General features: G+C 70.5%; 63 protein-coding genes (2 of these 63 only partly in view). 9 read left to right on the forward strand and 54 right to left on the reverse strand.

The window, feature by feature from the left end; translation table 11 throughout:
* Window positions 1–507 carry the 5' portion of a tRNA (adenosine(37)-N6)-threonylcarbamoyltransferase complex dimerization subunit type 1 TsaB gene (tsaB, locus tag IH44_RS0100770; RefSeq protein ID WP_030457386.1) on the reverse strand. The gene continues 141 nt to the left of window position 1, outside the view, so only the first 507 of its 648 coding nucleotides appear in the window; it begins with the start codon at window positions 505–507; its stop codon lies off the left edge, out of view.
* Window positions 508–659: 152 nt separating this feature from the next.
* Between tsaB and IH44_RS0100775 the strand changes: the two genes are divergently transcribed.
* Window positions 660–1,229 carry a L,D-transpeptidase gene (locus IH44_RS0100775; protein ID WP_030457387.1) on the forward strand — a complete coding sequence of 190 codons (570 nt, stop codon included), beginning with the start codon at window positions 660–662 and terminating at the stop codon, window positions 1,227–1,229.
* Between the two features lie 31 nt (window positions 1,230–1,260).
* On the opposite strand, the gene IH44_RS46150 is transcribed toward IH44_RS0100775, so the two are convergent.
* The 7 genes from IH44_RS46150 to glmS form a co-directional block, all read right to left on the reverse strand.
* The gene (locus tag IH44_RS46150; RefSeq protein ID WP_157852046.1) at window positions 1,261–1,422 is read right to left on the reverse strand and encodes a hypothetical protein; all 162 of its coding nucleotides are present in this window, start codon (window positions 1,420–1,422) and stop codon (window positions 1,261–1,263) included.
* A 102-nt stretch (window positions 1,423–1,524) separates the two neighbouring features.
* Window positions 1,525–2,034: a tRNA (adenosine(37)-N6)-threonylcarbamoyltransferase complex ATPase subunit type 1 TsaE gene (gene tsaE, locus IH44_RS0100785; protein ID WP_030457388.1), complete on the reverse strand. Its 510-nt coding sequence runs from the start codon at window positions 2,032–2,034 to the stop codon at window positions 1,525–1,527.
* 61 nt (window positions 2,035–2,095) lie between these two features.
* On the reverse strand, window positions 2,096–3,247 hold the full coding sequence (locus IH44_RS0100790; RefSeq protein WP_035953449.1) for an alpha/beta fold hydrolase: 1,152 nt from the start codon (window positions 3,245–3,247) through the stop codon (window positions 2,096–2,098).
* Between the two features lie 3 nt (window positions 3,248–3,250).
* Window positions 3,251–4,435 (reverse strand): alanine racemase, encoded by a 1,185-nt coding sequence (gene alr / locus IH44_RS0100795; RefSeq protein ID WP_051816404.1) that lies wholly within the window; start codon window positions 4,433–4,435, stop codon window positions 3,251–3,253.
* Window positions 4,436–4,576: 141 nt separating this feature from the next.
* On the reverse strand, window positions 4,577–6,016 hold the full coding sequence (locus IH44_RS0100800; protein ID WP_030457391.1) for a bifunctional ADP-dependent NAD(P)H-hydrate dehydratase/NAD(P)H-hydrate epimerase: 1,440 nt from the start codon (window positions 6,014–6,016) through the stop codon (window positions 4,577–4,579).
* Window positions 6,017–6,229: 213 nt separating this feature from the next.
* On the reverse strand, window positions 6,230–6,598 hold the full coding sequence (locus IH44_RS0100805) for a holo-ACP synthase (RefSeq protein ID WP_030457392.1): 369 nt from the start codon (window positions 6,596–6,598) through the stop codon (window positions 6,230–6,232).
* Between the two features lie 62 nt (window positions 6,599–6,660).
* Window positions 6,661–8,517: a glutamine--fructose-6-phosphate transaminase (isomerizing) gene (glmS, locus tag IH44_RS0100810; protein ID WP_030457393.1), complete on the reverse strand. Its 1,857-nt coding sequence runs from the start codon at window positions 8,515–8,517 to the stop codon at window positions 6,661–6,663.
* Between the two features lie 99 nt (window positions 8,518–8,616).
* Here glmS and coaA point away from each other — a divergent pair, with 99 nt between their 5' ends.
* The 3 genes from coaA (at window position 8,617) to IH44_RS40420 (ending at window position 12,317) form a co-directional block, all read left to right on the forward strand.
* Window positions 8,617–9,609, forward strand: coding sequence for a type I pantothenate kinase (gene coaA / locus IH44_RS0100815; RefSeq protein ID WP_030457394.1), 993 nt, complete (start codon window positions 8,617–8,619; stop codon window positions 9,607–9,609).
* A 232-nt stretch (window positions 9,610–9,841) separates the two neighbouring features.
* Window positions 9,842–11,161: a glycosyltransferase family 2 protein gene (locus tag IH44_RS0100820; protein WP_030457395.1), complete on the forward strand. Its 1,320-nt coding sequence runs from the start codon at window positions 9,842–9,844 to the stop codon at window positions 11,159–11,161.
* Window positions 11,154–12,317 carry a glycoside hydrolase family 26 protein gene (locus IH44_RS40420; protein WP_232794773.1) on the forward strand — a complete coding sequence of 388 codons (1,164 nt, stop codon included), beginning with the start codon at window positions 11,154–11,156 and terminating at the stop codon, window positions 12,315–12,317. The genes IH44_RS0100820 and IH44_RS40420 overlap by 8 nt, the downstream gene beginning before the upstream one ends.
* A gap of 85 nt (window positions 12,318–12,402) precedes the next feature.
* Here the strand turns inward: IH44_RS40420 and IH44_RS0100830 are convergent, their stop codons facing one another.
* From IH44_RS0100830 to rfbB, 44 genes are all read right to left on the reverse strand, one after another.
* Entirely contained in the window at window positions 12,403–14,553 is a 2,151-nt protein-coding gene (locus IH44_RS0100830) for an acyltransferase family protein (RefSeq protein ID WP_051816405.1), read from the reverse strand.
* A gap of 137 nt (window positions 14,554–14,690) precedes the next feature.
* Window positions 14,691–15,875, reverse strand: coding sequence for a glycoside hydrolase family 26 protein (locus IH44_RS0100835; protein WP_157852047.1), 1,185 nt, complete (start codon window positions 15,873–15,875; stop codon window positions 14,691–14,693).
* A complete protein-coding gene (locus IH44_RS42290; RefSeq protein ID WP_157852048.1) occupies window positions 15,865–17,010 on the reverse strand; it encodes a hypothetical protein in 1,146 nt (381 codons plus the stop codon). The genes IH44_RS0100835 and IH44_RS42290 overlap by 11 nt, the downstream gene beginning before the upstream one ends.
* Before the next feature lie 122 nt (window positions 17,011–17,132).
* Complete coding sequence (gene glmM, locus IH44_RS0100845; RefSeq protein WP_030457399.1) at window positions 17,133–18,497, reverse strand: phosphoglucosamine mutase; 1,365 nt, start codon at window positions 18,495–18,497, stop codon at window positions 17,133–17,135.
* A gap of 136 nt (window positions 18,498–18,633) precedes the next feature.
* Window positions 18,634–19,140, reverse strand: a complete 507-nt coding sequence (gene rpsI, locus IH44_RS0100850; RefSeq protein ID WP_030457400.1) for a 30S ribosomal protein S9 — start codon at window positions 19,138–19,140, stop codon at window positions 18,634–18,636.
* Window positions 19,141–19,188: 48 nt separating this feature from the next.
* Complete coding sequence (rplM, locus tag IH44_RS0100855; RefSeq protein ID WP_014136251.1) at window positions 19,189–19,632, reverse strand: 50S ribosomal protein L13; 444 nt, start codon at window positions 19,630–19,632, stop codon at window positions 19,189–19,191.
* A 229-nt stretch (window positions 19,633–19,861) separates the two neighbouring features.
* On the reverse strand, window positions 19,862–21,520 hold the full coding sequence (locus IH44_RS0100860) for an ABC-F family ATP-binding cassette domain-containing protein (protein ID WP_030457401.1): 1,659 nt from the start codon (window positions 21,518–21,520) through the stop codon (window positions 19,862–19,864).
* Between the two features lie 42 nt (window positions 21,521–21,562).
* A complete protein-coding gene (gene truA / locus IH44_RS0100865; protein ID WP_051816419.1) occupies window positions 21,563–22,480 on the reverse strand; it encodes a tRNA pseudouridine(38-40) synthase TruA in 918 nt (305 codons plus the stop codon).
* Window positions 22,481–22,573: 93 nt separating this feature from the next.
* A complete protein-coding gene (gene rplQ, locus IH44_RS0100870; RefSeq protein ID WP_030457403.1) occupies window positions 22,574–23,047 on the reverse strand; it encodes a 50S ribosomal protein L17 in 474 nt (157 codons plus the stop codon).
* 135 nt (window positions 23,048–23,182) lie between these two features.
* Window positions 23,183–24,205, reverse strand: coding sequence for a DNA-directed RNA polymerase subunit alpha (locus IH44_RS0100875; protein ID WP_030457404.1), 1,023 nt, complete (start codon window positions 24,203–24,205; stop codon window positions 23,183–23,185).
* 133 nt (window positions 24,206–24,338) lie between these two features.
* A complete protein-coding gene (rpsK, locus tag IH44_RS0100880; protein WP_014136257.1) occupies window positions 24,339–24,746 on the reverse strand; it encodes a 30S ribosomal protein S11 in 408 nt (135 codons plus the stop codon).
* A gap of 72 nt (window positions 24,747–24,818) precedes the next feature.
* A complete protein-coding gene (gene rpsM / locus IH44_RS0100885; RefSeq protein WP_014136258.1) occupies window positions 24,819–25,199 on the reverse strand; it encodes a 30S ribosomal protein S13 in 381 nt (126 codons plus the stop codon).
* Window positions 25,200–25,378: 179 nt separating this feature from the next.
* A complete protein-coding gene (rpmJ, locus tag IH44_RS0100890) occupies window positions 25,379–25,492 on the reverse strand; it encodes a 50S ribosomal protein L36 (RefSeq protein ID WP_003956441.1) in 114 nt (37 codons plus the stop codon).
* Between the two features lie 35 nt (window positions 25,493–25,527).
* The gene (gene infA / locus IH44_RS0100895) at window positions 25,528–25,749 is read right to left on the reverse strand and encodes a translation initiation factor IF-1 (RefSeq protein WP_003956442.1); all 222 of its coding nucleotides are present in this window, start codon (window positions 25,747–25,749) and stop codon (window positions 25,528–25,530) included.
* Window positions 25,750–25,937: 188 nt separating this feature from the next.
* A complete protein-coding gene (gene mscL / locus IH44_RS0100900) occupies window positions 25,938–26,372 on the reverse strand; it encodes a large conductance mechanosensitive channel protein MscL (protein WP_030457405.1) in 435 nt (144 codons plus the stop codon).
* Between the two features lie 120 nt (window positions 26,373–26,492).
* Window positions 26,493–27,329, reverse strand: a complete 837-nt coding sequence (gene map, locus IH44_RS0100905; RefSeq protein WP_030457406.1) for a type I methionyl aminopeptidase — start codon at window positions 27,327–27,329, stop codon at window positions 26,493–26,495.
* A 113-nt stretch (window positions 27,330–27,442) separates the two neighbouring features.
* Window positions 27,443–28,102, reverse strand: coding sequence for an adenylate kinase (locus IH44_RS0100910; protein WP_030457407.1), 660 nt, complete (start codon window positions 28,100–28,102; stop codon window positions 27,443–27,445).
* Window positions 28,102–29,409 (reverse strand): preprotein translocase subunit SecY, encoded by a 1,308-nt coding sequence (secY, locus tag IH44_RS0100915; RefSeq protein ID WP_030457408.1) that lies wholly within the window; start codon window positions 29,407–29,409, stop codon window positions 28,102–28,104. The genes IH44_RS0100910 and secY overlap by 1 nt, the downstream gene beginning before the upstream one ends.
* Before the next feature lie 260 nt (window positions 29,410–29,669).
* Window positions 29,670–30,122, reverse strand: a complete 453-nt coding sequence (rplO, locus tag IH44_RS0100920; RefSeq protein WP_030457409.1) for a 50S ribosomal protein L15 — start codon at window positions 30,120–30,122, stop codon at window positions 29,670–29,672.
* Window positions 30,123–30,124: 2 nt separating this feature from the next.
* The gene (gene rpmD / locus IH44_RS0100925) at window positions 30,125–30,307 is read right to left on the reverse strand and encodes a 50S ribosomal protein L30 (RefSeq protein WP_014136270.1); all 183 of its coding nucleotides are present in this window, start codon (window positions 30,305–30,307) and stop codon (window positions 30,125–30,127) included.
* Window positions 30,307–30,927 (reverse strand): 30S ribosomal protein S5, encoded by a 621-nt coding sequence (rpsE, locus tag IH44_RS0100930; protein ID WP_030457410.1) that lies wholly within the window; start codon window positions 30,925–30,927, stop codon window positions 30,307–30,309. Before rpsE ends, rpmD begins: the two co-directional genes overlap by 1 nt.
* 48 nt (window positions 30,928–30,975) lie before the next feature.
* Entirely contained in the window at window positions 30,976–31,359 is a 384-nt protein-coding gene (rplR, locus tag IH44_RS0100935; protein ID WP_014136272.1) for a 50S ribosomal protein L18, read from the reverse strand.
* 3 nt (window positions 31,360–31,362) lie between these two features.
* Complete coding sequence (gene rplF, locus IH44_RS0100940; RefSeq protein ID WP_030457411.1) at window positions 31,363–31,902, reverse strand: 50S ribosomal protein L6; 540 nt, start codon at window positions 31,900–31,902, stop codon at window positions 31,363–31,365.
* 22 nt (window positions 31,903–31,924) lie between these two features.
* The gene (gene rpsH, locus IH44_RS0100945; protein ID WP_030055831.1) at window positions 31,925–32,332 is read right to left on the reverse strand and encodes a 30S ribosomal protein S8; all 408 of its coding nucleotides are present in this window, start codon (window positions 32,330–32,332) and stop codon (window positions 31,925–31,927) included.
* 266 nt (window positions 32,333–32,598) lie between these two features.
* Window positions 32,599–32,784, reverse strand: a complete 186-nt coding sequence (locus IH44_RS0100950; RefSeq protein ID WP_008747480.1) for a type Z 30S ribosomal protein S14 — start codon at window positions 32,782–32,784, stop codon at window positions 32,599–32,601.
* A 3-nt stretch (window positions 32,785–32,787) separates the two neighbouring features.
* Complete coding sequence (gene rplE, locus IH44_RS0100955) at window positions 32,788–33,357, reverse strand: 50S ribosomal protein L5 (RefSeq protein WP_030457412.1); 570 nt, start codon at window positions 33,355–33,357, stop codon at window positions 32,788–32,790.
* A complete protein-coding gene (gene rplX, locus IH44_RS0100960) occupies window positions 33,357–33,668 on the reverse strand; it encodes a 50S ribosomal protein L24 (RefSeq protein WP_030457413.1) in 312 nt (103 codons plus the stop codon). The genes rplE and rplX overlap by 1 nt, the downstream gene beginning before the upstream one ends.
* Before the next feature lie 15 nt (window positions 33,669–33,683).
* Window positions 33,684–34,055 carry a 50S ribosomal protein L14 gene (gene rplN, locus IH44_RS0100965; protein ID WP_030300391.1) on the reverse strand — a complete coding sequence of 124 codons (372 nt, stop codon included), beginning with the start codon at window positions 34,053–34,055 and terminating at the stop codon, window positions 33,684–33,686.
* 102 nt (window positions 34,056–34,157) lie between these two features.
* Window positions 34,158–34,430: a 30S ribosomal protein S17 gene (rpsQ, locus tag IH44_RS0100970; RefSeq protein ID WP_014136278.1), complete on the reverse strand. Its 273-nt coding sequence runs from the start codon at window positions 34,428–34,430 to the stop codon at window positions 34,158–34,160.
* Complete coding sequence (gene rpmC / locus IH44_RS0100975) at window positions 34,430–34,654, reverse strand: 50S ribosomal protein L29 (RefSeq protein ID WP_030457414.1); 225 nt, start codon at window positions 34,652–34,654, stop codon at window positions 34,430–34,432. The genes rpsQ and rpmC overlap by 1 nt, the downstream gene beginning before the upstream one ends.
* Window positions 34,654–35,073: a 50S ribosomal protein L16 gene (gene rplP / locus IH44_RS0100980; RefSeq protein ID WP_030457415.1), complete on the reverse strand. Its 420-nt coding sequence runs from the start codon at window positions 35,071–35,073 to the stop codon at window positions 34,654–34,656. The genes rpmC and rplP overlap by 1 nt, the downstream gene beginning before the upstream one ends.
* A 5-nt stretch (window positions 35,074–35,078) precedes the next feature.
* Window positions 35,079–35,915 (reverse strand): 30S ribosomal protein S3, encoded by an 837-nt coding sequence (rpsC, locus tag IH44_RS0100985; protein WP_030457416.1) that lies wholly within the window; start codon window positions 35,913–35,915, stop codon window positions 35,079–35,081.
* Complete coding sequence (rplV, locus tag IH44_RS0100990) at window positions 35,915–36,262, reverse strand: 50S ribosomal protein L22 (RefSeq protein ID WP_030457417.1); 348 nt, start codon at window positions 36,260–36,262, stop codon at window positions 35,915–35,917. Before rplV ends, rpsC begins: the two co-directional genes overlap by 1 nt.
* A 93-nt stretch (window positions 36,263–36,355) precedes the next feature.
* Complete coding sequence (gene rpsS, locus IH44_RS0100995) at window positions 36,356–36,637, reverse strand: 30S ribosomal protein S19 (protein ID WP_014136283.1); 282 nt, start codon at window positions 36,635–36,637, stop codon at window positions 36,356–36,358.
* A gap of 11 nt (window positions 36,638–36,648) precedes the next feature.
* Window positions 36,649–37,485, reverse strand: a complete 837-nt coding sequence (rplB, locus tag IH44_RS0101000) for a 50S ribosomal protein L2 (protein WP_030457418.1) — start codon at window positions 37,483–37,485, stop codon at window positions 36,649–36,651.
* Window positions 37,486–37,530: 45 nt separating this feature from the next.
* Window positions 37,531–37,848 carry a 50S ribosomal protein L23 gene (rplW, locus tag IH44_RS0101005; protein ID WP_030457419.1) on the reverse strand — a complete coding sequence of 106 codons (318 nt, stop codon included), beginning with the start codon at window positions 37,846–37,848 and terminating at the stop codon, window positions 37,531–37,533.
* On the reverse strand, window positions 37,848–38,525 hold the full coding sequence (gene rplD, locus IH44_RS0101010; RefSeq protein WP_014136286.1) for a 50S ribosomal protein L4: 678 nt from the start codon (window positions 38,523–38,525) through the stop codon (window positions 37,848–37,850). Before rplD ends, rplW begins: the two co-directional genes overlap by 1 nt.
* 5 nt (window positions 38,526–38,530) lie before the next feature.
* The gene (gene rplC / locus IH44_RS0101015) at window positions 38,531–39,178 is read right to left on the reverse strand and encodes a 50S ribosomal protein L3 (RefSeq protein WP_014136287.1); all 648 of its coding nucleotides are present in this window, start codon (window positions 39,176–39,178) and stop codon (window positions 38,531–38,533) included.
* 14 nt (window positions 39,179–39,192) lie between these two features.
* Entirely contained in the window at window positions 39,193–39,501 is a 309-nt protein-coding gene (rpsJ, locus tag IH44_RS0101020) for a 30S ribosomal protein S10 (RefSeq protein WP_012785157.1), read from the reverse strand.
* 428 nt (window positions 39,502–39,929) lie between these two features.
* Window positions 39,930–41,699, reverse strand: a complete 1,770-nt coding sequence (locus IH44_RS0101025; RefSeq protein ID WP_030457420.1) for a hypothetical protein — start codon at window positions 41,697–41,699, stop codon at window positions 39,930–39,932.
* A 5-nt stretch (window positions 41,700–41,704) separates the two neighbouring features.
* Window positions 41,705–42,472, reverse strand: a complete 768-nt coding sequence (locus IH44_RS0101030) for a glycosyltransferase family 2 protein (RefSeq protein ID WP_051816407.1) — start codon at window positions 42,470–42,472, stop codon at window positions 41,705–41,707.
* Entirely contained in the window at window positions 42,469–42,867 is a 399-nt protein-coding gene (locus IH44_RS0101035; protein WP_030457422.1) for a DUF2304 domain-containing protein, read from the reverse strand. Before IH44_RS0101035 ends, IH44_RS0101030 begins: the two co-directional genes overlap by 4 nt.
* Before the next feature lie 79 nt (window positions 42,868–42,946).
* A complete protein-coding gene (locus IH44_RS0101040) occupies window positions 42,947–44,287 on the reverse strand; it encodes a hypothetical protein (RefSeq protein WP_051816408.1) in 1,341 nt (446 codons plus the stop codon).
* Between the two features lie 23 nt (window positions 44,288–44,310).
* The gene (rfbB, locus tag IH44_RS0101045) at window positions 44,311–45,288 is read right to left on the reverse strand and encodes a dTDP-glucose 4,6-dehydratase (RefSeq protein WP_030457424.1); all 978 of its coding nucleotides are present in this window, start codon (window positions 45,286–45,288) and stop codon (window positions 44,311–44,313) included.
* Window positions 45,289–45,369: 81 nt separating this feature from the next.
* Here rfbB and rfbA point away from each other — a divergent pair, with 81 nt between their 5' ends.
* From rfbA to IH44_RS0101070, 5 genes are all read left to right on the forward strand, one after another.
* Complete coding sequence (rfbA, locus tag IH44_RS0101050) at window positions 45,370–46,245, forward strand: glucose-1-phosphate thymidylyltransferase RfbA (RefSeq protein WP_030457425.1); 876 nt, start codon at window positions 45,370–45,372, stop codon at window positions 46,243–46,245.
* On the forward strand, window positions 46,242–46,841 hold the full coding sequence (gene rfbC / locus IH44_RS0101055) for a dTDP-4-dehydrorhamnose 3,5-epimerase (RefSeq protein WP_030457426.1): 600 nt from the start codon (window positions 46,242–46,244) through the stop codon (window positions 46,839–46,841). The genes rfbA and rfbC overlap by 4 nt, the downstream gene beginning before the upstream one ends.
* A gap of 122 nt (window positions 46,842–46,963) precedes the next feature.
* Window positions 46,964–47,863 carry a glycosyltransferase family 2 protein gene (locus IH44_RS0101060; RefSeq protein ID WP_030457427.1) on the forward strand — a complete coding sequence of 300 codons (900 nt, stop codon included), beginning with the start codon at window positions 46,964–46,966 and terminating at the stop codon, window positions 47,861–47,863.
* Window positions 47,864–47,894: 31 nt separating this feature from the next.
* Window positions 47,895–48,845 (forward strand): NAD(P)-dependent oxidoreductase, encoded by a 951-nt coding sequence (locus IH44_RS0101065; RefSeq protein ID WP_030457428.1) that lies wholly within the window; start codon window positions 47,895–47,897, stop codon window positions 48,843–48,845.
* A gap of 31 nt (window positions 48,846–48,876) precedes the next feature.
* The gene (locus tag IH44_RS0101070; protein WP_051816409.1) at window positions 48,877–50,142 is read left to right on the forward strand and encodes an acyltransferase; all 1,266 of its coding nucleotides are present in this window, start codon (window positions 48,877–48,879) and stop codon (window positions 50,140–50,142) included.
* Window positions 50,143–50,335: 193 nt separating this feature from the next.
* On the opposite strand, the gene tuf is transcribed toward IH44_RS0101070, so the two are convergent.
* Both tuf and fusA read right to left on the reverse strand, forming a co-directional pair.
* Complete coding sequence (gene tuf / locus IH44_RS0101075) at window positions 50,336–51,529, reverse strand: elongation factor Tu (RefSeq protein WP_030457430.1); 1,194 nt, start codon at window positions 51,527–51,529, stop codon at window positions 50,336–50,338.
* A 207-nt stretch (window positions 51,530–51,736) separates the two neighbouring features.
* Window positions 51,737–53,725, reverse strand: the 3' portion of a protein-coding gene (gene fusA, locus IH44_RS0101080) for an elongation factor G (RefSeq protein WP_030457431.1). 117 nt of this gene lie beyond the right edge of the window; the window shows 1,989 of its 2,106 coding nt (coding positions 118–2,106); the start codon falls outside the window, past its right edge; its stop codon occupies window positions 51,737–51,739.

A 53,725-nucleotide genomic window follows, 5' to 3' on the forward strand; every position in this document is an offset into this window, starting at 1 on the left:
CTCGGGGCCGCTCGCCGCGGGCAGTCCGTACAGCAGGGCGCCGGCGCCGACCGTCCGCTCGCCGGGGTCGGTCTCGGCCGGGCGGTCCACCGCGGGGCCGCCGGTCCGGGTGCCGTCCGCGGCGTAGGAGGCCCAGTAGACCTCCTTGCGCCGGGCGTCGGTGGCCACCGTGAACGCCCCCGTCAGGCCCTCGGTGCGGGCCTGGTGGGCGATCGCGTCGAGGGTGCAGACGCCGTGCACGGGCAGGCCGAGCGCGTCGCCGAGGGCGGCGGCGGTGACCAGGCCGACCCGCAGGCCGGTGTACGGGCCGGGGCCGACGCCGACCGCGAGGCCGGTCAGGTCGCGCTTGTCCGCTCCGGCGGCGCGCAGCACGGCCGCGATGGTGGGCAGCAGCAGTTCGCCGTGCCGGCGGGCGTCGACCTCGTAGGACTCGGCGAGCACCCGCTCTCCGTCGTGGACGGCGGCGGTGACGGCGGGGGTGGCGGTGTCGAAGGCGAGGAGGAGCACGGGTCCAAGGTTAGAGGGTCCGGCGCGGGGCCCGTGCGACCCGGTCCGGCCGGAACACACGACCGACAGGAGGCCGGAACGGCGGACCGCACCTGGCACGATGGGCTTCGCTGAGGTCGATACGGTGCGGCGCGGAGCGTTGAGGAGCTGACGTGGCGAAGCTGGGTCCTGGTGCGGTGGTCGGCGGGCTGACCCTGGGCGCCCTGGCGGTGATCGGGCTGCTGGCCTTCCAGGCGAACGGCGCGGCCTCGCGCGCGGTCGCGGCGGTGCCGTCCGCGTCGAGCGCGGCCCCGTCGGCCTCCGCCCCGGAGAGCGCCCGGCCGAGCGTGCCGCCGCTGCCCGCCGAGTCCGGCACCGGCCTGCGGGTGGTGTACGCGCTGCAGGAGCACCAGGTGTGGCTGGTCGACCCGAAGAAGCCGAACCCGGTGGTGGCCGCGTTCAAGGTGGTGCCGGGCAACACCCTGCCGGCCGCGGGCACCTACACCGTCACCAGCCGGACCGCGGCGGGCACCGGCACGGACGGGCGGCAGATCGAGCACGTGGTGCGGTTCGCCCAGCAGTCCGGCACGGTGTTCGGGTTCAGCGCCCTGGTGGACGAGAAGGCGCCGGCCCCGACGCTGGACCCGAAGACGAAGACCGGCGGCATCCGGGCGTCCCGGGCGGACGGCCAAGCGCTGTGGGACTTCGCGCCGAACGGCACCCGGGTGGTGGTGATCGCCTGACCCGGGTCGCCGCCCCGGCGCCGCACCGCGCTCAGGCCGCCTTGCGCTCCGGCGGGGTGGAGACGGCCTCGGCGGCCCGGCCGGCCGCCAGCAGGGCGCGCATCGGCACCGGTGCGGCGGCGGCCCGCTCCGGCTCGGCGGCTGGCCGGGCCGCGGGACGGTCCTCGGTGGTCCTGGGGGGTGTGCTCGCCATCGGGCGCCTCCCTAGTTAGGCATACCTAACCTGCTGGCGCCATCCCATCACGGCCCCGCCGTGCGCCGCAACCGTTTCCCGACACGCTGTCGGAAACCCGGGTCAGTTCTCACTCAAACCGGTGAGGTCCGCGGCGTCCCAGCGCCCGCCCAGCCCGGTGACGGTGACCCGCCGCCCGTCCGACTCGCCCAGCTCGTCCGCCGTCTCGCCGCCCAGGGTGCGCTCGATCCGGATCTCCAGCCGGTTCTCGGACAACTCCTCGACCTTGCCCTCGCCCCACTCCACGACGACCACCGACTCGGGCAGCGACACGTCCAGGTCGAGGTCCTCCATCTCGTCCAGGCCGCCGGCCAGCCGGTACGCGTCGACGTGCACCAGCGCGGGGCCGCCGGTCAGCGAGGGGTGCACCCGGGCGATCACGAAGGTCGGCGAGGTGACCGCGCCGCGCACCCCCAGGCCCTCGCCCAGGCCGCGGGTCAGCGTGGTCTTGCCGGCGCCCAGCTCCCCCGAGAGCAGCACCAGGTCGCCGGGGCGCAGCAGGGCGGCCAGGCGCCGGCCGAGGCCGGTCATCCGCTCCGCGGTGTCGACGGTCAGAGTGGTCTGCGAGCCCATGGCGTCCTTCTTCGTTCGTTGCGGCCACCCCTAAGGTGCCACACCGGACGGAGCGTTCCGCTCAGTCCTCGGGCTGCTCGGCCGCCAACTCCCGCACCGCGTCCGGCAGCGGGCCGGTCCCGGCCCGGTCGGCGGCGCGCTCCAGCAGCGCGGCGAGCTCCCGGTCGACGGTGCCGGGGCGTTCCAGCATCACCAGGTGCCCGGCGTCCGGCACCAGCACCAGCCGGGCGCCGGGCAGCGCGGCGGCGATCGCCTCGGAGTACTCGGGCGGGGTGAGCAGGTCCTTGGTGCCGGCCAGGACGAGGACCGGCAGGCCGTCCATGGCGGCCAGCGCGGCCCGCTTGTCGTGCGCGGAGAAGGTCGGGTAGAACTCGGCGACCACGTCGATCGGGGTGGCGTCCAGCAGTTGCTCGGCGAACCGGGCCACCGCCGGGTCGACGTCCTTGCTGCCGAACGAGAACCGCCGGTAGAACACCGCGGCCAGGTCGGCGCCCCAGCGCCGGGTGGCCTCGACCAGTTCGACCTGGCGGCCCAGCAGCCGTATCACCCCGGGCACGACCCGCTTGACCACCTTGGCGCCGACCGCGGGCAGGCCCAGCGGCACCGCGTCCCAGTCGCCCGCCAGGGTGCCGATCAGCGCGACGCCGGCCACCCGGCCGCCGGGGCCGAACAGTTCGGGGCGCCGGTCGGCCAGCGCCATCACGGTCATGCCGCCCATCGAGTGCCCGACCAGCACGATCGGCCCCTCGGGGACGACCGCGTCCAGCACCGCCTCCAGGTCCGCGCCGAGCTGGTCGATCGAGGCGGGCTCGCCGCCCGCGTACGAGCGGGAGCGCTCGGAGCGGCCGTGGCTGCGCTGGTCCCAGAACACGGTGCGCAGCGCGCCGCGCAGCGCGGCCCGCTGGAAGTGCCAGCCGTCCTGGTTGAGGCAGTAGCCGTGGCAGAACACGACGGTCGGCCCGCCGGCCGCCGGGGCCTCGTCGACCTCGACGTACAGGCCGGTGCCGTCGGCGGCGGGCACCGTGGTGGCGGTGCCGCGCAGCGAGCCGAAGGCGGCGGCCGCGTCGAGCTCCTCGCGGGCCCGCTTGCGCATCGCCCGGCCGACCGTCAGCCGCTCTATCGCCACCCCGGCCGCGGCGCCGGCCGCCAGCACGCCCAGCGAGATGCCGATCAGCCCGGCCCTGGACACCCCGCCGGTGGACTCCTCAGCCATCGGTCACCCCCGCAGTCCGCCGACGTAGCGTCGGGGGACCCGGCCCCCGATCCGGGTGATGATCTCGTACGCGATGGTGCCGCAGGCCCGCGCCCAGTCCTCGGCGGTGGGCTCGCCCCGCTCGCCGGAGCCGAACAGCAGCACCTCGTCGCCGGTCTCCGGGGTGTCCCCGCCGAGGTCGACGACGAACTGGTCCATCGCCACCCGGCCCGCCACCCGGTACCAGGTCGAGCCGATCTGCACCGGCCCGGTGTTGCTGGCGTGCCGCGGCACGCCGTCCGCGTAGCCGAGCGGGACCAGGCCGAGCGTGGTCGGGCCGGCCGTCGTGTAGTGGTGCCCGTACGAGATGCCGTGGCCGCCGGGCGCCCGCTTGACCAGTGCCAGCCGGGCCGCCAGCGACATCACCGGGCGCAGCCCGAAGTCGGCCGGGGAGCCGACGTCGGGGACGGGCGACAGGCCGTACATGGCCAGGCCGGGCCGGACCAGGTCGTAGTGCGACTGCGGCAGCAGCAGCGTCGCCGGGGAGTTCGCCAGGTGCCGCACCTCGGGGTCGACGCCGGCCCGCTCGGCGAACGCCAGGGCCTGCGCGAACGAGTCCAACTGGGCCTGGATCGAGGGGTGTCCGGGCTCGTCGGCGGCCGCGAAGTGCGACCAGACGCCGACCACCCGCAGCAGGCCGTCGGCCTGCGCCTTGACGGCGTTCTCCACCAGGTCGGGCCAGTCGTGCGGCTGGCAGCCGTTGCGGCCCAGGCCGGTGTCGGCCTTCAGGTGCACCCGGGCCGGGATGCCGGTCTCCCGGACGGCGGCCAGCAGTTCGTCCAGCGCCCACTGCCCGCTGACCGAGACGTCCACCGACTCGCGCAGCGCCCGCGCCCACGGCCCGCCCGGCGTCCACAGCCAGCACAGGATCCGGGCCTGCTCCGGGCCGATGCCCGCGGCCCGCAGGGCGAGCGCCTCCTGCGGCGTGGCCGTCCCGAGCCAGCCCGCGCCCGCCGCGACCGCCTCCCGGGCGCACCGCAGCGCGCCGTGGCCGTAGGCGTCCGCCTTGACCACCGCCATCAGCTCGGGCCCGTTGGTGCGCGCGCGCAGCGCGGCCAGGTTGTCGCGCAGCGCGGCCAGGTCGATGGTCGCCTCGGCCCGCGCGCCCTGGGTCAGTGCGGGCGTCCCGGTGGTGTTCGCAGTCGTCATCGCGTATCAGTCTCCCAGACAGCGGCCACTCCCCCCAGCAGGGGCACGGCCCGCCGGGGCGCGTCACCCGCCCGCCCCGGCCCGTCGGCCGTCCCGGGTGCTTCCACGCGGTGGCCCGCGTTCCGGTTCCGGCGGCGGCCCTCAGCCGGTGAGCGAGCCCCAGGCGTGGTGCAGGGCCGCGGCGAGGTCGAGGGCGGTGATCGGGGCGCCGGGGCCCGCGGCGTGGCGCCCGGCCAGGCCGTGCAGGTAGGCGGCGGCGGAGGCGGCGTCCAGCGGGGCGAGTCCGGTGGCGAGCAGCGAGCCGGCCAGGCCGGAGAGGACGTCGCCGCTGCCGGCGGTGCCGAGCCAGCCGGTGCCGGTGGAGTTGACCCGGGCCCGGCCGTCCGGGTCGGCGACGACCGTGGTGGAGCCCTTGAGCAGCACGGTCGCGCCGTAGCGGGCGGCGAGCAGCCGGGCCGCCCACAGCCGCCGCGCGGCGACCGCCCCGGCGTCGGCGTCCTCGCCGACGCCCGCGAGCAGCCGGGCGGCCTCCCCGGCGTGCGGGGTGAGCAGGACGGGCGCGTCGCGGCCGGCCAGCGCGGCCGGGCCGAGGCGGGCGAGTTCGGTGAGCGCGTCGGCGTCGGCCAGGACGGGCGCGCCGGTGTCGAGCGCCTCGCGCAGGGTGCGTTCGGCGTCCTCGCCGCCGCCCGGGCCGACCACCCACGCCTGGACGCGTCCGGCCCGGGCCGGGCCGTCCTCGGTGACCAGCGTCTCGGGGTGCCGGCGGACCACCTCGGCGGCCGCGTGCCCGGTGTAGCGCACCGCCCCGGCCCCGCCGTGCAGCGCCCCGGCGACGGCCAGCACGGCCGCGCCGGGGTAGCGGGCGGACCCGGCGGCGACGCCGACCACCCCGCGCCGGTACTTGTCGCTCTCCGCGCCGGGGACGGGCAGCAGCGCGGCCGCGTCGGCGTGCTGGAGGGCCCGGACGGGGGCGGGCGGCAGGTCGAGGCCGAGGTCGACCAGGTGGACGACGCCCGCGTACTGCGCGCCGGGGTCGATCAGCAGGCCGGGCTTGTGGGTGCCGAAGCAGACCGTGACGTCGGCGCGCAGCGCGGGCCCGGCGACCTCGCCGGTGTCGGGGTCCACCCCGGAGGGGACGTCCACGGCGACCAGGCGGCCGCGGCGCGCCATGGCGGCGAACGGGGCGGCGGCGGGGCGCAGCGGGCCGCGGCCGCCGATCCCGACGATGCCGTCCAGCACCAGGTCGGCCCGGCCGAAGGCGTCCGGGTCCGTAGTGGTCCGGCCGCCCGCGGCGAGCAGCGCGGCCAGCCCTTCGGCGTGCGCCTTCGCCGGGTCGAGCAGCAGCGCCTCGGCGCGGGCCCCGCGCCGGGCCAGCCGGGCGGCGGCGAACAGGGCGTCTCCCCCGTTGTCACCGGACCCGGCCAGCACCAGCACCCGGCTCCCGTACACCCGCGGCAGCAGCCCCGCGCAGACGGCGGCCAGCCCGGCGGCGGCCCGCTGCATCAGCGCCCCCTCCGGCAGCCGGGCCATCAGCGCGGCCTCGGCGGCCCGGACCTGCTCGACGGTGTGGGCGTGGCGCATGCGGGTTCTCCATTCTCGACGAGAGGCGGAATCTGGGGCTCACGAGAGCGCGTGTTCAGGGGCTCGGGGAACGGCGAGCCCGAGTCTGCCGGCGGTGCACTGCCGTTGCGCGCGTCTGCTTCCGGTTCTGTTGCCACCCGCAGCAGCACGGGCACTCCGATGGGCTCCGACCGCCGGCAGCATCGACCCGCCGTTTCCACCGGAGCCCCCTGACTACCCTTCCGCGATGACGACGGCCGAGGCGACGCCCGCGTCGTGGCTGAGCGAGACGTGCCAGGAGGTGACGCCGAGCGCGGCGGCGCGGGCCTCGACGGTGCCGGTGATGTGCAGCAGGGGGCGGCCGGAGTCCTCGACCCGGACTTCGGCGTCCTCCCAGCGCAGGCCGGGCGGGGCGCCGAGGGCCTTGGCGACGGCCTCCTTGGCGGCGAACCGGGCGGCCAGCGAGGCGGTGCCGCGGCGCAGGCCGGAGGGGAGGGTGAGTTCGGCGGGGGTGAAGAGGCGTTCGGCGAGCCCGGGGGTGCGTTCCAGGGACTCCCCGAACCGCCCGATGTCCGCCACGTCGATGCCGACCCCGATGATCACGTCCCGCTCCTTCGTCCCTGCCTGGAGGTGGACGTCCACCTCCAGGCAGGGACGATACGCGGCTACTCGACCGTGACGGACTTGGCCAGGTTGCGCGGCTGGTCGACCTCGTGGCCCTTGGCGGTGGCCAGCTCGCAGGCGAAGACCTGGAGCGGGACGGTGGAGACCAGGGGCTGGAGCAGGGTCGGGGTGACCGGGATGCGGATCAGGTGGTCGGCGTAGGGGACGACGGCCTCGTCGCCCTCCTCGGCGATCACGATGGTGCGGGCGCCGCGGGCCCGGATCTCCTGGATGTTGGAGACGATCTTGTCGTGCAGGATCGAGCGGCCGCGCGGCGAGGGCACCACGACGACGACCGGCAGGCCCTCCTCGATCAGGGCGATCGGGCCGTGCTTGAGCTCGCCGGCGGCGAAGCCCTCGGCGTGCATGTAGGCGAGCTCCTTGAGCTTGAGCGCGCCTTCGAGGGCCACGGGGTAGCCGACGTGCCGGCCGAGGAAGAGCACCGAGCGGGCGTCGGCCAGCGAGCGGGCCAGGGCGCGGACCGGCTCCATGGTGCCGAGGACCTGCTCGACCTGCCGGGGGGCGTCGCCGAGTTCGCGGATCACGGAGGAGATCTCGTCGCCCCACTTGGTGCCGCGGACCTGGCCCAGGTAGAGGGCGACCAGGTAGCAGGCGACCAGCTGGGTGAGGAACGCCTTGGTGGAGGCGACCGCGACCTCGGGGCCGGCGTGGGTGTAGAGGACGGCGTCGGACTCGCGCGGGATGGTCGAGCCGTTGGTGTTGCAGATCGCCAGCACCTTGGCGCCCTGCTCGCGGGCGTGCCGCAGCGCCATCAGGGTGTCCATGGTCTCGCCGGACTGCGAGATGGCGATCACCAGGGTGCGGTCGTCCATGATCGGGTCGCGGTAGCGGAACTCGCTGGCGACCTCGACCTCGCAGGGGACCCGGGTCCAGTGCTCGATCGCGTACTTGGCGATCATGCCGGCGTGGAACGCGGTGCCGCAGGCGACGATCACCACCTTGTCGACCTCACGCAGCACCTGGTCGGGGATGCGCAGCTCGTCGAGGGTGAGCCGGCCGTCGGTGCCGATCCGGCCGAGGAGGGTGTCGGCGACGGCCTTCGGCTGCTCGGCGATCTCCTTGAGCATGAAGTAGTCGTAGCCGCCCTTCTCGGCGGCCGAGGCGTCCCAGTCGACGTGGTACTCGCGGACCTCGGCGGGGGTGCCGTCGAAGTTGGTCACCGTGACGCCCTCGGGGCGCAGTTCGACGACCTGGTCCTGGCCGAGCTCGATGGCCTCGCGGGTGTGCGCGATGAAGGCGGCGACGTCCGAGGCGAGGAAGTTCTCGCCGTCGCCGACGCCCACCACCAGCGGCGAGTTGCGGCGGGCGCCGACCACCGTGCCGGGGGCGTCGGCGTGCACCGCGACGAGGGTGAAGGCGCCGTCGAGCTGGCGGCAGACGGCGCGCATGGCCTCGGCCAGGTCGCCGTCGTAGGCCTCGGCGAGCAGGTGGGCGACGACCTCGGTGTCGGTCTCGGAGCGGAGGGTGTGGCCCCGGTCGGTGAGGTCGGCGCGCAGCCGCGCGAAGTTCTCGATGATGCCGTTGTGGACGACCGCGACCTTGCGGTGGTCGTCGAGGTGGGGGTGGGCGTTGGCGTCGGTGGGGCCGCCGTGGGTGGCCCACCGGGTGTGTCCGATGCCCGTGGTGCCGGCCGGGAGAGGGGTTTCGGCCAGCGACTTCTCGAGGTTGACGAGCTTTCCGGCCCGTTTGTCGGTGGACAGGAGCCACTGCCCGTCGGCTCCTGCGGTCTGCACCGCGACGCCGGCCGAGTCGTAGCCCCGGTACTCCAGCCTCCGCAGACCTGCGATCACTACGTCGAGGGCCGCCTGAGGCCCGGTATATCCAACAATTCCGCACATGTGCGCCAGCATAAGTGCGCTTGTTCGGGCCCCGGGGGGTCGGGTGACCACACCGGGTGACCGACACCACAACACCCGTCGCCCCGGAGACGGCCCACAATGGACACCGTGCTGACCGAACTCTGTACGAAGGGTGCGCCGTCCGCGCCCACTCCCTCCCCGTACGTGGATCTGGACCGCGCCGAGTGGAGTGCGCTGCGCGAGCGCACCCCGCTGCCGCTGACCGCCGAGGAGGTCGAGCGCCTGCGCGGGCTCGGCACCGCGATGGACCTCGACGAGGTCCGCGACGTCTACCTCCCGCTGTCCCGGCTGCTGAACCTGTACATCCACGCCACGCACGAACTGCGCGGCGCGGTGGGCACGTTCCTGGACACCCCGGACACCGAGCGGGTGCGCACCCCGTTCATCATCGGCGTGGCCGGCTCGGTCGCCGTCGGCAAGTCCACCACCGCCCGGCTGCTGCAGGCGCTGCTGGCCCGCTGGCCCGAGCACCCCCGGGTCGAGCTGGTGACCACCGACGGCTTCCTGCTGCCCAACGCGGAGCTGCGCCGGCGCGGCCTGATGGCCCGCAAGGGCTTCCCCGAGTCGTACGACCGGCGGGCGCTGATGCGCTTCGTCGCGGACGTGAAGGCCGGCAAGGAGCGGGTGACCGCGCCGGTGTACTCGCACCTGGTGTACGACATCGTCCCGGACGAGCAACTGGTGGTGGAGCGCCCGGACATCCTGATCGTCGAGGGCCTGAACGTGCTGCAGCCGGCCCTGCCCGGCACCGACGGGCGGACCAGGATGGCGGTCGCCGACTACTTCGACTTCTCGATCTACGTCGACGCCCGCACCGACGACATCGAGGCCTGGTACCTGGACCGGTTCCGCAAGCTGCGGCAGACCGCGTTCCAGGACCCGAACTCCTACTTCCGGCGGTTCACCGAGGTGCCGGAGGAAGAGGCGATGGACTACGGCCGACAGGTCTGGCGGACCATCAACAAGCCGAACCTGCTGGAGAACGTGCTGCCCACCCGCGGCCGGGCCACCCTGGTGCTGCAGAAGGGGCAGGACCACAAGGTCCGCCGGGCGCTGCTGCGCAAGCTCTGAAACCCGTGGTTGGTCCGCACAGGATCCTCACGTTCCGGTAACCGTCCGCGCACGACCGGTATGCGTCCGTGCGGCTCGACCGGCGGTGCATCACGGCTTGGTCCCGATTGCCGCGTTTCCCCGCCCGGGGGGGCCGTTATGCCCTCCTTGCGAGGATTCACTCGACCGGCGGACGTCTATCATCAGGACCGCCTCACCAACATTCGGTCAAGTCAGGACGGCTTCGGGAGCCATGCTCGCTTTCTTGCTCCAGCTCCGCCAGTGGTGGACCGTCGGCACCGTCTACCCGTTCGCCGCCTTCATGACCGGCATATGGGTTCTCTGGTTCGTCAGGCTCGCCCTGGCCCGCCGCTACCGGCCCTGGAAGCGCCCCTACGAGGTGACCACTTCGGTGATCATCCCCGTGGTGGACGAACCCGCGGATCTCTTCTACTCGGTGCTGGACCGGATCATCGACCAGCAGCCCACCGAGATGGTGGTGGTCATCAACGGCCGCCGCAACGAGGTGCTCGAGCAGGTCTGCGACCAGCTCGGCGTGTACTGGCTGTGGACCGAGATACCCGGCAAGCGCAACGCCCTGAAGGTCGGCCTGGAGGCCTGCACCAGCGAGATCGCGGTGCTGGTCGACTCCGACACCGTGTGGACGCCCACCACCCTCCCGGAACTGGTCAAGCCGTTCCGGGACGAGACCGTCGGCGGGGTGACCACCCGTCAGCGCATCCTGGAGCCCGGCCGCTCCGTGCTCACCCGCTGGGCGGACTGGCTGGAGAGCGTCCGCTGCCAGTACTCGATGCCCGCGATGAGCGTGCTCGGCACCGTCGGCTGCCTGCCCGGCCGGACCATCGCCTTCCGGCGGAAGATCCTGGTCGACTGCATGGACGACTTCCTGAACGAGAAGTTCCTCGGGGTGTTCCTCGAAGTCAGCGACGACCGGACGCTGACCAACTACACCCTCAAGCAGGGCTACCGCACTGTCTACCAGTCCACCTCCCTGGTGTACACGGACGCGCCGCTGCAGCTGCGCAAGCTCACCAAGCAGCAGTACCGCTGGGCCCGCGGCTCGCAGTACAACACGCTGCGGATGCTGCCGTGGATGCTGCGCCGGGCGAAGATGCTGGCGCTGTTCTACCTGGTCGACATCCTGGTGCCGTTCGTGCTGCTCGGCTCCTTCGCCTCCTGGGGGAAGGCGCTGTGGCGCCACACCGGCCCCAGCCTGTACATGGACCTGCCGCTGCCCGGCGTCCACTGGAAGGCCATCGCCACCATCCTGGTGCTGGCCGCGGTGATGTCCCTGCTCTCGCTGGCCATCCGGTTCGGCCGGCACTTCGCCTACCGGGCACAGGACTTGGTGTTCCTCCCGGTGTTCATGGTGATCAACACCTTCATCCTGCTGCCGGTCCGGCTGCTGGGCTTCTTCCGGATGGGCCACAACGCTTCCTGGGGCACCCGCGCGGACAGCTTCGCGGGTGAGCGGGTTCGCAGCGTCAAGGTGGTCATCCCCTATCTGCTGGGCAGCGCCATGCTGGCCGGGTCGGTGATGATGAGTGTCTGAGACGACGTCCGCGGAGAGCTCGGTCCAGGGCTCCCCCGCCACTCGGCGCCGCAAGAAGATGCACTGGTGGTCCCGCGGCAGCGGGATCCGGCTGCGGGTCTGGATGACCGTCAACGTCGTGCTGCTGGGCGCCCTGTGCTGGGGGGTGATGGCCGCGCTGCGCCTGGACGACATGGGTCCCCGGTACTCCGGCCTCGGCCGCCCGGCCGCCGGCCCCGGCATGCAGCAGCTGATCCACCCGGCGCCGCCGCCGGTGCCCGACAAGTCGGTGTTCGCCACCCCGAACGGCAAGTACTTCGGCGTGGCGACCCCCGAGGCGCCGTGGTCCTCCGGCGAGGTCGACTCGATCGCCGACAAGGCCGGCGTCCGGCCCACCATGACCGAGTACTTCGTGCGCTGGACCGCCGACTTCGACCCCAAGGCGGTGGCCCGGGCGTACGAGCACGGCACCCTCCCGGTGATCTCCTGGGAGCCCTGGGACGGCGAGGACGCCGGGCACACCGAGCAGCCGACGTACGCGCTGCGGACCATCATCGGCGGCGCCCACGACGACTACATCCGGCGCTTCGCGCAGGGCGTCGCCGCCCAGAAGTGGCCGGTGGCGATCCGGTTCGCGCACGAGATGAACGGCGTCTGGTACCCCTGGTCGGAGGCCAAGAACGGCAACCAGAAGGGCGAGTACGTCGCGGCCTGGAAGCACATCCACGACATCTTCAAGGAGGCCGGCGCGGACAACGCCATCTGGGTGTGGAGCGCCAACATCGTCCGCCCGGTGCCGAACGTCGACCTGGCCTCGCTCTACCCCGGTGACGACTACGTGGACTGGGTCGGCCTGACCGGCTACGGCACCAAGAACGAGGCCACCGCCACCGAGACCTTCGGCCCGACCCTCGACATCATCCGCAAGATCACCAAGAAGCCGATGCTGATCACCGAGACCGGCCGCGAGCCCAGCACCGCGCTGAAGGCGAAGTGGACCACCGACTTCTTCAGCTGGCTGAACCAGCAGCCGGACGTGCTCGGCTTCATCTGGTTCGAGCGCGACACCGACAACGGCGGCAAGGCCGACTGGCGCTTCGACGAGACCCCCGACTCGCAGCGCGCGTTCTCCACCGGCATCGCCACCGTCAAGCTCGCCGACGGGCTCGGCGGCTGACCCGGCGTCGACCCCCGCAGCACGAAGGGGCCGGGCCCGGAGGGAATCCCTCCGGGCCCGGCCCCTTTCCCGTCCCCGCCGCCCGCTACTTCCAGGCGATCCGGTTGCGGTCGAACTCCTGCTTCAGCCGGTCCTGGAGGGCCGGCACCAGGGTCTTCACGTACGTCGCGGTGATGTGCGAGCCGTCCCGGTAGACCAGGGCCGAGCCGATCACCGCGGGGCAGCGCCCGCCCGGGCAGATCATCGGGTTGAGGTCGATGACGCCCGCGCCAACCTTCTTGGCCAGCTCGGTCTGCAGCTGCGCGGTCTCGTAGTTCGAGTCGAACGCGCACGCCGACAGCTTGGACTTGTTCTTGGCCACGCACTCGTACACCGGCGAGGGCACGCCGTTGACGTTGTTCAGCAGCACCGTCACCGGGATGCCGGCCTTCTGCAGCTTGGTCCAGCTGCGCTCCAGGCCGTCGCGCATCGGCGGCAGGTCGCCGGCGCCGGACCCCGAGGCGTCCGCCAGCGCGTGGGCCGAGTTCTGCGAGGTGAGCACCATCGCCGGGCGCAGCTCGAGGATCTTGGCCATCGCCTTCTTGTTCCAGTCGGCGCAGCTCTTGTAGGGCCGGTCGTTGAGCACCGCGACGGCGTCGGCGAACGCGCAGCTGGACTTGGTCACGGTGACGACGTGGATGCCGTGCGCCTTGCCGATCTCGTCCAGGGCCGGCTGCCACTGCAGGACCTTCGAGTCGCCCGCCATCACCACCACGGTGTCCGCCGAGGTGTCGCCGAAGTCGCAGCTGGCCACCGTGGTGGTCTCCTGGCTGGCCTGGCACTTCATGCCGTAGGCCGCCGGGACGTCCGCGGTCGCCTTCAGCGGATCCGGCTGCACCGTCGGGTACTTGTCGGTCTTCCACAGGTCGCTCTGCTGCTGGTCGCTCAGCCCGGTCAGCGCGGCCGCACCGGCCACCGGGCCGCCGCTGCCGCCGCCGGTGCCGAGGGTGAGCAGCAGGCCCGCCGCGACGGCCAGCGCGGTGGACGGCACGCCGACCGCCCAGGTGGCCTTGAACGGGCGGGACAGCGCCGCGGAGAACCGGATCGGGTTCTCGACCAGCTTGTGCGACAGCCAGGCCGGGACGACCGACACCGCCACCGCCAGGACGCCGACCTTGCCGCCGTCGCCCCACTTCGCCTGGGCGGCGACCAGCAGCGGCCAGTGCCACAGGTACAGCGAGTAGCTGATGCCGCCGACCCACACCATCGGCGGGAGGGCCAGCACCCGTCCGGCGCCGCTCGGGCCGCCGACCCCGCCGATCAGCACCAGGGCGGCGCCCACGGTGGGCAGCAGCGCCCAGTAGCCGGGCCAGGCGTAGCCGCCGTCGAGGAAGTAGCCGCCGCCCAGCACGGCCAGCAGGCCGAGCGTGGTGAGCGCCGCGCCGGCGCCCCGGCCGAGCCCGGCCAGCTTGGGCAGCGCCAGCGCGACGATCGCGCCGACCGCCAGCTCCCACAGCCGGGTCGGGGTGACGAAGAACGCCTGCGCCGGGGACTTGCCGGTGTAGTACACCGAGAAGGCCAGCGACGCGCCGGCCACCAGCGTGATCGCCACCGCCAGCATCCGGGTCAGCGACCAGCGCAGCCGCGGGGCGAGCCAGAGCGCCAGCACGATCAGCACCGGCCAGACCAGGTAGAACTGCTCCTCCACCGCGAGCGACCAGAAGTGCTGGACGGGCGAGGGCAGGACGTCTGCGGCCAGGTAGTCGACCGACCGGTCGGCCAGCCGCCAGTTCACCACGTACAGCGACGCGGCCAGCAGGTCCCCGCCGAAGGTGGAGCGCTGGGTCACCGGCAGGTAAAGGTACGTCAGCACCGCGGCGGCGAGCACCGCCAGGCACGCGGCGGGCAGCAGCCGCTTCGCCCGGCGGGCGTAGAACGCGCCCAGCGAGAGCCGGCCGGTCCGGCCTATCTCCTTCACCAGCAGCGAGGTGATCAGGAAGCCGGAGATGACGAAGAAGACGTCGACGCCGACGAAACCGCCGCGCAGCGACTTCGGCACGGCGTGGTAGACCAGCACCAGCAGGACCGCGACCGCCCGCAGGCCCTCGATGTCCGGCCGGAACGCCCCCTTGTGGCCCTTCTTCCTGCGCCGGTCGGCTCTTCGCCCGCCCGGCACCGACGGCGCGGCACCGACCTCCGGTCCCGTCCGGGCGGCCGTCGCCAGCTCGCCCTGGACGGGTTGGTGGTAACTGCTCATGAACCCTCTTCCTTGCCCCGGTTCTCAAGCGAAGCAGTTCGCCGAGCCGCCGAAAGTCCTTCCCAGCAATGATTGGGTCCAGATCATATGGGTACGGCGTGTACGACTTGTGTGCGGGCCCGCGAGCTGACGGGCCGTCAGCGCATCGGTCCCGGGACCAGCGGCAACGACCCCAGCCCGTCCCGGAAGGCGCGCTGCGCCTCCGGCGAGGTGGTGAACCGCCAGTCGTAGCGCGAGCCGTCGGTGTCGGAGAACTGGAACCAGACGAAGCCGATCACCCGCGGGTGCGCGGACAGCCAGGAGAAGAAGTCCTTGATCAGCGGCGCCTTGACCGGCGACGGCCGCACGCCCGCCTCGCCGATGAACAGCGGCTTGTCCGACAGCGCGGTCAACTCCCGGTAGGTGGGGCCCAGCAGCTGCTCCGCGGTGGTCTCGCCGTCGCTGCTGTACGCCTCCGTCCCGATCCAGTCCACGTAGTCGTCACCGGGGTAGTACCGGGACAGCGGGGGCTTGCCGGGGCTCTGCAGGTCCGGGCACCAGAACCAGATCACGTTGGTCACGCCCTGCTGCCGGAACACGTCGTGGACGTGCCGCCAGGCCGCGGCGTAGTCGCCCTTCCGGTTGCCGTTGCGGTCCTCCGACCAGGTGTACCAGGGCTCGTTCATCTCGTGCGCGAACCGCAGCACCACCGGCCGGCCGGACTTCTTCACCGCCTGCGCGAAGCGCTTGACGTAGTCGTCCTGCGACCCCGCGGCGATCTTCGCCAGCGCGAACTCCGGCTGGTCGACGGCCTTGTCGCCGCCCGACCACGGCTCCCAGGTGAGCAGCGGCACCCCGCCGAGCCGGTACGACTCGTCGAAGGCGGCCTGGTCGAAGTCCTGGTGCCACTTCAGGAAGTACTCCTGGACGGTCGTCCGCACCCCGGTGATCTGCGCCATGTTCGCGGCTTCCTCCGCGTTCGGGGCGCTGGGCGTGGCGATGCCGAACAGCGTCCCGGGCGGGCTGAGCAGCTGGCTCCGGGTGGCGGCGGTACCGGGCTTGGACGGGTCGTCGGGCGCCGCGGACGGGTCGGCCGGGGCCGCGGACGCCGCGGTCTGGGCGGCCGCCTGGTCCGGGGAGCCGTCGTCCAGCAGCAGTGCTGTGCAGCCCAGTACGAGGACGACGGCGAGCCCGGCCCGGCCCAGGACCGGGAAGCTCCGCCACCACCGGGTCACCGGGAGCGCGCGAAGGCGCTCCCAGCCCGGTATCAGGAGCGCCCGCTGCCGCTCCCACCAGGTGCGGAGCGGCAGCGGGCCGGGACGCCGGAAACGCTTAACCGGCATTCGTCATGGCGGCCTGGCCGCGGGCCTTCAGGTCGTCCAGTGCCTGCTTGGACACCCCGGCGGCGGCCTGCTTGGTCGCGGGCGTGCCGTCGGTCACCGCGCTCCCGTCCGCGTTGCCCGCGGTGGTGAACACCATGTACCGGCCGAACGCCTTGTTCGAGAACGCGCACTGGCTCAGGTCCGGGCAGAACCGCGGGGTCTGGTCCGAGCGCAGCGGCTTGATGTTGCCGACCACCTTGGCCTGCGCCCGGTCGGCCTGCGACTTGGAGTCGAACACGACGATGCCGACGGTGACCGCGGCCTTGTCGGAGACGTACGTCGCCAGGTAGATGTCCCGGCAGTTCTCGTTCTCCAGCACGGTGCCCAGGCCGTTGACGGTGCCCGCGCCGCACTGGTCGTCGTGCTCGGTCGCCTTCTTGGCCAGCGTCTGGCCGTCGACGCTCAGGCTGGCCTTCGGGAACAGCGTGTCGAGCGAGACCGGTGCCTTGTCGGTGGAGCCCCGGCTCAGCGCGTCCTCCGGGCTCTTCGGCTTCGTCCCGCCGGAGTTCGTCCCGCCGGAGGACGAGGAGGACGGCGACGGGGAGCCCGAGGAGTTGTCACCGGACGCCGAGGCGCTCGACGACGGGCCGGCGATCGGGTCGTTCTTCTTGTCGTCCTTGCCGAGCACGTTCATCGACACCACGACGATGCCGGCCAGCGCGACCGCGCAGACCAGCGCGATCCCGCCCAGCATCAGCCGCTTCTTCTTCCGGGCGGCCGTCTCGTGCTGGTCGGCCATCGCCGTCCAGTCCGGCTCGTCGCCGTTCTGGAACGTCCCGGCGCCGTACCGGCCCTGGACGGGCTGGCCCGGGTAGGGCTGCTGGCCCGGGTAGGGCTGCTGGCCCGGGTAGGGCTGGTTGGGCGGCGGCACCTGCCCCGGGTACTGCGGCGGGCCGTAGCCGCCCTGGTTGTACGGCGGGGGCACCTGCCCCGGACCCGCCGCCGGGGGCGGGTAGCCGTAGCCCGGCTGCGGCGGCCCCTGCGGGGGCTGTCCCTGTTGCGGGGGCGGGTAGCCGTAGCCCTGCGGCGGCACGCCCTGCGGCTGCCCCTGAGCCTCCGGTCCCCCCGGCTGCGCCTGCTGCTGACCATCGGTCATCTGAGTCTCCGCCACCCTTCACTCAACGCGCAGATCCTATCCGGAAACTTATCCGAGTCCATCGGCCCGCCCCCTCCAGGTGAAGGAGTTGCGAATCCGCAACTCCCCACCGGACACATCCCTCACCCCAGGTGCAGCCGGACCGCGTCCGCGAGCCGCTGGCAGACGTCCTGCGCCTGCTCCTCGCCGACCGCCTCGACCATGACCCGGACCAGCGGTTCCGTGCCGGACTTGCGCAGCAGGACCCGGCCGGTGCTGCCCAGTTCGGCCTCCGCCTCGGCGACCGCGGCCTGGAGCTCGACGCAGGACTCGACCCGGTTCTTGTCCACGCCCTTGACGTTGATCAGCACCTGCGGGAGCCGGGTCATGACCGAGGCAAGATCGGCCAGCGGCTGCTTGGTGGCGGCCAGCCGGGCGCCCAGCATCAGGCCGGTCAGGGTGCCGTCGCCGGTGGTGGCGTGGTCGAGCAGGATGACGTGCCCGGACTGCTCGCCGCCGAGCGCGTAGCCGTGCTGCTTCATCTCCTCCAGCACGTACCGGTCGCCGACCGCGGTCTGCACCAGCTCGACGCCCTCGCGCTCCATCGCCAGCTTGAAGCCCAGGTTGGACATCACGGTGGCGACCGCGGTGTTGCGGCGCAGCGTGCCGGCCTCCTTCATGGCGACCGCGAGGACGGCGATGATCTGGTCGCCGTCGACCTCGTTGCCGTCCGCGTCGGCGGCCAGGCAGCGGTCGGCGTCGCCGTCCAGGGCGATGCCCAGGTCGGCCCGGTGCTCCTTCATCGCGGCGCGCAGCTTGTCCAGGTGGGTGGAGCCGACGCCGTCGTTGATGTTCAGGCCGGTCGGCTCGGTGCCCAGGGTGTGCACCACCTCGGCGCCGGCCCGGGCGAACGCCTCGGGGGCGACCCGGGCGGCCGCGCCGTGCGCGCCGTCGATGACGACCCGGACCCCGTCGAGCCGGTTCGGCAGCACCGCGACCAGGTGCGCCACGTACCGGTCGAAGCCCTCGTTGTACTGGCGGACCCGGCCGACCGCGCCGCCGGTCGGGCGGTTCCAGGTCTCGTCGCCGACGCCGTAGCGGCGGTAGTGCGCCTCGATCGCGTCCTCGATCGCGTCGTCCAGCTTGTGGCCGCCGCGGGCGAGGAACTTGATGCCGTTGTCCGGCATCGCGTTGTGGCTGGCGGAGAGCATCACGCCGAAGTCCGCGCCGAGCGCGCCGGTCAGGTAGGCCACCGCGGGGGTGGGCAGCACGCCGACCCGCAGCACGTCGACGCCGGCGCTGGCCAGGCCGGCGATCACGGCGGCCTCCAGGAACTCTCCGGACGCCCGCGGGTCCCGGCCGACCACGGCCACCGGCCGGTGGCCCTCGAACGCGTTGGCGTCGCCGAGCACGTGCGCGGCGGCCACCGACAGGCCCAGTGCCAGCTCCGCGGTCAGGCCCTCGTTGGCCACACCGCGCACCCCGTCCGTACCGAAGAGTCGTGTCATGTTCGCGTTCGTCCGTCCTGTCGCGCCTGTACCGGGCTCGGGTGGTGCCGCCCCCGCGGACTCCGCACCGGCCCGGGAGGCACAACGCCCCGGAGCACTGGAGTGCTCCGGGGCGAGGATCGCATGAAGGGTGCGATTAGCGCTTGCTGTACTGCGGCGCCTTGCGGGCCTTCTTGAGACCGGCCTTCTTGCGCTCGACGGCGCGCGAGTCACGGGTCAGGAAGCCGGCCTTCTTGAGCGCGGCGCGGTTGTTGTCCACGTCCGCCTCGTTCAGGGCGCGGGCCACGCCGAGGCGCAGCGCGTAGGCCTGACCGGACACGCCGCCACCCGCGATGCGGGCGATGACGTCGTAGCGGCCGTCCAGCTCCAGGAGCTTGAAGGGCTCGTTCACGGTCTGCTGGTGCACCTTGTTGGGGAAGTAGTTCTCCAGGGTGCGACCGTTGATCTTCCACTGGCCGGTGCCGGGGACGATGCGCACGCGGGCGATCGCCTCCTTGCGGCGGCCGAGGCCGGCGCCGGGGACGGCCTCGCCGAAGCGGCCGGCCAGCGACTCGGTGGTGTACTCGGTCTCGGTGGTGTACTCGTCGACGTTCTCGTCGTCGAAGTCGACCTCGAGGGTGCTCTCGATGGCAGTCTCGGCCACGGTGTTCCTCAGCTCTTCTACGTCAGTTGGGGTGTGTGGTGGCCGGAATTACTGCGCGACCTGGGTGATCTCGAACGGCACCGGCTGCTGCGCAGCGTGCGGGTGCTGGTCGCCCGAGTAGACCTTCAGCTTCGAGAGCATCTGACGGCCCAGGCTGTTCTTCGGAACCATGCCCTTGATGGCCTTCTCGACGGCCTTCTCCGGGTTGTTCGCGAGCAGGTCGTCGTAGCGGACCGAGCGGAGACCGCCCGGGAAGCCGCTGTGGCGGTAGGCCAGCTTCTGGGTCTTCTTGTTGCCCGAGAGGTGCACCTTGTCGGCGTTGATGATGATGACGAAGTCACCAGTGTCAACGTGCGGCGCGTAGATCGCCTTGTGCTTGCCCCGCAGGAGGTTGGCGGCCTGGGAGGCCAGGCGGCCGAGCACGACGTCGGTCGCGTCGATGACGTGCCACTGACGCTGGACGTCGCCGGGCTTGGGGCTGTACGTACGCACGGTCGTAGCCTTCGCTTTTCAGTGAGTGGGTCCTGACAGGAGCACCAAGGCCCGGGGCCTCCAGCCGATCCGCCCGGACGCAATTCGGGCAGCCGCTGGAGTTCGGCCTGTCGTCTCCGGCGTACCGACCTCTCACGTGAGATAGAGCGAGCCAATACGCACAACAGCGGCCAACCTTACCGGGCCGGCGGGGTGGAATCCAAACCGGCCCGGCGGGACGGGCTCCGGTTCAGCGGTCCCGGACGACCCGGGTCTCGTCCCAGACCGGCTCCGGGGCCTCGTAGACCCGGCCGTCCGAGCCGAACACCAGGAAGCGGTCGAAGCTGCGGGCGAACCAGCGGTCGTGGGTGACGCACAGCACGGTGCCGTCGAACGCCTCCAGGCCCTGCTGCAGCGCCTCGGCGCTCTCCAGGTCCAGGTTGTCGGTCGGCTCGTCGAGCAGCAGCGCGGTCGAGCCGGACAGTTCCAGCTTGAGGATCATCAGCCGGGCCTGCTGGCCGCCGGAGAGCGACTCGAACTTCTGCTCCTCCTGCCGGTCCAGCTCGTAGCGGCGCAGCGCGGACATCGCCGCGCCGCGGGAGAGCGCGTGCTCCTCCTCGACGATCGAGCGCACCGTGCGGCCGAGCAGTTCGGGGTGGGCGTGGGTCTGCCGGAAGTGCCCCGGCACGACCCGGGCGCCGAGCTTCCACTCGCCGCCGTGCTTCACCGTGTCGTCGCCGGCCAGCAGCCGCAGGAAGTGCGACTTGCCGGAGCCGTTGGAGCCCAGCACCGCGACCCGCTCGCCGTAGAAGACCTCCAGGTCGAAGGGCTTCATCAGACCGGACAGCTCCAGGCCCTGCATGGTGAAGGCCCGCACGCCGGTGCGGCCGCCCTTGAGCCGCATGGTGATCGACTGCTCGCGCGGCGGCGCCTCGGGCGGGCCGGCGTCCTCGAACTTCTTCAGCCTGGTCTGCGCGGCGGCGTACCGGGAGGCCATCTCGTGGCTGACCGCGGCGGCCTGACGGAGCGTCAGCACCAGCTTCTTCAGCTTGGCGTGCTCCTCGTCCCAGCGGCGGCGCAGTTCCTCGAAGCGCTCGAAGCGGGCCTTGCGGGCCTCGTGGAAGGTGTCGAAGCCGCCGCCGTGCACCCAGACGCTGGAGCCGGTCGCGCCGGACTCCACCGCGATGATCTTCTCGGCGGTGCGGGAGAGCAGCTCGCGGTCGTGCGAGATGTACAGCACGGTCTTGTTGGTGGCCTTGATGGCCTCCTCCAGCCAGCGCTTGCCCGGCACGTCCAGGTAGTTGTCCGGCTCGTCGAGCAGCAGCACCTCGTCCGGGCCGCGCAGCAGCGCCTCCAGCACCAGCCGCTTCTGCTCGCCGCCGGAGAGGGTGTTCAGGCCGCGCCACTGGGCCCGCTCGAACGGCATGCCGAGCGCGGCCGTCGTGCAGACGTCCCAGTCGGCCTCGTACTCGTAGCCGCCGGCGTCCGACCAGTCGGAGAGCGCCTGGGCGTAGGCCATCTGCGACTTCTCGTCGTCCTGGGCGATCATCGCCAGCTCCGCGGCGTCCACCGCGCGGGCCGCGTCGGCGATCCGCTTCGGGGCGACGGAGACCAGCAGGTCGCGCACCGAGGCGTCGGCGGGCAGCGCGCCCGGGGCGTCCTCGGCGCTCTCCCGGCCGGTGGTGCCGACGAACTGCCGCATCACGCCCAGCCCGCCGGTGACCGTCACCGAGCCGCCGTGCGGCTGGGTGTCCCCCGCGATCATGCGCAGCAGCGTGGTCTTGCCCGCGCCGTTGGCGCCGACCAGCGCGACGGCCGCGCCCTCGCCGACCCGGAAGGACGCGTCGTCGAACAGCACCCGCCCGTCCGGCAGGTAGTACTCAAGGTGCGAAATCTCGACGTGTCCCATGCCTTCGGATTGTGCCAAGGCGCGCGCCGCCGACCAAACCCTTTACCTGCCGGGAGCACCCGCGGGGGCCGGCTCCCCCAGCGTCCGCAGCCGCCGCGAGATCCGGTTGCGCTCGGCGAGCAGGTCGTCGGCCGGGTAGCCGACCTCCTCCAGCGTCAGCCCGTGCGGCCGGATCACGTTGACCGCCGAGTTGCGCACCCCGCCCGCCAGCACCTCGCCCGGGAACTCCACCGGCCGGTGCCCGTCGCCGACCAGCAGCATCGCCCCGACCAGCGCGCGCACCATGTTGTGGCAGAACGCGTCCGCCCGCACGGTGGCCACCGCCAGCGAGCCCTCCTGGGCCGCGTACGGGTCGATCGGCACCCGGTCCCAGTGCAGTTCCAGCAGGGTGCGGATGGTGGTGGCGCCCTCGCGCTTCTTGCAGTACGCGGCGAAGTCGTGCTCGCCGACCAGCAGCGCCGCCGCCTCGTTCATCTTCGCCAGGTCGAGCGGCCGGTCGTGCCACAGCACGTGCCCGCGCAGCAGCGGGTCGACCCCGCCGGGGTGGTCGGCCACCCGGTACGCGTAGCGCCGCCAGACCGCCGCGAACCGGGCGTCGAAGCCGTGCGGCGCCTCGGAGACCCGGTACACCCGGACGTCGGCGGGCAGCCGCCCGGCCAGCCGGCGCAGCAGCTTGGCGCCGTGCTGGGCCCACAGCGCGTCCGGCAGGTCGACGTGCGCGACCTGGCCGCGGGCGTGCACCCCGGCGTCGGTGCGGCCGGCCACGGTCAGCGGGAAGTTCTCCTCGCTGCGCAGCACGATCCGCAGCGCGTCCTCCAACTCGCCCTGCACGGTGCGCCGTTCGCGCTGCCGGGCCCAGCCGGAGAACTCCGCGCCGTGGTAGGCGAGGTCCAGCCGGATCCGGGTGTGTCCGTCCGCCGGGCCGTCCTTCACCGGCGGCAGCTCCGCGCAGTCGTTCACCACTCCAACTCCCCTGTCTCACTGCTGGGATGCGAACGGGCCCGCTCCCCCGACGAGCGGGAGGGCGGGCCCGGACGAAGACTACGCGGAGGCTCAGGCCTCGGTGGTCTCGGCGGCCTCGTCGGCCTTCGCCTCGGCGGCCTGGTCGGCCTCCTTGACGGCGCGCTTGGCGGCGGCCTCGGCCTCGGCGACGGTCGCCTTGGTGGCGATCTCGCCCTCGACCAGCTCGATCACGGCCATCGGGGCGTTGTCGCCGCGACGGCTGCCGATCTTGGTGATGCGGGTGTAGCCGCCGGGACGGTTCTCGAACCGCGGGGCGATCTCGGTGAAGAGGGTGTGCAGCACCGACACGTCGGTGATGGTCTTGCGCACCAGGCGACGGTTGTGGATGTCGCCCTTCTTCGCCTTGGTGATCAGCTTCTCCGCCAGCGGGCGCAGGCGACGGGCCTTGGCCTCGGTGGTGGTGATGCGGCCGTACTGGAACAGCTCGCGGGCCAGGCCGGCCAGCAGGAGCGGCTCGTGGGACGGGCCGCCGCCGAGACGGGCACCCTTGGTGGGACGGGGCATGGTTACTCCTCGTATCTCCGACTACGGCCGTACCAGGTACCGCAGCGGGCGTGCGGACACTGTGCCCGCACGACTTTTCATGGCCCCGGGGGCGATCCACTGGGAACCGCCCCCGGCGTCAAGACTTCAGGGAACTCAGTACTGCTCGGTCTCCGCGTAGCCCTGGTCGTCCAGGTCGTCGGCGCCGAAGGCGTCGGCGGCGGCGGTCGGGTCGAACCCGGGCGGGCTGTCCTTGAGGGCCAGGCCCATGCCGGCCAGCTTCGCCTTGACCTCGTCGATCGACTTCGCACCGAAGTTGCGGATGTCGAGCAGGTCGGCCTCCGAGCGGGCGACGAGCTCACCCACGGTGTGGATGCCCTCGCGCTTGAGGCAGTTGTAGGAGCGGACGGTGAGTTCCAGCTCCTCGATCGGCAGCGCCAGGTCCGCGGCCAGGGCGGCGTCCGTCGGGGACGGGCCCATGTCGATGCCCTCGGCGTCGACGTTCAGCTCGCGGGCCAGGCCGAACAGCTCGACCAGGGTCTTGCCGGCCGAGGCCATCGCGTCGCGCGGACGCATGGCCGGCTTGGTCTCGACGTCGACGATCAGCTTGTCGAAGTCGGTGCGCTGCTCGACACGGGTCGCCTCGACCTTGTAGGTGACCTTGAGCACCGGGCTGTAGATGGAGTCGACCGGGATGCGGCCGATCTCCTGGCCCGAGGCCTTGTTCTGCACGGCGGAGACGTAGCCGCGACCGCGCTCGACGGTCAGCTCCATCTCCAGCTTGCCCTTGCCGTTCAGCGTGGCGAGGACCAGCTCGGGGTTGTGCACCTCGACACCGGCCGGGGGCGCGATGTCGGCGGCGGTGACCACACCCGGGCCCTGCTTGCGCAGGTACATCACGACCGGCTCGTCGTGCTCCGAGGAGACGACCAGCTGCTTGATGTTCAGGATGAGGTCGGTGACGTCCTCCTTGACGCCCGGCACGGTGGTGAACTCGTGCAGGACGCCGTCGATCCGGATGCTGGTGACGGCGGCACCCGGGATCGAGGAGAGGAGCGTGCGGCGGAGCGAGTTGCCGAGGGTGTAGCCGAAGCCCGGCTCCAGCGGCTCGATCACGAACCGCGAGCGGAACTCGTCGACGACCTCTTCGGTCAGCGAAGGACGCTGAGCGATCAGCATGTTCTGGATCCTCCAGTTGTCTTCGGCACCCACTATTTGATGCCGATAGAACTCAAGCGTACGGGCTCCCGCGACAAACGGGAGCCCGTACGAGGTTTAAAACACCGGCCGCCTGGTGACCCCAGGCGTCGCGTCAGACGCGGCGGCGCTTCGGCGGACGGCAGCCGTTGTGCGGGGTGGGGGTGACGTCCTGGATCGAGCCGACCTCCAGGCCGGTGGCCTGGAGCGAGCGGATCGCGGTCTCACGGCCGGAGCCCGGACCCTTGACGAAGACGTCGACCTTGCGCATGCCGTGCTCCTGCGCGCGACGGGCAGCGGCCTCGGCGGCCATCTGCGCGGCGAACGGGGTGGACTTGCGCGAGCCCTTGAAGCCGACGTGGCCGGCAGAGGCCCAGGAGATCACGTTGCCCGAGGGGTCGGTGATCGAAACGATGGTGTTGTTGAACGTGCTCTTGATGTGGGCGTGCCCGTGAGCGACGTTCTTCTTCTCCTTGCGGCGGATCTTCTTCGCGCCGGCAGCCTGACGACCCTTGGGGGGCATAAGTCTGTTCTCCTACTGAGGTGGTCGGTCCGCTGACCCGCGGGCCGGAGGGATGTCCGGTGACGGGACGGACTACTTCTTGCCCGGCTTCTTCTTGCCGGCGATCGCGCGACGCGGGCCCTTGCGGGTACGCGCGTTGGTGTGGGTGCGCTGGCCGCGGACGGGCAGACCGCGACGGTGGCGCAGGCCCTCGTAGCAGCCGATCTCGACCTTGCGGCGGATGTCGGCGGCGACCTGGCGGCGGAGGTCACCCTCGACCTCGAAGTTCGCGTCCACGAACTTCTGCAGCTTGACGAGGTCGTCCTCGCTGATGTCGCGCACGCGGATGTCACCGCTCACGCCGGTCTCGGCGAGGGCCAGCTGGGCGCGGGTCTTGCCGATGCCGTAGACGTAGGTGAGGGCGATCTCGATCCGCTTCTCGCGGGGGAGATCAACGCCGGAAAGGCGTGCCATTCAAGGCTCCTGTGGTTCTTCTCAGAGGTCTGACGTGCCGCCTACTCGCTGTCTCTCGACAGGGAGCCCCGGCCTCTGACCGGGGGTGGCAGTCCGTCCGGGACGGACGGATCGGGCGGCCCGCTTATGACGTTGGTGCGCGTCGCGCGAAGGTCCTACGAGAAATGCTGGGGGGTGGATCAGCCCTGGCGCTGCTTGTGGCGCAGGTTGTCGCAGATCACCATGACCCGGCCGTGGCGGCGGATCACCTTGCACTTGTCGCAGATCTTCTTGACGCTCGGCTTGACCTTCATGATTCAGGTTCTCCGGGGTCTAGATCTGGCGGTTGTTACTTGTAGCGGTAGACGATCCGGCCGCGGGTCAGGTCGTAGGGGCTGAGCTCCACCACGACCCGGTCATCCGGGAGGATGCGGATGTAGTGCATGCGCATCTTGCCGCTGATGTGCGCGAGGACCTTGTGACCGTTCTGCAGCTCGACCTTGAACATCGCGTTCGGAAGAGACTCGATCACGGTGCCCTCGATCTCAATGGCGCCTTGCTTCTTAGCCATGAACTGCGAGATCCACCCTTCGGGTCCGGCTACCGTATGCGGAACGCTCGTGCGAACCAGGCTTCACCTCTGCCACGGGGGATTCCCCTGGGCTGAGGGCGTGCGGGAACACGCTACGAGAGAGCCGACGCACCATCGTAAACCAAGCACCGCACCGGAGCGAAATCAGCTCGGCGCGGTGCCGGGGCTCAGTACTTCGCGGCGACCTGCACCGGGACGACCGGCTGCACCACGGCGGTGCAGGCCGAGCAGCGGCGGGCGGCCTCGGGGATCTCGGTCAGGCACTCGGGGCAGGGGCGCTTGGGCACCGAGGGCTTCTTCGGCATGTACCGGGCGGTGGCCTTGGAGACCGGCAGCACCACGCAGAAGTACAGCACCGCGGCGGTCAGCACGAACGCGATCAGCACGTTCAGGAACTGGCCGTACGGGAAGTGCACGCCGGCCACCGAGAAGGTGTAGGCGCTGAAGTCGCCGGCCGCGCCGACCACCACGCCGACCACCGGGGTGAGGAAGGCGGTGACGAAACCGGTCACCACGCCGGTGAACGCGGCACCGATGACCACACCGACGGCCATGTCGATGACGTTGCCGCGCATCATGAAGTCGCGGAAGCCCTTGAGCACTGTCTCTCCCCTGGGGTTGCTGCGGGTGTCAGCTGATGAAAATAGGACAAGGGGCCCGGAGGTCCAAACCCCCGGGCCCCGATCCGCCCGCAGTGAGAGAAGTGCCTCAGATCATCCGGTTCAGCCCAGCGGGTCCGGCGCCGCGGTGACGCCCAGCTTGGCCAGCTCGGCCCGGCCCCCGTCGAAGGCGGTCAGCACCAGCGGGCCCTGCTCGGTGACGGCCACCGAGTGCTCCCAGTGCGAGGCCCAGGTGCCGTCGGTGGTGACGACCGTCCAGTCGTCCTCCAGCACCGCGGTGTGCGGGGTGCCGAGCGAGACCATCGGCTCGATCGCCAGCACGGTGCCCGGGACCAGCTTCATGCCCTTGCCGCGGCCGGCCACGTAGTTCAGCACGTGCGGCTCCATGTGCATCGCGGTGCCGATGCCGTGGCCGCCGTAGCCCTCGGTGATGCCCCACTTGCCCTTCGGCGGCAGCGGCTGGCGGCGGACGAAGCCCTCGATCGCCCGGGAGACGTCGACCAGCCGGTTGCCCTTCTTCATCTGGGCGATGCCGGCCCACATCGAGCCCTCGGTGACCTTCGACAGCATCACGTTCTCGGCGGCGGTCTCACCGACCGCGACGGTGATCGCCGCGTCGCCGTGCCAGCCGTCCAGGATCGCGCCGCAGTCGATCGAGATCAGGTCGCCGGCCTTCAGCACCCGCTCGCCGGGGATGCCGTGCACGACCTCCTCGTTCACCGAGGCGCAGATCACCCCCGGGAACCACAGACCGCCGTGGTCGGCGCGGAAGTTGGAGGTGGCGCCGTGCTTGGCGATGACCGCGTCGGCGATGTCGTTCAGCTCGCCGGTGGTCACCCCCGGGGCGACCGCCTCGCGGGCGGCCTTCAGCGCCTCGGCGACGACCAGCCCGGCCGCCCGCATCTTGGCGATCTGCTCGGGGGTCTTGATCTCCACCATCTGGTCAACGCCTTCCACGTTCTGATTTCGGACTGCCCTCCACCGTACGACGCACGAGACGGCCGGGGCGCCCGCTTCGGGGCGACCCGGCCGTCTCACGACGCGTCGTGGCGTCAGGCGTTCTTGTTCTGCTCCAGGGCGGCGACCGCGCGCTCGGTCACCTCGTCCACCTTGCCGAGGGCGGAGATGGTGACCAGCAGGCCCTGCGCCTGGTAGTAGCCGATGATCGGCTCGGTCTTGGAGTGGTACTCCTCCAGGCGGACCCGGACGGCCTCCTCGGTGTCGTCCGAGCGCTGGTACAGCTCGCCGCCGCACTCGTCGCAGACGCCCTCGACCTTCGGCGGGTTGTACACCACGTGAAACACGTGGGCGCCGTCGTTGCGGCACAGCCGGCGACCGGCGATCCGCTTGACGACCTCGTCCTCGGGGACCTCAAGGTCCAGCACGCCGTCCAGCGCGATCCCGTTCTCGGCCAGGATGGCGTCCAGCGCCTCCGCCTGGCCCAGGTTGCGCGGGAAGCCGTCCAGCAGGAAGCCGCCTGCGGCGTCCGGCTGGAGCATGCGGTCCTTGGCCATCCCGATGGTGACCTCGTCGGGCACCAGGCGCCCGGCGTCCATGTAGGACTTCGCCTCGACACCCAGCGGGGTGCCCTGGCTGATGTTGGCACGGAACAGGTCACCGGTGGAGATGTGGGGAATGGACAGGGTCTTGGCCAGAACGTGCGCCTGAGTACCCTTCCCGGCCCCGGGGGGTCCGACGAGGACGATTCGCATCAGCGGAGGAACCCTTCGTAATTGCGCTGCTGGAGTTGGCTCTCGATCTGCTTCACAGTTTCGAGTCCGACGCCGACGACGATGAGCACGGAGGTGCCGCCGAACGGGAAGTTGGTCTGCTGTCCGAAGGCGACCAGGGCGACCATCGGGATCAACGCGATGAGGCCCAGGTAGAGGGAACCCGGCCACGTGATGCGGGTGAGCACGTAGTTCAGGTACTCGGCCGTCGGCCGGCCGGCCCGGATGCCCGGGATGAAGCCACCATACTTCTTCATGTTGTCGGCAACTTCTTCGGGGTTGAAGGAGATGGCGACGTAGAAGAAGGCGAAGAAGACGATCAGCACGAAGTAGGTCGCCATGTAGACCGGGTGGTCGCCCTTGACGAAGTGGTTCCGGATCCAGATCGCCCAGCTCGCCTGCGAGTTGGTCAGCTGCACCACCAGCGCCGGGATGTACAGCAGCGAGGAGGCGAAGATGACCGGGATGACGCCGGCCTGGTTGACCTTCAGCGGGATGTAGGTCGAGGTGCCGCCGAAGGACCGGCGGCCCACCATCCGCTTCGCGTACTGCACCGGGATCCGGCGCTGGGCCTGCTCGACGAAGATGACCAGGCAGACCACGATGATGCCGACCGCGATGACCGAGGCGAACTCGCCCCAGCCGTCCAGCAGCTTGCCGGACTCCTTGATCGCCCACATCGAGCCGGGGAAGCCCGCCGCGATCGAGGTGAAGATCAGGATCGACATGCCGTTGCCGATGCCGCGGTCGGTGATCAGCTCACCCAGCCACATGATGACGGTGGTGCCGGCGGTCATGATGATGACCATGGTGGCGATCCGGAAGATCGACTGGTTCGGCACGATGTTGCCGCCCTCGGGGCAGCCCGAGAACAGCGCACCGCTGGACGCGGTCGCCAGGATGCCGGTGCCCTGCAGCACCGCGAGGGCGATGGTCAGGTAGCGGGTGTACTGGGTGATCTTCGCGGTGCCGGCCTGCCCCTCCTTCTTCAGGGCCTCCAGCCGCGGGATGACCACGGTGAGCAGCTGCAGGATGATGCTGGCCGTGATGTACGGCATGATGCCGAGCGCGAAGATGGTCAGCTGCAGCAGCGCGTTGCCGCTGAACAGGTTGACCAGCCCGAACAGGCCTTCCTTCTGCCCGTTGACGCACGCGTGGACGGCCTGGAAGTTGATTCCGGGCATGGGGACGTGGGCGCCCAGCCGGAACAGCACCATGATGCCCAGCGTGAACAGCAGCTTCTTGCGCAGGTCGGGCGTCTGGAACGCCCGCGCGAACGCACTGAGCACGGTGCCTCCTGCGCCTCCCGCGCGTCGTCGGCGGAAGGGTCGGTCCTGATGTGGGGAAAGGGAACTTCACGGACTCTAACAGTGCCCGGGGGCCGGAAAGAAGCGCGTGCGGCCGCTCCCCCACTCATGGGGTACGGCTTGCCCGGGTTTGACACACAAATAGAGCGTGTGCAAGGGGTGCCAACGGCACCGGGCCCCGGCCCCCCTTTCACAAGAGGGGCTCGGGGCCCGGTGTCTGTCCGTGCGTCAGATCGATCGCGTCAGAGCAGTTCGGTGACCGAACCGCCGGCCGCGGTGATCTTCTCGGCGGCGGAGCCGGAGACGGCGTCGACCGTCACCTGCAGCGCCACCGCGATGTCGCCCTGGCCGAGGACCTTGACGAGCTCGTTCTTGCGAACGGCGCCCTTCGCGATCAGGTCGGCCACGGTGACCTCGCCACCGTTCGGGTAGAGCTCGGCCAGGCGGTCCAGGTTCACGACCTGGAACTGCTTGTGGGCCGGGTTCTTGAAGCCCTTCAGCTTCGGCAGGCGCATGTGGAGGGGCATCTGGCCACCCTCGAAGCGCTGCGGAACCTGGTAGCGGGCCTTGGTGCCCTTGGTACCACGACCTGCAGTCTTGCCCTTGGAGCCCTCACCGCGACCAACACGGATCTTGTCCTTCTTGGCACCCGGGGCGGGCTTCAGGTTGTGGAGCTTGATCGGCGAGTCCGACATGATCAGTCCACCTCCTCGACCGTGACGAGGTGGCGAACGGTGTGGACCATGCCGCGGATCTCCGGGCGGTCCTCCTTCACCACGGTGTCGTTCAGCCGCTTCAGGCCGAGCGAACGGAGGGTGTCACGGTGGTTCTGCTTGCTACCGATGTACGACTTGGTCTGGGTGACCTTCAGGCGAGCCATCAGGCGCTCACCCCAGCCGCACGGGCCCGGAGCAGCGCGGCCGGGGCCACGTCCTCCAGGGGCAGGCCACGACGGGCGGCGATCTCCTCGGGGCGCACGAGGCCCTTCAGAGCGGCCACGGTGGCGTGCACGATGTTGATCGCGTTGTCCGAGCCGAGCGACTTCGACAGGATGTCGTGAACGCCGGCGCACTCCAGGACGGCACGCACCGGGCCACCGGCGATAACACCGGTACCGGGGGACGCCGGCTTCAGCAGCACGACGCCGGCGGCCTTCTCGCCCTGGATCGGGTGCGGGATGGTGCCCTGGATACGGGGGACCTTGAAGAAGTTCTTCTTGGCCTCCTCAACGCCCTTGGCGATGGCGGCCGGAACCTCCTTCGCCTTGCCGTAACCGACACCCACGGTGCCGTCACCGTCGCCCACCACGACCAGCGCGGTGAAGCTGAAACGACGACCACCCTTGACAACCTTGGCGACACGGTTGATCGCGACGACGCGCTCGACGTAAGCGGTCTTCTCGGCGACCGGGGCGCCGCCCCGCTCGTCACGCTTACGGTCGCGCCGCTCGCCACCGGTGCCGCCGCCGGCGCCGCTACCGCGGCGCTGGGGTCCAGCCATTGGAATTACCTCTCTCGTTTACGTCCGCCGACAGAGTCGACGAGCGGCTTAGAAGTCGAGCCCGGACTCGCGGGCCGCGTCCGCCAGGGCGGCGATGCGGCCGGCGTACCGGTTGCCCGCGCGGTCGAAGACGACCGACTCGACGCCGGCGGCCTTGGCGCGCTCGGCGACCAGGCTTCCGACCTTCTTGGCCAGCTCGGTCTTGTCGCCCTCGGTGCCCTTGATGGACACGTCGAGGGTGGACGCCGACGCCAGGGTGTGACCCTTGGCGTCGTCGATGACCTGGGCGACCATGTGGCGGTTCGAACGCGTCACGACGAGGCGCGGACGCACCTCGGTGCCGACGACGCGCTTGCGAACGCGAATGGCGCGGCGCTTGCGGGCGGCGTTCTTGTAGGCGTTGCCCTTGCCGATCTTGACAGAGACGCTCATCGCTTACTTACCACTCTTTCCGACCTTGCGGCGGATGACCTCGCCCGCGTACTTGACGCCCTTGGCCTTGTACGGGTCGGGCTTGCGCAGCTTGCGGATCTTGGCGGCGATCTCGCCGACCTTCTGCTTGTCGGTGCCGTCCACGTGGAACTTGGTGGGCGTCTCGACGACGAAGGTGATCCCCTCCGGCGCGGTGACCAGGATCGGGTGGCTGTAGCCCAGCGCGAACTCCATGTCGGAGCCCTTCGCCGTGACTCGGTAGCCGACGCCGCTGATCTCCAGCGACTTGCGGTAGCCCGCGGTCACGCCGGTGATCATGTTCGCCACCAGCGTGCGCGACAGGCCGTGCAGGGCCTTCGACTGACGCTCGTCGTTCGGGCGGGTGACGACCAGAGTGCCGTCCTCGCCCTTGCCGATCTCGATCGGCGCGGCGACGACGTGGGTGAGGGTGCCCTTGGGGCCCTTCACCGAGACCGTCTGGCCGTCGATGGTGACGTCCACACCAGCGGGAACCTGGATGGGCAGCCGTCCAATGCGCGACATTGCTGTACCTCCGTTTCCCGAATTACCAGACGTAGGCGAGAACTTCTCCGCCTACGCCCTTCTTGGCGGCCTGCTTGTCGGTCAGGAGGCCGGAGGACGTGGAGATGATCGCCACGCCCAGGCCGCCGAGCACCTTCGGCAGGTTGGTGGACTTTGCGTACACACGCAGACCCGGCTTGCTGATGCGCTTGATGCCGGCGATGGAACGCTCGCGGTTGGGGCCGAACTTGAGCTCGATGGTCAGCTTCTTGCCGACCTCGCCCTCGACGGGCTCCTCAACCTTGTAGGAGGAGATGTACCCCTCCTGCTGCAGGATCTCGGCGACGTGCGCCTTGATCTTGCTGGCCGGCATCGCCACGGAGTCGTGGTACGCCGAGTTCGCGTTACGCAGACGCGTGAGCATGTCTGCGATGGGGTCGGTCATGGTCATGGTGGCCTCAGGCCTCTCCCGCCGTGGTTTCTCCGCGCCAGGTCCCCCTCCGCGCACTCGGTGGAGTGCGAAAGGGGCACAAGCGCAGGGGACCTGCGACGTAGTAAGACTGGGTGTCGCGAGCCCTCTCAGGAAGGCCGCGGGTCGCCCGGAGGGGACGCCGCAGCAGGGGCCCGACCCCAACACCTTACGGGATCCCTCGCGGGAACCCAAAAGCGTCGAGGTCGGGCACACTGCTCGCTGATGTCAGAACTTCCGGTAAGGACTTACCAGGAGCTCTTGGTCACGCCCGGCAGCTCGCCGCGGTGCGCCATCTCACGGAGGCACACACGGCACAGGCCGAACTTGCGGTACACCGAGTGCGGACGGCCGCAGCGCTGGCACCGGGTGTACGCCCGGACGCCGAACTTCGGCTTGCGCTCGGACTTAGCGATCAGGGCCTTCTTCGCCATGGCTCACGCCTCCTTGAACGGGAAGCCCAGAGCGCGCAGCAGCGCCCGGCCCTCATCGTCGGTCTGAGCGGTGGTCACGACGGTGATGTCCATACCGCGCTGACGGTCGACCTTGTCCTGGTCGATCTCGTGGAACATGACCTGCTCGGTCAGACCGAAGGTGTAGTTGCCACGGCCGTCGAACTGCTTGGGCGAGAGGCCGCGGAAGTCACGGATGCGCGGCAGGGCCAGCGACACCAGACGGTCCACGAACTCCCACATGCGGTCACCACGGAGGGTGACGTGGGCACCGATCGGCTGGCCCTCGCGCAGCTTGAACTGCGCGATGGACTTGCGGGCCTTGGTGACGGCCGGCTTCTGACCGGTGATCGCGGTCAGGTCCTTGATGGCACCCTCGATCAGCTTGCTGTCACGGGCGGCCTCGCCGACACCCATGTTGACCACGACCTTGACCAGGCCGGGGATCAGCATGACGTTCTCGTACGAGAACTGCTCGTGCAGCTGACCCTTGACCTCGGAGAGGTACTTCTCCTTGAGGCGGGGGGTCACCTTCTCAACAGTCGTCTCAGACATCAGATGTCCTCACCGGTCCGCTTGGCAACGCGGATCTTGTTGCCCTGGTCGTCAAAGCGGTAGCCGACGCGGGTGACGACCTTCTTGCCGTCCTTCTCCACGACCAGCTGGACGTTGGAGACGTGCACCGGGGCCTCGACGGTCACGATGCCACCCTGCGTGCCGGGGCCCGGCTTGGTGTGCTTCTTGACCCGGTTGACACCCTCGACCAGGACCTTGTTGTCAGCGGGGATGGCCTGGATGACCTTGCCCTGCTTGCCCTTGTCCTTGCCGGTGATGACCTGGACCAGGTCACCCTTCTTGATCTTCATGCTGTTCGCCATGGGTTAGAGCACCTCCGGCGCCAGCGAGATGATCTTCATGAACTTCTTGTCGCGCAGCTCGCGGCCCACCGGGCCGAAGATGCGGGTACCGCGGGGGTCGCCATCGGTGTTCTTGAGAACCACGGCGGCGTTCTCGTCGAAGCGGATGTACGAACCGTCCGGACGGCGGCGCTCCTTGACGGTGCGAACGACGACGCACTTGACGACGTCGCCCTTCTTCACCGAACCGCCGGGGATCGCGTCCTTGACGGTGGCGACGATGACGTCCCCGATACCGGCGTAGCGGCGACCGGAGCCACCGAGAACGCGGATGCAGAGAATCTCCTTGGCACCCGTGTTGTCGGCGACGCGCAGTCGCGACTCCTGCTGGATCACAGCTTTCTCCTGATCGTCAACAAGTGTTGACGGGCCGGCCGCTGCTCACACCCGCGCCCCTGGGGGCCCGGTGCACATACGGCCGTACCGCGAACAACCTTGTTACTTGGCCTTCTCGAGGATCTCGACGACGCGCCAGCGCTTCGTCGCGGACAGCGGCCGGGTCTCCATCAGGAGGACACGGTCGCCGACACCGCACGCGTTCTGCTCGTCGTGCGCCTTCAGCTTGTTGGTACGGCGGATGACCTTGCCGTACAGCGCGTGCTTGACGCGGTCCTCGACGGCGACGACGACGGTCTTGTCCATCTTGTCGCTGACGACGAGACCCTCACGGGTCTTGCGGAAACCGCGCGTCTCGTTGGTGTTCTCAGTCATCAGGCGTTCTCCACCGTCTCGATGCCCAGCTCGCGCTCGCGCATCAGGGTGTAGATCCGCGCGATGTCCTTACGGACCAGCCGGAGCCGTCCGTGGTTGTCGAGCTGCCCGGTCGCCGCCTGGAAGCGGAGGTTGAACAGCTCCTCCTTGGCCTCGCGGAGCTTGGCAACGAGGGCCTCGTTGTCCAGTTCCCGAAGCTCAGCAGCCTTGGTAGCGGCCGACATCAGCTCTCACCGTCCTCGCGCCGAACGATCCGGCACTTCATCGGAAGCTTGTGCGCGGCACGCGTGAGCGCCTCGCGGGCAATCTTCTCGTTCGGGTACGACAGTTCGAACATGACCCGACCCGGGTGCACGTTCGCGATCCACCACTCCGGCGAACCCTTACCGGAACCCATGCGGGTCTCGGCCGGCTTCTTGGTGAGCGGGCGGTCCGGGTAGATGTTGATCCAGACCTTGCCGCCACGACGGATGTGACGGGTGATCGCGATACGAGCGGACTCGATCTGACGGTTCGTCACGTAGGCCGGGGTCACGGCCTGGATGCCGAACTGGCCGAACGCCAGCTCGGTGCCACCCTTGGCAGCGCCGCGGCGCTTCGGGTGGTGCTGCTTGCGGTGCTTGACCCGACGGGGGATCAGCATTGCGGTCAGGCCTCCGTTCCGGTGTTCTCGGCAGCCGGAGCCTCGACCGCGGCCTGGGCCGCGGGGGCCTCGGCAGCAGCGGCGGGACGACGGCCGCGGCCGCCGCGCTCGCCACCACGGCCACCGCGCTCGCCACCGCGGGCGGGACGACCGCCCTCGGGACGGGCCGGGCGGTTGCCGGAGCGGGCGGCGGCGTTCTCAGCGCGGACCTCGGCGATGTTCTTGACGTCGCCCTTGTAGATCCAGACCTTCACGCCGATGCGGCCGAAGGTGGTCTTGGCCTCGAAGAAGCCGTAGTCGACGTTCGCGCGCAGGGTGTGCAGCGGCACACGGCCCTCGCGGTAGAACTCCGAACGGCTCATCTCGGCGCCGCCGAGACGACCGGAGCACTGGACCTTGATGCCCTTGGCGCCGGCCTTCATGGTCGACTGCATGCTCTTGCGCATGGCGCGACGGAAGGAGACGCGGGAGGACAGCTGCTCCGCGACGCCCTGGGCCACGAGCTGGGCGTCCATCTCGGGGTTGCGGACCTCGAGGATGTTCAGCTGGACCTGCTTGCCGGTCAGCTTCTCCAGCTTGCCGCGGATCTTGTCGGCCTCCGTGCCACGGCGGCCGATCACGATGCCCGGACGAGCGGTGTGGATGTCCACGCGGACGCGGTCACGGGTGCGCTCGATCTCCACCTTCGAGATGCCGGCGCGCTCCATGCCCTGCGTCATGAGACGCCGGATGGCGACGTCTTCCTTGACGTAGTCCTTGTACAGCTTGTCGGCGTACCAACGGGACTTGAAGTCCGTGCTGATGCCGAGGCGGAACCCGTGCGGGTTAACCTTCTGGCCCATTACCGGGTCCCTTCCTTGCTGCTGACGACCACGGTGATGTGGCTGGTCCGCTTGCGGATCCGGTAGGCACGGCCCTGGGCGCGCGGACGGAACCGCTTCAGGGTCGGACCCTCGTCAACGTACGCCTCGGAGATGTAGAGGTCGTCCACGTTGGAGTGGTTGTAGTTGTGCGCGGCGTTGGCGATGGCGCTGTTGAGCACCTTGCCGACCGGCACGGTGGCGGCCTGCGGAGCGAAACGCAGGACCGCCTGGGCCTCCGTGGCCTGCAGGCCACGGATGAGGTCCACCACGCGGCGGGCCTTCATGGGCGTGACGCGGATGTACCGCGCCTGGGCCCTGGCTTCCATGGTTGTCCCCTTAATGGAGTAAGTCACTTTGTCGTTCTGGCGCTACAGCTCGCGGAGCGAATCGCCCCAAAGGCGGAGCCGCTAATCAGATACTTAGCGACGCTTCGACTTGCGGTCTTCCTTCACGTGCCCCTTGAAGGTGCGCGTGGGAGCGAACTCGCCGAGCTTGTGGCCGACCATCGACTCGGTGACGAACACCGGGACGTGCTTGCGGCCATCGTGAACCGCGATCGTGTGGCCCAGCATGGCCGGGGAGATCACGGAACGACGGGACCAGGTCTTGATGACGTTCTGCGTGCCCGCCTCGTTCTGCACGTCCACCTTCTTCTGAAGGTGGTCGTCGATGAAGGGGCCCTTCTTGAGACTGCGCGGCATCTGACCTGCTCCTAGCGCTTCTTGTTGGTCTTGCGGCGGCGCACGATGAGGGAGTCCGACGCCTTGTTCGGGCGACGGGTGCGGCCCTCGGGCTTGCCCCACGGCGAGACCGGGTGGCGACCACCGGAGGTCTTACCCTCACCACCACCGTGCGGGTGGTCGATCGGGTTCATGGCCACACCACGCACGGTCGGGCGGACGCCCTTCCAGCGCATACGGCCGGCCTTGCCCCAGTTGATGTTCGACTGCTCGGCGTTGCCGACCTCGCCGACGGTCGCGCGGCAGCGCGCGTCCACCAGGCGGATCTCACCGGAGGGCATGCGCAGGTGCGCCATGCGGCCCTCACGGGCGAGCAGCTGAATGCCGGAACCCGCGGAACGGGCCAGCTTGGCGCCACCGCCGGGACGGAGCTCCACCGCGTGGATGGTGGTACCGACCGGGATGTTGCGCAGCGGCAGGTTGTTGCCCGGCTTGATGTCGGCGCCAGCGCCGTTCTCGATCCGGTCACCCTGCGCGACGCCGCGGGGGGCGATGATGTAGCGCTTCTCGCCGTCCGCGTAGTGCAGGAGCGCGATGCGCGCGGTGCGGTTCGGGTCGTACTCGATGTGAGCGACCTTGGCCGGCACGCCGTCCTTGTCGTGACGACGGAAGTCGATCAGACGGTAGGCGCGCTTGTGACCGCCACCCTGGTGGCGAGCGGTGACACGACCGGCGTTGTTACGGCCGCCCTTGCTGTGCAGCGGGCGAACCAGCGACTTCTCCGGCGTGGACCGCGTGATTTCGACGAAGTCGGCCACGCTGGAGCCGCGACGGCCCGGCGTAGTCGGCTTGTACTTGCGGATACCCATTTCTGTCCTCGTCCTTTACGACGATCGCAGTCCCTGACCCGAGGGTCAGGCGACCGGACCACCGAAGATGTCGATGCGGTTGCCCTCGGCCAGCGTCACGATCGCGCGCTTGGTGTCCTTGCGCTTGCCGAAACCGGTGCGGGAGCGCTTGCGCTTGCCCTGGCGGTTCAGCGTGTTCACGGCCTCGACCTTGACCGAGAAGACCGACTCGACGGCCTGCTTGATCTGGGTCTTGTTGGCACCGGGAGCCACGACGAACGTGTACTTGTTCTCGTCGAGGAGCGAGTAGCTCTTCTCCGAGATGACCGGCTTGATCAGGACGTCACGGGGGTCCGTGAACGTCTTGGAGGTGATCTCGCTCATCAGGCGGCAGTCCCTTCGAGCTCGCCCTCAGCAGCAACGGCCTTGGCGGACGCGGCCGGACCGGCCACGAAACGCTCGAAGGCGGCCTGGGTGAAGACCACATCGTCGGAGACGAGCACGTCGTAGGTGTTCAGCTGGCCGGCGTCCAGGATGTGCACGTTCGGCAGGTTGCGAGCGGACAGGATGCCCAGCTCGTCCTCGCGCTCGACCACCAGGAGGAGGTTCTTGCGCTCGGAGATCTTGCCGAACAGGACCTTGGCGGCCTTGGTCGACGGAGCCTCGGTCGCGGTCACGCCGGTGACGACGTGGATGCGCTCGTGACGAGCCCGGTCGGTGAGCGCGCTGCGCAGGGCGGCGGCGATCATCTTCTTCGGGGTGCGCTGCGAGTAGTCGCGCGGCACGGGACCGTGCACGACGCCACCACCGGCGAACTGCGGGGCGCGGGTCGAGCCCTGGCGGGCGCGGCCGGTGCCCTTCTGGCGGTACGGCTTCTTGCCGCCACCGCGGACCTCGCCACGACGCTTGACCTTGTGGGTGCCCTGGCGAGCCGCGGCGAGCTGCGCCACGACGACCTGGTGCATCAGCGGGACGCTGACCTTGGCGTCGAAGATCTCGGCGGGCAGCTCCAGGCTGCCGGCCTTGTCGCCGGCCGGCGACAGGATGTCAATGGTGCTCATATCCTTCACAGCCCCTTCGCCGCGGTGCGGACGAGGACGAGGCCGCCGTTCGGACCCGGGATCGCGCCCTTGATGAGCAGCAGACCCTTCTCCGCGTCGACCGCGTGCACGGTCAGGTTCTGGGTGGTCACGCGCTCGTGGCCCATCCGACCCGCCATGCGCATGCCCTTGAACACACGACCCGGGGTGGCGCAGCCACCGATGGAGCCGGGCGAACGGTGCTTGCGCTGGGTGCCGTGACCGGCGCCGAGGCCCTTGAAGTTGTGACGCTTCATGACACCGGCGAAGCCCTTGCCCTTGGAGGTGCCGGTCACGTCGACCTTGACACCCGCCTCGAACAGCTCGGCGGTGATCTCCTGGCCCAGGGTGTACTCGGACGCGTCCGCGGTACGGAGCTCGACCAGGTGGCGGCGGGGGGTGACACCGGCCTTGGCGAAGTGGCCCTGGAGGGGCTTGTTCACCTTGCGGGGGTCGATCTCGCCGAAGCCGATCTGGACGGCGTCGTAGCCGGCCGGGCTGTCGGCGGTGTGGACCTGGGTCACGACATTCGGCCCGGCCTTGACGACGGTCACCGGGACGACCCGGTTGTTCTCGTCCCAGACCTGGGTCATGCCGAGCTTCTCGCCCAGGATGCCCTTAATCTGCTTAGCCATCTTCGGTGCGCCTCTCAGAGCTTGATCTCGATGTCGACGCCCGCCGGCAGGTCGAGACGCATCAGCGAGTCAACCGTCTTCGGCGTGGGGTCGAGGATGTCGATCAGACGCTTGTGAGTGCGCATCTCGAAGTGCTCGCGCGAGTCCTTGTACTTGTGCGGCGAGCGGATGACGCAGTAAACGTTCTTCTCAGTGGGCAGCGGCACCGGGCCCGCGACCTGCGCACCAGTCCGGATCACCGTCTCGACGATCTTCTTCGCCGAGGAGTCGATGACCTCGTGGTCGTAGGCCTTGAGCCGGATGCGGATCTTCTGTCCCGCCATGGCTACTTCGTAGTCCTTTGTGTCGTACGTCGCTGCACGACTCCCCCTCCGACCCCCGCGCTCGGGCGTGTCGCCCTCGCGCTTGCAAAAAACCGGCGAAACATCTCGTCGGTTTCGAACTTCTGGGAGTTGGGGTGAGCCGGGCCGGTACCCCGCACACGCTTCCCGGAAGATTCCCGTACTTTCGCCCCGCAGCTGCCGCGGTGTCGCTTACACACCACTGCACCCACACACAGCACGTGGGCACATGAACGGCCATTCACGGGAACGACGAGTACATGGGACTCGCTTCCGGTCCTCCCGGCGGGAGGCGCGCAGCATCGGTACTCAACCGAGCAACCCGGACATCCTGCCACAGGAGGAGCGCGATACGCCAATCGGGGCCGGTGCGGCGTCGCCGCACCGGCCCCGATCGGGCGAGGGGTCCGTCACCAGGGGCGGTTGCGCCCGCACTGCAGCGGCCACTGCTCCTTGTCGGCGTTGCCGCAGAAGATCCGGAGGTCGTCCGGGCCGAAGGTGTACTCGGCCAGCTCCATGTTGATGTCGCTGCAGTCACCGCCCGCGTACTTCGGGCAGGTGCCGTTCTGCTGCTTGATGTGGTGCGCGCGCAGCGCGTCCAGGCCCATGTCCTCGACGCCGGCCTCGGTGGTCGGCATGTAGCGGTTGGCCGACCAGGAGGCGCCCATGGTGGCGAACAGCGCCAGCGCGCAGACCGCGCCGGCCACGCCCCGGGCCACCGCCTGCGGGGTGATCGCCCGGGCCGGGCGGACCGCCTCGCCGACCCCGCGCAGCCAGCCCACCGAGCGCTGGGAGGCCATCATCAGGCCGAACACGGCCAGGATGATCAGGGTGTACATGATGATCCAGGTGGTGCGCGGGTACAGCTGCACCGCCTGGTCGTGCTGCATGTGCGAGGCGAACCAGAACCGCAGCAGCCAGGAGCTGATCAGCGCGGCGGCGGCGGTGCGCACCGCGACGTTGCGCAGCCCGAGCGCCAGCGCCAGGCCGACCGCGGCCAGCAGCAGCAGGGTGAAGGCGCTCTGCCCGGCCAGCTCCCCGGTCTGCGGGTACACGTGGTAGTTGGCGTGGCCCTCGCGGTCCGAGACCCAGCCCATCACGTACGCCGGGTCGATGTACGTCATCACGTACGCGTACCGGTCCTTGGTGGTCGCCCCCAGCCGGACCATCTGGTACAGCAGCGGCGAGCCGACGACGCCGGCCGCCAGCAGGGTCACCCCGAGGTAGGTCAGCGCGGGGCGCAGCCGGGCCCGGCCGCCGCGCCACGGCACCAGGAACACGGCCAGTAGCATCACGCCGGGCGCGGCCCAGATGAACCAGCCCGAGTACCACAGGAACAGGATGCCGAAGGAGGCGCCGAACCCGGCCGCGCGCAGCAGCAGCGAGCGGGTGGAGAGGGTGGACGCCCGGTGCAGCTCGCGCAGGCAGCCGGCCAGCACCGGGATCATCACCAGCATGGTGATGTGGCTGTACGGGCGGATCGGGTCCATGAACAGGATCGCCGCGGGGGCCGCCAGCAGGACCGCCCAGAACGGGCGCAGCAGCAGCCGCCAGGCCAGGTAGGTGGCCGGGCCGGCCACCGCGGTGACCACCAGCTGGAGGTCCTTCATGGCGTAGCCGACCCCGGAGACGCCGTGGTGGAAGACCTTGGCGACCGCCGCGAGCGCGGCCGGGAACAGCGGCGGGTAGACGCCGGGCAGCAGTTTGTGCCCGGTCATCATGTTGTTCGCCATGCCCATCACGTTGCCCGGGTCGCCCTCCTGGCCGCCCAGGCCGAAGGGGGTGCCGTGCAGGGCGACCGCGATGCCGCCGGCCACCGCGCCGGTGGCCAGGCCGGCCACCGCGGCGCAGACCAGGCGCTGGACCAGCTGGTGGCGGCGCAGGCTGCCGCGGTAGGCGGTGTAGAGCAGCACCGCCAGCAGCGGCAGGCCGACCAGGGCGCCGTACTGCTGGACCTTGGCCAGGCCGCTGACCTGCCCGATCCGCTGCAGCGGGTTGACGCTGATGTGCATGCACAGCCGCAGGAAGAGCAGGGAGGCGCCGATGCTCACCACGAACTCGGCGGACCGCAGCTGCCAGGGTTTGAGGTCGTGCAGCCGGTCGCCGATCCGGCCCAGCCGGGAGTCGCGTCCGGGGGCGGCGGCCGCGGGGGCGGCCGGCTCGGTGGTCAGGTCTGTCATGCCGCTCACTGTCCAGTCAGGACGCGGCCGTTCCCGGCGCGTCGGGGGGCCAGGGCCTTGAGGTGCTTGGGCATCCGGCGGATCATCGCCAGCAGCAGGACCAGGCCGGCCCGGCCCAGGTAGACGGTGGCCTTGATCGGCGAGGCACTGGGGGTGCCGGTGGTCCGCTCGCGCATGGCGACCGGCACCTGGCGCACGACGAAGCCGCAGCGGGCGGCGCCGACCATGCTCTCGATGGTGTCGCCGAGGTACTCCACCGGGTACCACTGCGCGAAGAACTCGATCAGCTGCTTGTTCGAGGCGCGGAAGCCGGAGGTGGTGTCGGTCAGCTTGGTGCGGGTGATCCGGGAGAGCACCACGGACAGCAGGCTCATCGCCCACTTGCGGGGGCCGCGCACCGTGTAGTCGCCCTGGCCGGCGAAGCGGGCGCCGATCACCAGGTCGGCCTCCTTGAGCTTCTCCAGCATCACCGGGACGTACGCCGGGTCGTGCTGGCCGTCGGAGTCGACCTGGATGGCGACGTCGTAGCCGTGCAGGAAGGCGTACCGGTAGCCCAGCCGCATCGCGCCGCCGACGCCGAGGTTGTACGGGAGTTGGGCGACCGGGGAGCCGAACTCCGCGGCGACCGCGGAGGTGCGGTCGGTGGAGCCGTCGTCGACCACCAGGGTGTCCACGCCCGGGAGGGTCGTGCGGATCTCCTTGAGGACACCGGGGAGGCCGTCCTGCTCGTTCCAGGCGGGCAGGATGATGAGGACGCGCTTGCCGTCGATCATGAGTACACCTCGGTGTCGTCGGCGGTCTCCGCCTTGTTCTGCTTGCTGACCGGGTACCCGTGGTGCTCGACCAGGTGGGAGCGCAGCAGCGCGACCTCCTCGGCGAGGCTGCGGGTCTCGGCCTCCAGGCGGCTGGCCTCCCAGCTCAGGTGCAGGCAGACCAGCAGGACCATGACGAAGCCCGCGAAGAGCACCAGGCTGACGCCGGACGCGATGCCGACCCGGCGGGCGGTGGAGTCCAGCAGGTCGGGGAAGAAGCCGAGCGGGGCCACCGCGAGACCGATGGCCAGCCAGATCACCGCGTACTTCTCCCGCAGCTGCTGACGCCGCAGCAGCTCGAGGATGTACAGCAGCACCAGTACACCGGTGATGGAGGTGATGATCGTTAGTCGCACGACAAGATTCGCCTTTCAGCGGCGGTGGGCGCGGCGGTCGCAGCACGTTCTCCGTCGTGCCGTGCGAAACGTCCGACGCCTACCGCGCATAACGGTCCGAGGTACCGGGTACGGCCGGTGCGGGGTGCCGTTCGTCGGCCGCCCGGTCGGCTGCTGGGCGCCGGCCGTGGGACAGCGAACGAACCAGCGACCACAGCATGCCAGCAGCGCTGATCGCGGCACCAGCCAGGTAGCCGAATTCTGCCCGCGGCGCGACCTGCCCGGGCAACAGCGTCACGGCCGCCAGGACAATGGTGCCCGCCAGCCAGGAGAACAGCTGCTGCCGGTGCCGGCCGACGGAGAGCAGGGCCTGGCCGAACACCGTGGCCAGCATGAAGAACAGCGTGCCCAGGACCAGCCAGAGGAAGTCCGCGCGGTCCAGCACCGGGGCCGCGTTGAAGGCCAACCGGATCAGGTCGGGTCCGAGCAGGACGGTCGGGAGGCCGGCCAGCGCGCACATCGCGGCCACGATCCCCCCCGTCCGGGTGAGGGTGCGCCGGAACTCCGCGTGGTCGCCCACCGCGGCCGCGCCGGAGAGCGCGGAGACCAGCGAGGCCTGGATCGCGGCGTAGGCGAACAGCGGAACCCGGGCCAGCACCACGGCGTTCAGCAGGGCGGAGACCAGGTCGTTGTCGTGCGGTGCGAGCAGCTTCACGCTGACCACCGCGGCGTTGACCATCAGCTGGGACAGCAGGGTCGAGCCGGTCAGCATGCCGACCCCGCGGACCACCGCGGGCCAGCTCGGCGCCGGGCCGCCGCGGCGGTCGGCCAGCACGCCGCGCAGGCCGATCACCGAGGCGGCCAGCGGCGCGGCCACCAGGATCAGGCTGAAGGCGACCGCCGAGTGCAGGCCGACCAGCGGGAGCAGCGCGGCCAGCAGGATCCGCAGGCCGCCGTCGACGGCGAGCTGCCGACCGTAGGGCTTGAACCGGCCGAGGCCGGCCAGGACGCCGCGGACCACCGAGCTGACGGCCAGTCCGACCATCGCGCCGGCCAGGCCGACCACCAGTCCGAGGTCGCCGGAGAACAGCGCGTCGGCGATCGGCCGGGCGGCGGCGGCGATCACCGCGAGCACCAGGGCCAGCACGGCCCCGGTGAACACCAGGACCCGGCGGGCGGCGGCCAGCGGCCCCTGGCCGACCGCGTCGCGGGTGGAGACCAGCCGGTTGAGCTCCAGCTCGACCGGGGTGAACAGCCCGTAGCCGACGGACATGACCACGGTCCACAGCACCGAGATCCCCGCCACCTGGCTCTTGTCCAGGCTGTAGCCGGCCAGGGCCAGGTAGATGTACGAGGACGCGCCGAGGACGACGGTGCCCCCGGCGACCAGCCGGACGCCGGGGGGCAGCGCGCCGAGCAGCTTGCCGATCGGGTTGCTCACGGGAACGGTTCCCTCTCCGCGGCTCAGCCCTGGAGACCGGTGCGGGCCTTGAGCGGCTCCCACCAGTCGCGGTTGTCGCGGTACCAGGCGAGGGTGGCGGCCAGGCCGTCCTCGAAGCGGACCTGCGGGGCGTAGCCCAGCTCCTCGCTGATCTTGCTGATGTCCAGCGAGTAGCGCAGGTCGTGGCCCTTGCGGTCGGCGACCCGCTCGACCCGGTCCCAGTCGGCGCCGGCCGCTTCCAGCAGCAGGCCGGTGAGCTCCTTGTTGGTCAGCTCGGTGCCGCCGCCGATGTTGTAGACCTCGCCGGCCCGGCCCTTGTTCATGGCCAGTTCGATGCCGCGGCAGTGGTCGGAGACGTGCAGCCAGTCGCGGATGTTGCCGCCGTCGCCGTACAGCGGGACCTTCCGGCCGTCCAGCAGGTTGGTGGTGAACAGCGGGATGACCTTCTCCGGGAACTGGTAGTGCCCGTAGTTGTTGGAGCAGCGGGTGACCACCACGTCCATGCCGTGGGTGCGGTGGTAGGCCAGCGCCAGCAGGTCGGAGGCGGCCTTGGAGGCCGAGTACGGGGAGTTCGGGACCAGCGGCCAGGTCTCGGTCCAGGAGCCCTCGGAGATCGAGCCGTACACCTCGTCGGTGGAGACGTGCACGAAGCGGCCGACGCCGTGCTTGCGGGCGGCGTCCAGCAGGACCTGGGTGCCCAGCACGTTGGTGGTGACGAACGGGCCGGCGCCCTCGATGGAGCGGTCCACGTGCGACTCGGCGGCGAAGTGCACCACCACGTCGTGGCCGGCCATCGCGGCGTCGACGGCCTCCGGGTCGCAGATGTCGGCCTTCACGAAGGCGTAGCCCGCGTGGCCCGCGACCGGGGCGAGGTTGGCCTCGACGCCCGAGTAGGTGAGCTTGTCGAGGACGGTGATCTGGGCGGCCGGATCCGCGCCGAGGAGCTGGCGGACGAACTCCGAACCGATGAAGCCGGCTCCGCCGGTCACGAGGATGCGCATAGTGGCGGCAGTCTACCCGCCGGGCCCCGGGCCCCCGCCCTCGGTCTCCCCCGCCCCCGCCGGGCCCCGTAAGCTGCCCGCATGCGTGGAATCCTCCTGGCAGGCGGCACCGGCTCGCGGCTCTGGCCGCTGACCCGGGCCGTCTCGAAGCAGCTGCTGCCGGTCTTCGACAAGCCCATGATCTACTACCCGCTCTCCACCCTGGTGATGGCGGGCATCCGCGAGGTCCTGATCATCACCACCCCGCAGGACCGGGACCAGTTCGAGCGGCTGCTCGGCGACGGCTCGCAGTTCGGCCTGCGGCTGGAGTACGCGGTGCAGGAGAAGCCCGAGGGCATCGCCCAGGCCTTCGTGCTGGGCGCGGACTTCATCGGCGACGAGTCGGTGGCGCTGATCCTCGGGGACAACATCTTCCACGGCTCCGGGCTGGGCACCCGGCTCGCCCAGCACACCTCGCCCGAGGGCGGCCGGGTCTTCGCCTACCCGGTGGCCGATCCGACCGCGTACGGCGTGGTGGAGTTCGCCGAGGACGGGCGGGTGCTGTCCATCGAGGAGAAGCCGGCGAAGCCGAAGTCCCGCTACGCGGTGCCCGGCCTGTACTTCTACGACAACCAGGTGGTCGGGATAGCGGCGGAGCTGGAGCCCAGCGCCCGCGGCGAGCTGGAGATCACCTCGGTCAACGAGGAGTACCTGCGGCGCGGCCAGCTCCACGTCACCACGCTGGACCGGGGCACCGCCTGGCTGGACACCGGCACCTTCGTGTCGATGGTGCAGGCCTCCGAGTTCGTCCGGGTCATCGAGGAGCGCCAGGGCTTCAAGATCGGCTGCCTGGAGGAGACCGCCTGGCGGGCCGGACTGATCGACGACGCGCAGCTGCGCGCCCTGGCCGAACCGCTCACCAAGAGCGGGTACGGCGAGTACCTGCTGGCCCTGCTGGACGAGGAGAACCCCCGGTGAAGTTCCGCGAGCTGTCGATCCCCGGCGCCTTCGAGGTCACCCCGCAGCAGTTCGGCGACCCGCGCGGCCTGTTCATGGAGTGGTACCGCTTCGACAAGCTGTCCGAGGTGGTCGGGCACCCGCTGCGCCTCGCCCAGGGCAACCTGTCGGTCTCCGCGAAGGGCGTGGTGCGCGGTGTGCACTTCGCCGACGTGCCGCCCGGCCAGGCCAAGTACGTCAGCTGCGTGCGCGGCGCGGTGCTGGACGTGGTCGTCGACCTGCGGGTCGGCTCCCCCGCGTTCGGGAAGTGGGAGTTCGTCCGGCTCGACGACGCCGACCGCCGCTCGGTGTACATCCCCGAGGGCCTGGGCCACGGCTTCTGCGCGCTGACCGACGACGCGACGCTGTCCTACGTCTGCTCGGAGACCTACAACCCGACCGGCGAGCACGGCGTGCACCCGCTCGACCCGGAGCTCGGCATCGAGTGGCCGGTGGAGGACCCGCAGCTGTCCGCGAAGGACGCCGAGGCGCCCACGCTGGCCGAGGCGCTCGCCTCCGGCCTGCTGCCCGAGTACGACAAGTGCCAGGAGTTCTACCGGAGTCTGCGGCAGGACTGAGCCGTCCCGGAGCCGCCCGCGCGCCCCGCCGCCGACCCGTTCGGCCACGGGGCGCGCACGTATGATGGGCCCGCCGCCGGGCCCCCGGGCCCTCCCACCCACCTCAGCGGATGTGCCCCGACATGACCACGCTCGATGTGCTGCTCCCCTACTACGGCAATGTCGCCCTGATGCAGGAGGCGGTACGGAGCGTCCTGGCCCAGACCGACCGGGACTGGCGCCTGACCGTCGTCGACGACGGCAAGGAGCCGGGCGTCCCGGAGTGGTTCGAGCAGCTCGGCGACCCGCGGGTGCGGTACTTCCGCAACGAGCAGAACCTCGGCGTGACCGGCAACTACCGCAAGTGCCTGGGGCTGGCCGAGCACGAGTACCTGGTGTTCATGGGCACCGACGACGTGATGCTGCCGAACTACGTCGCCAACGTCCGGACCTCGATCGAGGCCTTCCCCGGCGTGGCGATGATCCAGCCCGGCGTCGAGGTGATCGACGGCGACGGCAAGCCCGCCAGCTCGCTGGCCGACGAGGCCAAGCGGCGGCTGTACGCGCCCCGGCGCACCGGCCGGTACACGATGGGCGGCGAGGAGCTGGCGGTCAGCCTGCTGAAGGGCAACTGGCTGTACTTCCCGTCGATCTGCTGGCGCACCGACGCGGTCAAGGGCACCGGCTTCCGGGACAACCTGGAGATCATCCAGGACCTGGCGCTGGTGATCGACCTGCTGCAGGCCGGCGAGGAGATGGCCATCGACGACGTGCGCAGCTTCCAGTACCGCCGGCACCTGTCGGTCTCCGCCACCTCGGCGTTCTCCGGGCACCGCTTCGCCGAGGCGCACCGCTACTTCCTGGACGCCGCCGACCGGCTGGACGCGCAGGGCTGGCACCGCGCCGCGAAGGCGTCCCGGCTGCACATCTCGGCCCGCATCCACGCGCTGACCCTGGTGCCCGGGGCACTCAGGGCCAAGCAGTGGAAGGGCGCGAAGTCGCTGCTGAAGAACGCCGCGGCCGGCTCCGGCCGCGGCCGCTGAAGTCCCCCGTCCCCTAGGAGAGTTGCGCGCCATGTCCGTTCCCCCCTCCGCTCCCGCCCGGGTGGCCGTCCTCGGCGGCACCGGGTTCATCGGCCGGGTGCTGTGCGCCCGGCTGGCCGAGCGCGGCCACCAGGTGCTCACCCTGGCCCGGACGGTGCCCGCCGACCCGCCGGCCGGACGCTTCGCCTCCGTGGACCTGTCCGCCACCGCCCCCGCCGAGCTGGCCGCGCTGCTGGACCGGGAGGGCGTCGACGCCGTGGTCAACGCGGCCGGCGGCATGTGGGGCCTGACCGACGAGCAGATGCACGAGGCCAACGTGGTGCTGGTCGACCGACTGGTCGAGGCGGTCGCCGCGATGGCCCGCCCGGCCCGGCTGGTGCACCTGGGCACCGTGCACGAGTACGGCATGGCCCCGATCGGCACCAGCCGGCGCGAGGACGACGCGCCGGCGCCGGTGATGGAGTACGGCAAGCTGAAGCTGGCCGCCACCGAGACGATCACCCGGGCGGTCGCGGACGGCCGGATCGACGCCGTGACGCTGCGGCTGGGCAACGTGGTCGGCGCCGGCCAGCCCGGGCACAGCCTGCTCGGCGTGATGGCCGCGAAGCTGGACGAGGCCCGGCAGGCCGGGCGCACCGCGCAGCTGTCGCTGCAGCCGCTGACCGCGCAGCGCGACTTCGTCGACCTGGCCGACACCGTGGACGCGGTGCTGGCCGCGATCGGCACGCGCACCACCGTCCCGGTGATCAACGTCGGCACCGGCCGGGCCACCGCCGCCCGGGTCCTGGTGGAGCTGCTGATCGAGGCCAGCGGGGTGCCCACCGAGATCACCGAGGTGCCCGCCCCCGACGGCACCGGCCCGGAGACGGAGTGGCAGCAGATGGACGTCTCGCTGGCCCGCGAGCAGCTCGGCTGGGCTCCCACCCGGACCCTGGCCGACGGCGTCGCCGACCTGTGGCGGGCCCGCACCGCCACCCGCTAGCCCCCCGCCTCCCGATTCCACCGAGGAACACATGAGATCCAACGGACTGCTCCGCTCCCGCGGCACCCTGGCGGAGCTTTTCTCCGGCCGCGCCAACAGTTTCGGCCTGCTGCGACTGGCGCTGGCTACCTCCGTGGTGGTCTCGCACCTGTACCCGCTGGGCTACGGGCACCTCGACCCGCTGTGGAAGCACAGCGGCGAGCAGACCGACATCGGGAAGATGGCGGTGGTCGGCTTCTTCGTGCTCTCCGGCTTCATGATCACCGGCAGTGGCCGGCGGACCGGCATCGGCCGCTACAGCTGGCACCGGGTGCTGCGCATCATGCCCGGGCTGTGGGGGTCGCTGCTGATCTCCACCCTGGTGATCATGCCGCTGCTGTACCAGTACCTGCACGGCACCATGGACGGCTTCTGGAACCACCCGGCCGGCCCCTGGCACTACCTGAAGGGCACCTGGAACACCTCGCTGACCAGCGGCTGGGACGTCTCCGGCGTCATCGCCGACGGCGTCCACCGGGGCACCAACCACGACCAGAGCGTGAACGGCGCGCTGTGGTCGCTCAAGTACGAACTGCTCTGCTACGTGATGGTCGGCATGCTCGCGGCCGGCGGCGTGCTGCTCAAGGCCCGCCGCTTCGTGCCGCTGGCCGCGCTCGCGCTCTGGCTGCTGATCGTCAACGACTGGCTGGACGCGCCGAGCATGCGCCACGGCATCCCCGGCGACATGAGCACCTCGGTCAACGTGCCGCTGCTGGGCCCGATGTCGACGCACTTCCTGATCCACCTGGGCTTCGTCTTCCTGCTGGGCGCGACCGTCCAGCTCTACCGGGAGAAGGTCCCGGTGCACGACGGGCTGGCCCTGCTCTCGCTGGTCACCCTGGCCGTCACCATGCGCTACGGCGGCCTGTTCGTGATCGGCTACCCGGCCTTCGCCTACCTGCTGTTCTGGCTGGCGATCCGGCTGCCGAGCCCGTTCCAGCGGATCGGCCGCAACCGGGACTTCTCGTACGGCATCTACATCTACGGCTTCACCGTGGAGCAGGCGCTGGCCATGCTCGGCTTCGTGAAGTACGGCAAGCTCGGCTTCCTCGCCTGCGCGCTGGCCGGGACGGTGGTGCTGGCCGCGATCTCCTGGTACCTGGTCGAATCGCCCGCGATGAAGCTGAAGAACTGGACGCCGCGCCCGCTGGCCCGCCGGCAGGAGCGCCGCGCGGCCGCCGCGGCGGCCGGTCCGCAGGGCGAGGGCGCGGAGGGCGTCCGGGCCGGCCACTCGGACCACCCCTCGGTCCGGGCCTGACCGACAGACCGGGCCCCGGGCCCGGACGCGCGAGAGGCGCGGCACCGTTCCCACGGTGCCGCGCCTCTCGCGTTCCGCACGTGCCGCCCGCCCCCACCCGCAGCGCGACGGGGCCGGAACGCCGGAGGGCCCGGCCCCCTCCCTCGCGGGACGGGGCCGGGCCCTCCTGGATGACCAGGGGTCAGATCGGCAATTACTTGACGATCTTGGTGACCTGGCCGGCGCCGACGGTGCGGCCACCCTCACGGATGGCGAACTTCAGGCCCTCCTCCATGGCGACGGGCTGGATCAGCGCGACGGTCATGGCGGTGTTGTCGCCCGGCATGACCATCTCGGTGCCCTCGGGGAGGGTCACGACGCCGGTCACGTCCGTGGTGCGGAAGTAGAACTGCGGGCGGTAGTTGTTGAAGAAGGGGGTGTGACGGCCACCCTCGTCCTTCGACAGGATGTAGGCCTGGGCCTCGAAGTCGGTGTGCGGGGTGACCGAACCCGGCTTGATGATGACCTGGCCGCGCTCGACGTCCTCGCGCTTGATGCCGCGGAGCAGCAGACCGACGTTCTCACCGGCCTGGCCCTCGTCGAGCAGCTTGCGGAACATCTCGATACCGGTGACCGTGGTGGTGGTCTTGGTGGTCTTGATGCCGATGATGTCGACGGTCTCGTTGACCTTGAGGATGCCGCGCTCGATGCGGCCGGTGACGACGGTGCCACGACCGGTGATCGTGAAGACGTCCTCGATCGGCATCAGGAACGGCTGGTCGGTGAGGCGGGCCGGGGTCGGGATGGCCTCGTCGACGGCGTGCATGAGGCCGAGGAGCTTCTCGCCCCACTCCTTGTCACCCTCGAGCGCCTTCAGCGCCGAGACGCGGACGACCGGCAGGTCGTCGCCCGGGAACTCGTACTCGGAGAGGAGCTCGCGGACCTCGAGCTCGACGAGCTCCAGGATCTCCTCGTCGTCCACCATGTCGGCCTTGTTCAGGGCGACGACGATGTAGGGGACGCCGACCTGGCGGGCCAGGAGGACGTGCTCCTTGGTCTGCGGCATCGGGCCGTCGGTGGCGGCGACGACGAGGATCGCACCGTCCATCTGGGCCGCACCGGTGATCATGTTCTTGATGTAGTCCGCGTGACCCGGGCAGTCGACGTGGGCGTAGTGACGCGCCTCGGTCTGGTACTCGACGTGCGCGATGGAGATGGTGATACCGCGCTGACGCTCCTCCGGCGCCTTGTCGATCTGGTCGAACGGCGTGAAGGGGTTGATGTCCGGGTACGCGTCGTGCAGCACCTTGGTGATGGCCGCGGTCAGCGTGGTCTTACCGTGGTCGATGTGACCGATGGTGCCGATGTTGACGTGGGGCTTCGTCCGCTCGAACTTCGCCTTCGCCACTGCAGTCCTCCTGAGGACAGTTCTGTACGCCGTACGACGTCAGTTGGTCTGGATCGGGTTTTTGGTAACGGGGCGCTGGTGTCGCGCCCCGTAGCCGTCCCGCGGGTGGGGGGTGCCGGAGGGCTCCCGGGCGGAACCCGGACGGGCAAACGTCCGGGTGCCCTCCTTCTAGCCTAAAGGGTCTGATTCATCCCGATTACCGGGACGTCACTCGCCCTTGGCCTTGGCGATGATGTCGTCCGCCACGTTCCGCGGAACCTCGGCGTACGAGTCGAACTGCATCGAGTAGCTTGCGCGACCAGAGGTCTTGCTGCGCAGGTCACCGACGTAGCCGAACATCTCGGAGAGCGGCACCAGCGCCTTGACGACGCGGGCACCGTGACGCTCCTCCATGGCCCGGATCTGGCCACGGCGGGAGTTGATGTCGCCGATCACGTCGCCCATGTAGTCCTCGGGGGTGGTGACCTCGACGGCCATCATCGGCTCCAGCAGAGCCGGCGACGCCTTCTTGGCACCTTCCTTGAACGCCATGGAACCGGCGATCTTGAACGCCAGCTCGGACGAGTCGACGTCGTGCGACGCACCGTCGAGCAGGCTGACGCGGACGCCCTGGAGCGGGTAGCCGGCGAGCACGCCGAACTCCATGGCCTCCTGGCAACCGGCGTCGACCGAGGGGATGTACTCCTTCGGAACGCGGCCACCGGTGACCTTGTTCACGAACTCGTAGCCCTCGCCGGACTCCAGCGGCTCGATCGCGATCTGGATCTTCGCGAACTGGCCGGAACCACCGGTCTGCTTCTTGTGCGTGTAGTCGATGCGCTCGACGGCCTTGCGGATCGTCTCGCGGTACGCGACCTGCGGCTTGCCGACGTTGGCCTCGACCTTGAACTCGCGGCGCATGCGGTCGACCAGCACCTCGAGGTGCAGCTCGCCCATGCCCGCGATGATCGTCTGGCCGGTCTCCTCGTCGGTGTTGACCTGGAAGGACGGGTCCTCCTCGGCCAGGCGCTGGATGGCGACACCCAGCTTCTCCTGGTCGCCCTTGGACTTGGGCTCGATCGCGACGCGGATGACCGGGGCCGGGAAGTCCATGGACTCCAGGATGACCGGGTTCTTCTCGTCGGACAGCGTCTCACCGGTGGTGGTCTGCTTGAGGCCCATCACGGCGATGATGTCGCCGGCGCCCACCGAGTCGATCTCCTCACGCTTGTTCGCGTGCATGCGGTAGATCTTGCCGATGCGCTCCTTCTTGCCCTTGACGGAGTTCAGCACCGAGGTGCCGGACTCCAGGCGGCCGGAGTACACGCGGACGAAGGTGAGCTTGCCCAGGTGCGGGTCCGACATGATCTTGAACGCGAGCGCGGCGAGCGGCTCGTCGTCCGAGGCCTGGCGGACGATCTTCTCTTCCGGGTTGTTCGGCTTGGTGCCCTCGATGCCCTCGATGTCGAGCGGCGACGGCAGGTACTTCACCACCGCGTCGAGCAGGGGCTGGACGCCCTTGTTCTTGAACGCGGAACCACAGAAGATCGGCGTGAAGGACGAGTCGAGCGTGCCCTTGCGGATCGCCGCGACCAGCACGTCCTCGGGGATGTCCTCGCCCTCCAGGGCGAGCTCCATCACCTCGTCGCTGACGTTGGAGACGGTGTCGATCAGGGCCTCGCGGTACTCCGCGGCCTGCTCGGCGAGGTCGGCCGGGATGTCGACGGTGTCGTACATCTCGCCCTTGGGCGCGTCGGCCGAGTAGACCAGCGCCTTCATCTTCACCAGGTCGACGACGCCGGTGAAGTCACCCTCGGCGCCGATCGGCAGCTGCATGACCAGCGGGGTGGCGCCGAGGCGGTCCACGATGGTCTGCACGCAGAAGAAGAAGTTGGCGCCCGTGCGGTCCAGCTTGTTGATGAAGCAGATGCGCGGGACGCCGTAGCGGTCAGCCTGCCGCCACACGGTCTCGGACTGGGGCTCGACACCGGCGACGCCGTCGAACACCGTCACGCCACCGTCGAGGACGCGCAGCGAGCGCTCCACCTCGACGGTGAAGTCGACGTGGCCCGGGGTGTCGATGATGTTGATGGTGTTGTCGACACCGTCGAGGGTCCAGTGGCAGGTCGTCGCGGCCGACGTGATGGTGATGCCGCGCTCCTGCTCCTGCTCCATCCAGTCCATCGTGGCAGCGCCGTCGTGGACCTCACCGATCTT

Origin of the sequence: Kitasatospora sp. NRRL B-11411 (genome assembly GCF_000721345.1) — a bacterium.
In the GTDB taxonomy this organism is placed as follows: Bacteria; Actinomycetota; Actinomycetes; order Streptomycetales; family Streptomycetaceae; genus Kitasatospora; species Kitasatospora cineracea.

Bases quoted from the DNA above. Each gene is read 5' to 3' on its own strand.
- IH44_RS46150 (WP_157852046.1), bottom strand. From the start codon at position 1,422: ATGGCGAGCACACCCCCCAGGACCACCGAGGACCGTCCCGCGGCCCGG.
- tsaE (WP_030457388.1), bottom strand. From the start codon at position 2,034: ATGGGCTCGCAGACCACTCTGACCGTCGACACCGCGGAGCGGATGACC.
- IH44_RS0100790 (WP_035953449.1), bottom strand. From the start codon at position 3,247: ATGGCTGAGGAGTCCACCGGCGGGGTGTCCAGGGCCGGGCTGATCGGC.
- alr (WP_051816404.1), bottom strand. From the start codon at position 4,435: ATGACGACTGCGAACACCACCGGGACGCCCGCACTGACCCAGGGCGCG.
- IH44_RS0100800 (WP_030457391.1), bottom strand. From the start codon at position 6,016: ATGCGCCACGCCCACACCGTCGAGCAGGTCCGGGCCGCCGAGGCCGCG.
- glmS (WP_030457393.1), bottom strand. From the start codon at position 8,517: ATGTGCGGAATTGTTGGATATACCGGGCCTCAGGCGGCCCTCGACGTA.
- coaA (WP_030457394.1), top strand. From the start codon at position 8,617: ATGGACACCGTGCTGACCGAACTCTGTACGAAGGGTGCGCCGTCCGCG.
- IH44_RS0100820 (WP_030457395.1), top strand. From the start codon at position 9,842: ATGCTCGCTTTCTTGCTCCAGCTCCGCCAGTGGTGGACCGTCGGCACC.
- IH44_RS0100830 (WP_051816405.1), bottom strand. From the start codon at position 14,553: ATGAGCAGTTACCACCAACCCGTCCAGGGCGAGCTGGCGACGGCCGCC.
- IH44_RS0100835 (WP_157852047.1), bottom strand. From the start codon at position 15,875: ATGCCGGTTAAGCGTTTCCGGCGTCCCGGCCCGCTGCCGCTCCGCACC.
- IH44_RS42290 (WP_157852048.1), bottom strand. From the start codon at position 17,010: ATGACCGATGGTCAGCAGCAGGCGCAGCCGGGGGGACCGGAGGCTCAG.
- glmM (WP_030457399.1), bottom strand. From the start codon at position 18,497: ATGACACGACTCTTCGGTACGGACGGGGTGCGCGGTGTGGCCAACGAG.
- IH44_RS0100860 (WP_030457401.1), bottom strand. From the start codon at position 21,520: ATGGGACACGTCGAGATTTCGCACCTTGAGTACTACCTGCCGGACGGG.
- rplQ (WP_030457403.1), bottom strand. From the start codon at position 23,047: ATGCCCCGTCCCACCAAGGGTGCCCGTCTCGGCGGCGGCCCGTCCCAC.
- IH44_RS0100875 (WP_030457404.1), bottom strand. From the start codon at position 24,205: ATGCTGATCGCTCAGCGTCCTTCGCTGACCGAAGAGGTCGTCGACGAG.
- rpsK (WP_014136257.1), bottom strand. From the start codon at position 24,746: ATGCCCCCCAAGGGTCGTCAGGCTGCCGGCGCGAAGAAGATCCGCCGC.
- rpsM (WP_014136258.1), bottom strand. From the start codon at position 25,199: ATGGCACGCCTTTCCGGCGTTGATCTCCCCCGCGAGAAGCGGATCGAG.
- rpmJ (WP_003956441.1), bottom strand. From the start codon at position 25,492: ATGAAGGTCAAGCCGAGCGTCAAGAAGATCTGCGACAAGTGCAAGGTG.
- infA (WP_003956442.1), bottom strand. From the start codon at position 25,749: ATGGCTAAGAAGCAAGGCGCCATTGAGATCGAGGGCACCGTGATCGAG.
- map (WP_030457406.1), bottom strand. From the start codon at position 27,329: ATGGTGGAGATCAAGACCCCCGAGCAGATCGCCAAGATGCGGGCGGCC.
- IH44_RS0100910 (WP_030457407.1), bottom strand. From the start codon at position 28,102: ATGCGAATCGTCCTCGTCGGACCCCCCGGGGCCGGGAAGGGTACTCAG.
- rplO (WP_030457409.1), bottom strand. From the start codon at position 30,122: ATGTCGGACTCGCCGATCAAGCTCCACAACCTGAAGCCCGCCCCGGGT.
- rpmD (WP_014136270.1), bottom strand. From the start codon at position 30,307: ATGGCTCGCCTGAAGGTCACCCAGACCAAGTCGTACATCGGTAGCAAG.
- rpsE (WP_030457410.1), bottom strand. From the start codon at position 30,927: ATGGCTGGACCCCAGCGCCGCGGTAGCGGCGCCGGCGGCGGCACCGGT.
- rplR (WP_014136272.1), bottom strand. From the start codon at position 31,359: ATGAGCGTCTCTGTCAAGATCGGCAAGGGCAACGCCTACAAGAACGCC.
- rplF (WP_030457411.1), bottom strand. From the start codon at position 31,902: ATGTCGCGCATTGGACGGCTGCCCATCCAGGTTCCCGCTGGTGTGGAC.
- rpsH (WP_030055831.1), bottom strand. From the start codon at position 32,332: ATGACCATGACCGACCCCATCGCAGACATGCTCACGCGTCTGCGTAAC.
- IH44_RS0100950 (WP_008747480.1), bottom strand. From the start codon at position 32,784: ATGGCGAAGAAGGCCCTGATCGCTAAGTCCGAGCGCAAGCCGAAGTTC.
- rplE (WP_030457412.1), bottom strand. From the start codon at position 33,357: ATGTCTGAGACGACTGTTGAGAAGGTGACCCCCCGCCTCAAGGAGAAG.
- rplX (WP_030457413.1), bottom strand. From the start codon at position 33,668: ATGAAGATCAAGAAGGGTGACCTGGTCCAGGTCATCACCGGCAAGGAC.
- rpsQ (WP_014136278.1), bottom strand. From the start codon at position 34,430: ATGACTGAGAACACCAACGAGACGCGCGGTTTCCGCAAGACCCGTGAG.
- rpmC (WP_030457414.1), bottom strand. From the start codon at position 34,654: ATGTCGGCCGCTACCAAGGCTGCTGAGCTTCGGGAACTGGACAACGAG.
- rplP (WP_030457415.1), bottom strand. From the start codon at position 35,073: ATGCTGATCCCCCGTCGGGTCAAGCACCGCAAGCAGCACCACCCGAAG.
- rpsC (WP_030457416.1), bottom strand. From the start codon at position 35,915: ATGGGCCAGAAGGTTAACCCGCACGGGTTCCGCCTCGGCATCAGCACG.
- rplV (WP_030457417.1), bottom strand. From the start codon at position 36,262: ATGGAAGCCAGGGCCCAGGCGCGGTACATCCGCGTCACGCCCATGAAG.
- rpsS (WP_014136283.1), bottom strand. From the start codon at position 36,637: ATGCCGCGCAGTCTCAAGAAGGGCCCCTTCATCGACGACCACCTTCAG.
- rplB (WP_030457418.1), bottom strand. From the start codon at position 37,485: ATGGGTATCCGCAAGTACAAGCCGACTACGCCGGGCCGTCGCGGCTCC.
- rplW (WP_030457419.1), bottom strand. From the start codon at position 37,848: ATGAGCGAGATCACCTCCAAGACGTTCACGGACCCCCGTGACGTCCTG.
- rplD (WP_014136286.1), bottom strand. From the start codon at position 38,525: ATGAGCACCATTGACATCCTGTCGCCGGCCGGCGACAAGGCCGGCAGC.
- rplC (WP_014136287.1), bottom strand. From the start codon at position 39,178: ATGGCTAAGCAGATTAAGGGCATCCTGGGCGAGAAGCTCGGCATGACC.
- rpsJ (WP_012785157.1), bottom strand. From the start codon at position 39,501: ATGGCGGGACAGAAGATCCGCATCCGGCTCAAGGCCTACGACCACGAG.
- IH44_RS0101025 (WP_030457420.1), bottom strand. From the start codon at position 41,699: ATGACAGACCTGACCACCGAGCCGGCCGCCCCCGCGGCCGCCGCCCCC.
- IH44_RS0101030 (WP_051816407.1), bottom strand. From the start codon at position 42,472: ATGATCGACGGCAAGCGCGTCCTCATCATCCTGCCCGCCTGGAACGAG.
- rfbB (WP_030457424.1), bottom strand. From the start codon at position 45,288: ATGCGCATCCTCGTGACCGGCGGAGCCGGCTTCATCGGTTCGGAGTTC.
- rfbA (WP_030457425.1), top strand. From the start codon at position 45,370: ATGCGTGGAATCCTCCTGGCAGGCGGCACCGGCTCGCGGCTCTGGCCG.
- IH44_RS0101060 (WP_030457427.1), top strand. From the start codon at position 46,964: ATGACCACGCTCGATGTGCTGCTCCCCTACTACGGCAATGTCGCCCTG.
- IH44_RS0101065 (WP_030457428.1), top strand. From the start codon at position 47,895: ATGTCCGTTCCCCCCTCCGCTCCCGCCCGGGTGGCCGTCCTCGGCGGC.
- IH44_RS0101070 (WP_051816409.1), top strand. From the start codon at position 48,877: ATGAGATCCAACGGACTGCTCCGCTCCCGCGGCACCCTGGCGGAGCTT.